General features: G+C 42.8%; 49 protein-coding genes, 1 other RNA gene, 1 pseudogene and 1 riboswitch (2 of these 52 cut by a window edge). Of the genes and pseudogenes, 6 read left to right on the top strand and 45 right to left on the bottom strand.

All coding sequences use genetic code 11. The annotated features are described in order from the left end of the window. On the bottom strand, positions 1-318 hold the 5' end (the start) of the coding sequence (locus D6856_RS06010) for a dihydroorotase (RefSeq protein WP_120686171.1). Its footprint begins 969 nt before the window's first position; the window shows 318 of its 1,287 coding nt (coding positions 1-318); its start codon is at positions 316-318; the stop codon falls past the left edge of the window. Between the two features lie 150 nt (positions 319-468). Between D6856_RS06010 and D6856_RS06005 the strand changes: the two genes are divergently transcribed. Beyond that, on the top strand, positions 469-1,197 hold the full coding sequence (locus D6856_RS06005) for a lysophospholipid acyltransferase family protein (protein ID WP_120686170.1): 729 nt from the start codon (positions 469-471) through the stop codon (positions 1,195-1,197). A gap of 95 nt (positions 1,198-1,292) precedes the next feature. On the opposite strand, the gene D6856_RS06000 is transcribed toward D6856_RS06005, so the two are convergent. The 7 genes from D6856_RS06000 to tadA form a co-directional block, all read right to left on the bottom strand. Beyond that, positions 1,293-2,498, bottom strand: coding sequence for a D-alanine--D-alanine ligase family protein (locus D6856_RS06000; RefSeq protein WP_120686169.1), 1,206 nt, complete (start codon positions 2,496-2,498; stop codon positions 1,293-1,295). Between the two features lie 32 nt (positions 2,499-2,530). Then, positions 2,531-4,048, bottom strand: coding sequence for a Mur ligase family protein (locus tag D6856_RS05995; protein ID WP_243114041.1), 1,518 nt, complete (start codon positions 4,046-4,048; stop codon positions 2,531-2,533). A gap of 16 nt (positions 4,049-4,064) precedes the next feature. Beyond that, entirely contained in the window at positions 4,065-4,859 is a 795-nt protein-coding gene (locus D6856_RS05990; RefSeq protein ID WP_120686168.1) for an alpha/beta fold hydrolase, read from the bottom strand. Positions 4,860-4,932: 73 nt separating this feature from the next. Then, on the bottom strand, positions 4,933-6,504 hold the full coding sequence (locus D6856_RS05985) for a glycoside hydrolase family 9 protein (protein WP_120686167.1): 1,572 nt from the start codon (positions 6,502-6,504) through the stop codon (positions 4,933-4,935). A gap of 17 nt (positions 6,505-6,521) precedes the next feature. Beyond that, complete coding sequence (locus D6856_RS05980; RefSeq protein ID WP_120686166.1) at positions 6,522-8,810, bottom strand: hydratase; 2,289 nt, start codon at positions 8,808-8,810, stop codon at positions 6,522-6,524. Positions 8,811-8,908: 98 nt separating this feature from the next. Continuing rightward, complete coding sequence (locus D6856_RS05975) at positions 8,909-10,450, bottom strand: DUF3502 domain-containing protein (protein ID WP_092246200.1); 1,542 nt, start codon at positions 10,448-10,450, stop codon at positions 8,909-8,911. Positions 10,451-10,476: 26 nt separating this feature from the next. Then, the gene (gene tadA / locus D6856_RS05970; RefSeq protein ID WP_092246203.1) at positions 10,477-11,040 is read right to left on the bottom strand and encodes a tRNA adenosine(34) deaminase TadA; all 564 of its coding nucleotides are present in this window, start codon (positions 11,038-11,040) and stop codon (positions 10,477-10,479) included. Between the two features lie 94 nt (positions 11,041-11,134). Here tadA and D6856_RS05965 point away from each other — a divergent pair, with 94 nt between their 5' ends. Together D6856_RS05965 and ffs are read left to right on the top strand one after the other, a co-directional pair. Further along, a complete protein-coding gene (locus tag D6856_RS05965; RefSeq protein WP_120686165.1) occupies positions 11,135-11,545 on the top strand; it encodes an RrF2 family transcriptional regulator in 411 nt (136 codons plus the stop codon). Positions 11,546-11,643: 98 nt separating this feature from the next. After that, positions 11,644-11,743: signal recognition particle sRNA small type (ffs, locus tag D6856_RS05960), an RNA gene on the top strand. Between the two features lie 48 nt (positions 11,744-11,791). On the opposite strand, the gene D6856_RS05955 is transcribed toward ffs, so the two are convergent. From D6856_RS05955 to D6856_RS05860, 20 genes are all read right to left on the bottom strand, one after another. After that, positions 11,792-12,880, bottom strand: coding sequence for a PucR family transcriptional regulator (locus tag D6856_RS05955; RefSeq protein ID WP_120686164.1), 1,089 nt, complete (start codon positions 12,878-12,880; stop codon positions 11,792-11,794). Between the two features lie 135 nt (positions 12,881-13,015). Then, entirely contained in the window at positions 13,016-14,125 is a 1,110-nt protein-coding gene (locus D6856_RS05950) for an ABC transporter ATP-binding protein (RefSeq protein ID WP_092246219.1), read from the bottom strand. A gap of 201 nt (positions 14,126-14,326) precedes the next feature. After that, a complete protein-coding gene (locus tag D6856_RS05945; RefSeq protein ID WP_158588844.1) occupies positions 14,327-15,121 on the bottom strand; it encodes a YesL family protein in 795 nt (264 codons plus the stop codon). Next, on the bottom strand, positions 15,105-15,542 hold the full coding sequence (locus D6856_RS05940; protein WP_092246402.1) for a GNAT family N-acetyltransferase: 438 nt from the start codon (positions 15,540-15,542) through the stop codon (positions 15,105-15,107). The genes D6856_RS05945 and D6856_RS05940 overlap by 17 nt, the downstream gene beginning before the upstream one ends. A gap of 52 nt (positions 15,543-15,594) precedes the next feature. After that, complete coding sequence (locus tag D6856_RS05935; protein ID WP_092246225.1) at positions 15,595-16,542, bottom strand: alpha/beta fold hydrolase; 948 nt, start codon at positions 16,540-16,542, stop codon at positions 15,595-15,597. Positions 16,543-16,608: 66 nt separating this feature from the next. Then, positions 16,609-18,642 (bottom strand): methionine--tRNA ligase, encoded by a 2,034-nt coding sequence (gene metG, locus D6856_RS05930; RefSeq protein ID WP_120686163.1) that lies wholly within the window; start codon positions 18,640-18,642, stop codon positions 16,609-16,611. Between the two features lie 20 nt (positions 18,643-18,662). Beyond that, positions 18,663-19,538, bottom strand: a complete 876-nt coding sequence (locus D6856_RS05925; protein ID WP_092246231.1) for a methionyl aminopeptidase — start codon at positions 19,536-19,538, stop codon at positions 18,663-18,665. Positions 19,539-19,689: 151 nt separating this feature from the next. After that, positions 19,690-20,343: a ribulose-phosphate 3-epimerase gene (gene rpe / locus D6856_RS05920; RefSeq protein ID WP_092246234.1), complete on the bottom strand. Its 654-nt coding sequence runs from the start codon at positions 20,341-20,343 to the stop codon at positions 19,690-19,692. 5 nt (positions 20,344-20,348) lie between these two features. Then, positions 20,349-21,290: a transketolase family protein gene (locus D6856_RS05915; protein WP_092246237.1), complete on the bottom strand. Its 942-nt coding sequence runs from the start codon at positions 21,288-21,290 to the stop codon at positions 20,349-20,351. Next, positions 21,287-22,114 carry a transketolase gene (locus D6856_RS05910; protein WP_120686238.1) on the bottom strand — a complete coding sequence of 276 codons (828 nt, stop codon included), beginning with the start codon at positions 22,112-22,114 and terminating at the stop codon, positions 21,287-21,289. Before D6856_RS05910 ends, D6856_RS05915 begins: the two co-directional genes overlap by 4 nt. 117 nt (positions 22,115-22,231) lie before the next feature. Continuing rightward, the gene (locus D6856_RS05905; protein ID WP_092246240.1) at positions 22,232-22,927 is read right to left on the bottom strand and encodes an L-ribulose-5-phosphate 4-epimerase; all 696 of its coding nucleotides are present in this window, start codon (positions 22,925-22,927) and stop codon (positions 22,232-22,234) included. Positions 22,928-22,999: 72 nt separating this feature from the next. Further along, on the bottom strand, positions 23,000-24,595 hold the full coding sequence (locus D6856_RS05900; RefSeq protein ID WP_120686162.1) for a xylulokinase: 1,596 nt from the start codon (positions 24,593-24,595) through the stop codon (positions 23,000-23,002). A gap of 33 nt (positions 24,596-24,628) precedes the next feature. Continuing rightward, positions 24,629-25,453: a DNA-3-methyladenine glycosylase family protein gene (locus D6856_RS05895; protein ID WP_120686161.1), complete on the bottom strand. Its 825-nt coding sequence runs from the start codon at positions 25,451-25,453 to the stop codon at positions 24,629-24,631. Next, on the bottom strand, positions 25,450-25,899 hold the full coding sequence (locus D6856_RS05890) for a restriction endonuclease (RefSeq protein ID WP_120686160.1): 450 nt from the start codon (positions 25,897-25,899) through the stop codon (positions 25,450-25,452). The genes D6856_RS05895 and D6856_RS05890 overlap by 4 nt, the downstream gene beginning before the upstream one ends. A 17-nt stretch (positions 25,900-25,916) precedes the next feature. After that, a complete protein-coding gene (locus D6856_RS05885; protein ID WP_120686159.1) occupies positions 25,917-27,005 on the bottom strand; it encodes a PTS transporter subunit IIC in 1,089 nt (362 codons plus the stop codon). A 77-nt stretch (positions 27,006-27,082) separates the two neighbouring features. Then, positions 27,083-27,931 carry an AmmeMemoRadiSam system radical SAM enzyme gene (gene amrS, locus D6856_RS05880; RefSeq protein WP_120686158.1) on the bottom strand — a complete coding sequence of 283 codons (849 nt, stop codon included), beginning with the start codon at positions 27,929-27,931 and terminating at the stop codon, positions 27,083-27,085. 47 nt (positions 27,932-27,978) lie between these two features. Further along, positions 27,979-29,364: an AmmeMemoRadiSam system protein A gene (gene amrA / locus D6856_RS05875; RefSeq protein ID WP_120686157.1), complete on the bottom strand. Its 1,386-nt coding sequence runs from the start codon at positions 29,362-29,364 to the stop codon at positions 27,979-27,981. 58 nt (positions 29,365-29,422) lie between these two features. Beyond that, a complete protein-coding gene (locus tag D6856_RS05870) occupies positions 29,423-30,688 on the bottom strand; it encodes a sensor histidine kinase (RefSeq protein WP_120658395.1) in 1,266 nt (421 codons plus the stop codon). Continuing rightward, the gene (locus D6856_RS05865; protein ID WP_120686156.1) at positions 30,663-31,382 is read right to left on the bottom strand and encodes a response regulator transcription factor; all 720 of its coding nucleotides are present in this window, start codon (positions 31,380-31,382) and stop codon (positions 30,663-30,665) included. The genes D6856_RS05870 and D6856_RS05865 overlap by 26 nt, the downstream gene beginning before the upstream one ends. 3 nt (positions 31,383-31,385) lie before the next feature. Then, complete coding sequence (locus tag D6856_RS05860; protein WP_120686155.1) at positions 31,386-31,904, bottom strand: hypothetical protein; 519 nt, start codon at positions 31,902-31,904, stop codon at positions 31,386-31,388. A 163-nt stretch (positions 31,905-32,067) separates the two neighbouring features. Beyond that, positions 32,068-32,164, top strand: a riboswitch (THF riboswitch). Positions 32,165-32,227: 63 nt separating this feature from the next. On the opposite strand from D6856_RS05860, the gene D6856_RS05855 reads away from it, so the two are divergent. From D6856_RS05855 to D6856_RS05845, 3 genes are read left to right on the top strand one after another with little or no spacing between them, the layout of a single operon-like run. Beyond that, on the top strand, positions 32,228-32,743 hold the full coding sequence (locus D6856_RS05855) for a folate family ECF transporter S component (RefSeq protein WP_120686154.1): 516 nt from the start codon (positions 32,228-32,230) through the stop codon (positions 32,741-32,743). Further along, entirely contained in the window at positions 32,730-34,016 is a 1,287-nt protein-coding gene (locus tag D6856_RS05850) for a bifunctional folylpolyglutamate synthase/dihydrofolate synthase (RefSeq protein WP_120686153.1), read from the top strand. The genes D6856_RS05855 and D6856_RS05850 overlap by 14 nt, the downstream gene beginning before the upstream one ends. Positions 34,017-34,045: 29 nt before the next feature. Next, positions 34,046-34,879: a hypothetical protein gene (locus D6856_RS05845; protein ID WP_120686152.1), complete on the top strand. Its 834-nt coding sequence runs from the start codon at positions 34,046-34,048 to the stop codon at positions 34,877-34,879. 32 nt (positions 34,880-34,911) lie between these two features. On the opposite strand, the gene D6856_RS05840 is transcribed toward D6856_RS05845, so the two are convergent. The 17 genes and pseudogenes from D6856_RS05840 to rlmD all read right to left on the bottom strand — a co-directional run. Continuing rightward, positions 34,912-35,592 carry a suppressor of fused domain protein gene (locus D6856_RS05840; protein WP_120686151.1) on the bottom strand — a complete coding sequence of 227 codons (681 nt, stop codon included), beginning with the start codon at positions 35,590-35,592 and terminating at the stop codon, positions 34,912-34,914. A 19-nt stretch (positions 35,593-35,611) separates the two neighbouring features. Further along, positions 35,612-36,760, bottom strand: coding sequence for a YibE/F family protein (locus tag D6856_RS05835; RefSeq protein WP_120686150.1), 1,149 nt, complete (start codon positions 36,758-36,760; stop codon positions 35,612-35,614). 3 nt (positions 36,761-36,763) lie between these two features. Then, on the bottom strand, positions 36,764-43,837 hold the full coding sequence (locus tag D6856_RS05830; RefSeq protein WP_120686149.1) for a CehA/McbA family metallohydrolase: 7,074 nt from the start codon (positions 43,835-43,837) through the stop codon (positions 36,764-36,766). Positions 43,838-44,008: 171 nt separating this feature from the next. Beyond that, positions 44,009-44,662: a DUF3592 domain-containing protein gene (locus D6856_RS05825; RefSeq protein WP_120686148.1), complete on the bottom strand. Its 654-nt coding sequence runs from the start codon at positions 44,660-44,662 to the stop codon at positions 44,009-44,011. A 39-nt stretch (positions 44,663-44,701) separates the two neighbouring features. Then, complete coding sequence (locus D6856_RS05820) at positions 44,702-46,585, bottom strand: discoidin domain-containing protein (protein ID WP_120686147.1); 1,884 nt, start codon at positions 46,583-46,585, stop codon at positions 44,702-44,704. A gap of 15 nt (positions 46,586-46,600) precedes the next feature. Next, the gene (locus D6856_RS05815; RefSeq protein WP_120686146.1) at positions 46,601-47,707 is read right to left on the bottom strand and encodes an ABC transporter ATP-binding protein; all 1,107 of its coding nucleotides are present in this window, start codon (positions 47,705-47,707) and stop codon (positions 46,601-46,603) included. Between the two features lie 14 nt (positions 47,708-47,721). Beyond that, positions 47,722-49,545, bottom strand: coding sequence for an ABC transporter permease (locus tag D6856_RS05810; RefSeq protein ID WP_120686145.1), 1,824 nt, complete (start codon positions 49,543-49,545; stop codon positions 47,722-47,724). Between the two features lie 70 nt (positions 49,546-49,615). Next, entirely contained in the window at positions 49,616-50,899 is a 1,284-nt protein-coding gene (locus tag D6856_RS05805; protein ID WP_120686144.1) for a hypothetical protein, read from the bottom strand. 47 nt (positions 50,900-50,946) lie between these two features. Beyond that, complete coding sequence (locus D6856_RS05800; RefSeq protein ID WP_120686143.1) at positions 50,947-51,675, bottom strand: GntR family transcriptional regulator; 729 nt, start codon at positions 51,673-51,675, stop codon at positions 50,947-50,949. Positions 51,676-51,831: 156 nt separating this feature from the next. Next, positions 51,832-53,415, bottom strand: coding sequence for a ribosome small subunit-dependent GTPase A (rsgA, locus tag D6856_RS05795; protein WP_158588843.1), 1,584 nt, complete (start codon positions 53,413-53,415; stop codon positions 51,832-51,834). Positions 53,416-53,688: 273 nt separating this feature from the next. Then, on the bottom strand, positions 53,689-54,360 hold the full coding sequence (locus D6856_RS05790; RefSeq protein ID WP_120658425.1) for a helix-turn-helix domain-containing protein: 672 nt from the start codon (positions 54,358-54,360) through the stop codon (positions 53,689-53,691). An 88-nt stretch (positions 54,361-54,448) separates the two neighbouring features. Further along, a complete protein-coding gene (locus tag D6856_RS05785) occupies positions 54,449-55,210 on the bottom strand; it encodes a GNAT family N-acetyltransferase (RefSeq protein WP_120686141.1) in 762 nt (253 codons plus the stop codon). A 123-nt stretch (positions 55,211-55,333) separates the two neighbouring features. After that, positions 55,334-55,522 (bottom strand): annotated as a pseudogene (locus D6856_RS05780) (DUF4143 domain-containing protein); the annotation flags it as partial. 47 nt (positions 55,523-55,569) lie between these two features. Next, positions 55,570-56,085 carry a GNAT family N-acetyltransferase gene (locus D6856_RS05775; protein ID WP_120686139.1) on the bottom strand — a complete coding sequence of 172 codons (516 nt, stop codon included), beginning with the start codon at positions 56,083-56,085 and terminating at the stop codon, positions 55,570-55,572. Positions 56,086-56,087: 2 nt separating this feature from the next. Continuing rightward, on the bottom strand, positions 56,088-56,657 hold the full coding sequence (locus D6856_RS05770; protein WP_120686138.1) for a TetR/AcrR family transcriptional regulator: 570 nt from the start codon (positions 56,655-56,657) through the stop codon (positions 56,088-56,090). Between the two features lie 158 nt (positions 56,658-56,815). Beyond that, a complete protein-coding gene (locus tag D6856_RS05765; RefSeq protein ID WP_120686137.1) occupies positions 56,816-57,523 on the bottom strand; it encodes a hypothetical protein in 708 nt (235 codons plus the stop codon). Continuing rightward, positions 57,520-57,671, bottom strand: the 3' end of a protein-coding gene (gene rlmD, locus D6856_RS05760; RefSeq protein WP_120686136.1) for a 23S rRNA (uracil(1939)-C(5))-methyltransferase RlmD. 1,300 nt of this gene lie beyond the right edge of the window; the window shows 152 of its 1,452 coding nt (coding positions 1,301-1,452); its start codon lies off the right edge, out of view; the stop codon is at positions 57,520-57,522. Before rlmD ends, D6856_RS05765 begins: the two co-directional genes overlap by 4 nt.

The following is a 57,671-nucleotide window of genomic DNA, read 5'->3' as shown; positions in this document are numbered from 1 at the left end:
CATGTGCGGATTTGTGTTTCCCATCATGACAACCGTCGTAAAGCCGCCCTTCTTGGCAGCTTCCGCTCCAGTGTATATGTCTTCTTTGTAAGTAGCACCGGGATCTCTGAAATGAACGTGTGCATCCACAAGTCCCGCAGTAACAATAAGGCCCGAAGCATCGATCACTTCGTTTCTCTTATCATTCTCAAGATCTTCCACGTGCTCGCTTCCGCGCTCCGCTATGGTTGTTATCATGCCATTGTCGATAACAATGTCTTTTACCCCCTGAAGATCAGAAGCGGGGTCGATCAGAAATCCGTTTTTAATAATTAACATGCGCCCTCTCCATTTTTTATTTTCGCCGTTTATATTATAAAAACCATCAATTTTTTCTCCTGCCCCATTATACGACAATTTAATAGATAATGGCATTAAAATATGTGGTAAAATAGCTTTTGGAAAATAATATCAGGAAAAGAGGTTTAAATGATTCGCTTAGTTTTAACGCTTTTATTTATTGTTATATTTCTTATTTTCAGCATCCCGATACAGCTTGTTTTGCTGATCATTAAGATATTTAATCCACAGCTTGTAAAGACAGCCTCACTTGCAATTGTAAGTTGGGCTTTCAGATGTATCATATTTATCTGCGGTATTAAGCAGACGGTTATCGGTGAAGAGAACGTCCCCAAGGACAAGGCTGTTCTCTATGTAGGTAACCACAGAAGCTATTTCGACATCGTTCTTACATACCCAAGAGTTCCGGGGCCCACAGGCTTCATATCCAAGGATGTTATTAAAAAGGTTCCGATTCTGGGCTTTTGGATGGTATTTCTTGATTGCCTGTTCCTTGACAGAAAAGATCTCAGAAAAGGCCTTGAGATGGTTCTTTCCGCGATCGATAAGGTTAAAAACGGTATCTCAATCTTTATCTTCCCTGAGGGAACGAGAAACACAACGGATGCTCCCGTTCTTGATTTTCACAAAGGAAGCTTTAAGATCGCACAGAAATCGGGATGTCCCATTGTACCTGTTGTAATCAATCACTCAAGAGACATCTTCGAAAATCATATGCCGTTCCTTAAGGCTACACACGTTACTATCGAGTATTGTCCTCCGGTTTATTTAAATGAACTTGAAAAAGAAGATCAGAGGAATATCGATGTTTATGTAAAGGACATAATCGAAAAGACTTATATTAAAAACGAAAAGTAATAACTGTACTTAAGCAAAATGTAATTAATCATTTAAGCGGACATGTAACCGGTTTACATGTCCGCTTTTATTATATCTTTATACAACTTACCGGATCACATCTTACTTCCCTTTGATCCGCCGCCAAGCTTAACACCTTCAAGGACGTTAGTCTCGAATGAGTAAACAACCTTGTGGTTTTCTCTGTCTGCCTTGAGCGCGAGATCGATCATATTATCGAGAAGATGCTCGTACTTCATTCCAAGAGGCTCCCAGAGGTAGAAAGCAAGTGATCCGGGAATAGTGTTTATCTCGTTGAGGTAAACGTTGTTATTGTCCATATCGATCATGAAATCGATTCTTGATACACCGCTGCATCCAAGGCACTTGAATGCTTCTACTGCCATTGTTCTGATCTTATCTCTCATCTCATCGGAGATGTCTGCAGGGATTTTTCTTTTAAGAGAAGCCATTCCTTCACTGCCTGATGACTTGGCTCCCTTGGCACTTCCCTTGGCTCCGCCGATATACTTATCTTCAAAAGAAAGGATCTCATCTGAGTTGATAGGTTCCTCGCACTCGGAAGCCTCAGCCTCTTCATAGTCACCAAGAACCGAGCAGTTGATCTCCTTAAGGTTCTCAATTGCGGGCTCAACAAGGATCTTTTTTGAAAACTCAAAACCAAGCTCGAGCGCTTCAACAAGTCCCTCTCTGTCAGATGCCTTCTTGATTCCGATACTTGATCCGAGATTGATGGGCTTTATGATAACGGGATATTTAAATGCTGCTTCTATCTTAGCTATAAGTGCATCAACATCCTCATAGTCAACCCATGTGTAGCACTTACAATCAAGAACGGGAATATTGTTGTCCTTAAGCACTGTCTTCATAACATACTTATTCATTCCGACTGCGGATGAAAGAACATCACATCCGACAACGGGAAGTCCCATCGTCGCAAGATAGCCCTGAAGATTTCCGTCCTCAACATTTGTTCCGTGAACAATAGGGAACGCCACATCAACAGTTGTAATTACACTATTTCCGAACTTTTTCATGGGGTATCTAACGAGAGAAACTTTATCTTTTTCTTTTACCCAGATAACCTGTGTGCTCTTTTTAAGAAGATCCGAAATATGAGTGTACTCTTCGATATTTCCGATACTCTCACCCACATAAAAATCATTGTTCTTGGTCATGTAAACAGGAATAATATCATACTTATCCTTGTTCATGCTTCCTATTGCCTGGATTGCAGAGATAATAGAAATCTCATGTTCTGTACTTTTTCCGCCGAATAAAACCGCTACTTTAAGTTTCATAGTATGTCCTCTTTCGTCTCAAATCACCATTATCATGTATAGTTATCGGGAAGGTCGTTCTCAAGAAGAATAACCTTTTCTTTTCCCGCTTCAAGCTCGTACATAAGCTTTGTTGCTTCATTAAGAGAATTCTTTACAAAGAGCTTGTCTGTAGAAAATCCGACTTCCTCAGCACCCTTCTTGATAGCCTTTGTATTTGCTTCTCCTACAAGAATTATATAATCGCAAACCTTGGCAGCCTGCTCGCCAAAAGCCTTGTTGTACTCATCCTCTTTTTCTCCGAGCTCAACCATTCCGGGAGTAACAAGGATCTTCACCTTGCCTTCGAAAAGATCAAGAGTCTCAAGCGCAACCTTGGCTCCGTTTGGATTGGAGTTATATGCGTCATCCAATATTGAAACCGCACCGTGCTTAACAAGCTCTAATCTGTGAGGAACAGACTGAATACGTCTTACACCCATCTTAAGCTTGTTCATAGGAACACCCATCTTATATGCTGCAGCGATGGCTCCCATGATATTCTCTACGTTGTGGCGTCCTACCAGCTTGGTATTAAACTCGCCGCTCTCTCCGTCCGGTGTCGTAACCGTAAATGTGGTTCCCGCGCTCGTAACTTTGATGTCGGTTGCTCTGAAGTCGTTTCCTTCAGACAAACCGTATGTAATCGCATCTTTATATTTCATGTTGGCTCTAATTATCTCATTATCGCCGTTTACGAACTTAAGATGCTCACCGCCTTTATCGGCCGCCTTCTCTTCTACGGCGTCCAAAAGCTCATATTTGGTACTTACTATATTTTCAAGAGAATGGAACGTCTCAAGATGCTGATATCCTATTGATGTGAGGATTCCGTCATCAGGATGAACGATATCCGTTATCTCTTTTATATCATGAAGATGTCTTGCCCCCATCTCACAAACAAATATCTCGTGAGTAGGCTGCATCTTCTCTCTTATGGTCCTTACGATTCCCATCGGCGTATTAAAGCTCTCGGGCGTCATAAGTACTCTGTATTTCTCAGACAAAAGAGTGGTCAGATAATACTTAACGCTTGTCTTACCAAAGCTTCCTGTTATACCGATTATCCTAAGGCCTTCGTGTTCCTTAAGGATGCGCTTCGCATCATCTATAAACCAATTTGAGATTCTCTTTTCAACAGGCTTGTTTATAAGATTTGCAAGCGCAACTACAAGCGAAAGAAGTACGATGTAGATACCAAGCAATATCAGAAGTACGATCTTTCCGGATGCAGAAGATTTTACGCACACTCCTCCGATGATAAGGAATAAAGCAAATATAAGACCATAAGTTACAAACAGTCTCTTAACCCTATCCGTTACTACAAACTTTTTCTTTGCGGGCTTTGGAATATACGGCATCAACGCAGCATATATAGGCCCATGATTGGTGATCGCATTTCTTAAAGATCTAAAATATCCCTGAAACTGATAGCTTGAAAGCTGCAACATGTGCGTGTAATATCTAAGTCCCAGTACCGCTGCCGCTATATATAAAACGGCCGGCAAAACAATGATCGCTATATTCATCATCTATCCTCAATTCTACTTACATCTTGATTCCCAAAAAGCTTCCCAAAATCTTGTTATATGCGTACAGATTATCAAGGAACGAATAATGTCCCGCACCGTTAATAACCGCAAGTCCCGCATCCGGCATAAGCTCTTCCATCTTCTTTCCGTCGGAAAGAGGTGTCGCCGTATCCGCATCTCCCCAGATAAGAAGGACGGGCTGCGTAACAGCAGGCATATAAGGAGTCATATCTTCGTTAACCGCCATGACAAGACTCTTTCTCATGACAGGTGAAGCCGCCGCATAATCTGCGCTTCCGAACTTCTTCTGAAGCTTATCCATCGCTCCCGGCCATATCTTTATAAGACCACTCTTTGTAATGAGGTTCTTGTAAAACTTATATCTGCTGCTTTTCTTTTTCTGCGCGGCAGTTTTAACGGGAATAACTCCCGCAGAATCTGTAAGTATTATCTTAGGGATGGAAAAATCTGTTTTTATCCTTCCTTCATTGATGCCTGAAGCAAGCTTGATTATTATCCTTCCGCCCATCGAATGTCCAAGAAAAATAATCTCTTTTTCCTCGGGATACAGCTCTTTTATGAAATCAAGAACAAAGGAAACGTAAGCATCTACATTCATCGGCTCCGCAGGTTCATCACTTTTTCCAAAGCCCGGCATATCCATTGCTACAACGTGATATCCCTTCTTGGCAAAGTTCACGACTCCTTTAAATAGCTCAATGTTGGAACCCCAGCCGTGAAGCATAATAAGCAGTGTTCCGCTTCCTTCTTCTATGTAATTGATATTAAGATCGCCTATTTTTACATTCATATCATCACCACTATATCACCGCGTCAAAGCGCAATCAATCCGCATCAATGCCCTACACATGGCAAAATGTGCTTTACTGTCTGAGGACGCCCAGCATAAAGATAAAAAGTGCATCCTTCTGAGGATCGTTCATGATACCCATCTTTTCTTCATCATCAATAAATGTTCTCTCAGTGCCCTCGGTCACATAATTCATCGCTTCCGGGTTCATTCCCATAAGATAATGAACATGATTTTCTATTATCGTTGTGTATTCATGGTTATATATTATGTGGTCTGTCACCGACAAACACCGCATATCATACAACATTTTTATAAAGTCTTCCTCACCGACTTTGGTAACGAGGTAAGAAGACTGCGATGCATCGCTTGCAATCTTCTCAGATTTCTTCATAAGCATCTTCATAAGCACGCCACACCTGTTAACATCAACATTCTGGCTTGTGGAAAGATATGTCACGCTGCCAAGGAAAACATCCTCATCTTCATCAAAGAGCTTTTCAAAATCATTCTTTGAAAAATAAAGATTTAATACATCCTCGTATCTTTCGCTTCCCGTTGCTCTGAACAACTGTGCTGCCGCCTTGAATGCTGCTGTGCTGTCGCCGCTTTTTTGATTGTTGAAATAACACGTCCATGCTCTGTCGGCTGCCTTAAGGCAGGTTGTGGCATAGCCCGGATCATATTGCTGATAAATGTAACTAAATTTTGCCATCGTAGAAGCAAATCCGATCGTAGCTTCCATCGAGATAGGCGTCACGTAGACAGGATAGGTGAAAAGCTCTCCGCCCTTGGAGCTGTCTGTCACAGCCGCTCCGTATACGCCTCCGGTCTTGGGATCTTGCATCTTAAGAAGCCAGTCTGCTTCATACTTTACTTCATCCAAAATATCGGGAATGGCATTTCCGCTCTCCGGAATCCCCATATCATCCGAAAAAGCAGCTCCGTTCATCTCAAAGGCCAGAAGAAAATCCTCGGCTATCTTGCATCCGAGCACGGCATCTCTGTCCGCCATTTCATTCATATGCCATCCGCCCGTAACATCAAGTTCGGTCTGCATATTTTCCTGAAGATGAGCAAGTGCAGTGTGACAAGCACTGTGTGCGTTCTCACCGGCATACTCCTCAGAAAGCGCTATTCCGCACCTGTTTACATAAAACTTCTTGCACGCTTCCGTGAATACTTCTTCAAGTACGTCTTCGGATATTGTAAATGCATACGACTCTCCGACTATGTCGGCATAAAGATAATACCTACCCTCTTCCTTGACGTCGGTAAAATATCCTATTGCGGTATTCTCAGAAAGATCGGAGTCATAACCTGCTTTTACCAATTTACCTTCATAGACGGGTTTTTTCTTGTCCGCATCGTAAACAAAAAATGTTTCGGGAAGCTCTTTTCCTCTGAAAACAGCAACCTTGTCATCCTCCGGCCTGAACCCGTTTTGATCTATCAGGATATTCGGCGTCTGGATAGGTACTTCATATCCCACCTCTTCTGAATTCCCCTGAACAAAGGGTGCAATATCGGAAATATCCACCGGCTTTTCAGCAGAAGAAGCGCCGCAGCCTGCGACGCTTCCCAAAACGGACAATACAATGCCCATAATTATTATTCTGTTCTTCCCTCTCATAACAGAAAACATATTAATCTATAGTCCCCTTATTTAACACGATTGAAGTTAATAAGGCATCCGTCGAGAATGATCTGTCTCTCGTCGTCTGTGAGGTTACCGAGCTTTAAGGTGAACTCTTTCATCTTACCGTCTGCTACGGCATATGCCTTAATTGTCTCGCTCTTATTTATAACCGCATTCCTGATTCCCGGGAAAAAGATATAGTCTTTGTTCTTAAACGGAAGCTCTCCCGCATCAATGATGAAGGGAAGCATTCCCCAGTTAATAAGGTTGGAACGATATCTCTTTGTAGCATACTCGTTGGCGATATTAGCCCATCCGCCGAGCACCTTCTGACAAGAAGCTGCCTGCTCTCTGGCTGAACCGTCACCCGGCTTAACCGCAAAGATCGTTGAACCAAATCCAACATTGGAGTTGTTGACATCAGCAAATTCCTTGCCGATAACAGCCATTACGTCTCCAAGTTCATTAACCGCTTCAATAGGATCTTTTCCGTCTACAAGAGCATCCTGAGCTGCTCTTACTTCTTTTGCAAGTCCTACGTAAGCAGGATCTTTTCTTGAAAGGGTAAACTCAGCAAGTCCGAGAGGATTGGATCTGTATGATGATGTCTCTCCTGAAGGAATAAGCTCATCGGTTGTTGTAACAGGATCGTGGATCTCTGAAACAACCTTGAGAACAAGGTTCTCAGGAAGAGCTGACATCTTAGGCCAGTCCTTAATGTTGGGACCGAGCTGAAGCTCAACTGAAGGATCTGCAACACCGTGAGAATCAAATACACGGTTCTTGTAGATCTCACTGTCAAAGTGATATGTGTATTTATTGAATTCGCCGTCAAAAGCAGTAGCGGGAGTAAGAACACCCTTATTTGCTGCTGTTGCTGCGATAGATCTTGCATCCATAAGTGCAACTGAAGCAACCTGACCGTTCTGAACCTTAGAGCCTTCACGGTTAGGGAAGTTTCTTGTTGAATGTCTGATACTGAATGCGTTGTTGGAAGGTGTGTCACCTGCACCAAAGCAAGGTCCGCAGAATGCTGTCTTGAGGATAGCACCTGACTCAAGGATCGCTGCTGCCGCGCCGTTCTTAACAACCTCCATAAATATAGGAGTTGAAGCAGGATATACGCTGAGTGTAAATCTGTCGTTTCCGATAAAGTGTCCCTTAAGGATGTCGGCTGCCGCACAGATATTCTCAAATCCACCGCCGGCACAACCTGCGATGATACCCTGATCTACCATGAACTTGCCGTCTTTAAGCTTGTTCTGAAGAGAGAAATCTACGCTGTCGCCGAAGCTGACCTTAGCTCTCTTCTCAACGTCTGCGAGAATGTCCGCAGCGTTTCTGTTAACCTCTTCGATCTCATAAACATTGCTGGGATGGAAAGGCATAGCGATCATAGGATTAAGGCTATCAAGATCAACCTTAACGAGTCCGTCGTAATATGCTACATCGCCGGGCTTAAGTTCTTTGTACTCTCCGATTCTTCCGTGGATATCGTAGAACTCCTTGATAGCTTCGTCTGTCTGCCAGATAGATGAAAGACATGTTGTCTCTGTTGTCATTACATCTACGCCGATCCTGAAGTCTGCGCTCAGGTTCTTGACACCGGGGCCTACAAACTCCATAACTTTATTCTTTACATAGCCGCTTGCAAATACTTTACCGATAATGGCAAGTGCAACGTCCTGAGGACCTACACCCTTCTTAGGTGTTCCCTCAAGATAAATGGCAACTACACCGGGCATATCAACATCGTATGTCTGTCCAAGAAGCTGCTTAACAAGCTCGGGACCACCTTCTCCGATAGCCATTGTACCGAGTGCACCGTATCTTGTATGTGAATCGGATCCGAGGATCATGCTGCCGCTTGAAGCGAGCATTTCTCTTGCGTACTGGTGAATAACCGCCTGGTGAGGAGGAACATAGATTCCGCCGTATTTCTGAGCAGCCGTAAGACCAAATACGTGATCGTCTTCATTGATCGTACCGCCTACCGCACAAAGTGAATTGTGACAGTTGGTAAGTACATAAGGAATAGGAAACTTCTCAAGTCCTGAAGCTCTCGCTGTCTGAATGATTCCTACATAAGTAATATCATGAGAAGTAAGCTTATCAAACTTAACGCACAGCTTATCCATGTTTCCGGATGTGTTATGTGCTTTTAAGATTCCGTAAGCGATAGTATTCTCTTTAGCCTGTTCTTTAGTTGCATTAACTCCCTTGGATGCGAGAAGTGCCTGTGCCTCCGCGTCATCGGGAACGATCGTGTTACCGTTTAAAAGATAACAGCCTGTGTCGAATGTTGTTACCATTGCCATTCCTCCTGCCTAGTAATTCGAAGCGCTATACATGTATACAATTTCACAGGCGCTATTTTATCATAGATTCCTCTTTGTTGGTAGGATATTTTTTAATCAGAATCCAAAATCTTCTGAAGTTCTGCCGTAATTTCCTCTATCCCTGCGGCTTTAAGCTCTTCTCTGAAAATTCTTACTTCTTCTTCGGGCGTTGCTTCATACTGACCGTAAGCGATAAGCGGAACATATTTGTCACAGACCTTCATGACTCCCTGAATCTTTTCATTTATCTCCGGTTTGGAAAAAGACACTCTGTCCCACGGATAATCTTTGGCTATGACGTCATAATTAGCGACAAGCTCATCGTAATCTTCCCAAGCATAAGATGAATTTTTGATCTCATAATCATCTCTTCTGCCCCACCAGAAGTTGGTCACGATTCCGTCTCTCTCATCATTGTATCCGCTCGGCTTCTCTAACATTCCGTCTTTATTTATGATGTACTGAACGCCTTCTATACCATAGTTCATAAGCCTGTAGCACTTTTCATCATTTCGAAGAATATCGTATACCATAAGTGCTCTCTCAGGATTCTTGGACCTTGAGCTTATTCCCACGGCGCCGTGCAGAATACTTGTCTTAACAAGATTTCCGTTCTCTTCTCCAAAGTAAAAGAACTTGGTCCTGGCCTCAGGTTTAACGATTTCCATGTTGGGCTTTATTATAGTGTAGAAATTCTGAGTATGATGCTGAATTACCGCTGTTTCGCCCGCATAAAACTCATCTTCGTTCTTTCCTGCGTAGTTAAGATCCTCTCTCCAGACACCTATCGTATCCCACGATTTCATAAGTCTGGCAAAAGAAATAAATGACTCTCCTTCATAATAAGGAGAAACTATTCTTCCCGGATCGATCGAATACGCTCCCCATACTCCGTATGTTCCAAGCTCATATATAGGAACATACTGCCTTACGGACATAAGATAACCAAGTGCGTGTATGGTACTCTTTCCGTCAGCATCCCAGGGAACCATCCTGGGTCTTGTCGTTCTTATATATTTAAAATAAGAATCGAGATCGTTCCAGCTATTGATAGCGCCGATACCGGCTTCTCTTGAAATATCTTCTCTGTAAATGAATCCATGGTTAGTCCACTGCGTATATTCATTTTCGGGGATGAGATATATTTTGTCATTATAAGAACAATAGTCCCAATCTTTGTCAGATACTTCCGCATAAGTTCTGGGGCAATATGTCTGCAATAGTTCCTTGGAAAGTGGCATGAAATTGCCGTTTAAAACATTAGGCCAGGCATCGAGCCAGTCGCTGCCGGTTCCTACAAGATCTATGTCTTCTCCATCCATAGAAAGAGCGCTGTTATAATTATTAAGATAATCATCCCAAGCGACATAATATATATCAAGCTTGGCATTGGCCTTTTTTAATAAAATCTTATTAAGCTCATCGACAACCTTCTCGGTCATTCCGTTGGTAGGCTTATCACCGATGGTAAGATATGTTATCGTAACCGGCTTACCTGAAATGTCTATCCCCTCATAGCACTCATCAAGATCATACTTCTTATGAGATGCGCAGGATAAGCACATCAGAAGCATTGACATCATTATGATTATCGCCGTAATTTTCTTCTTCACTAAAGCGTCCCCTCATCATTCTATGCTTAAGTAGTCTTTTTTTCTTTTTCAGCCTTGTTTCTGATTCGTAGTTCGGCAAAAAATTTCTTTAATAATTCACTGCATTCTTCCTGCAATATTCCTTTTTTAACAAGGACCTGATGATTAAAATCCGGATTGTTCAAAATATCCATGACAGAACCCGCACACCCTGCCTTGGGATTGACTGCAGCCATTATAACTTCCGGAATTCTTGACTGAACTATTGCTCCGGAGCACATCTGACACGGCTCAAGCGTGACATACAGCTTGCATCCCTCAAGTCGCCAGTCTCCCATGAATTTAACCGCCTTTTTTATTGCGGATATCTCCGCGTGTGCAAGCGGCGTTTTGTCCGTATTTCTTCTGTTGTAGCCCCGGCCTATTATTTTTCCTTCATATACTATAACGCATCCGATCGGAACCTCACCGAGGTTATATGCTTTCTTGGCTTGCGCGAGCGCCGCCTTCATATACTTGATATCAAGTAACTCTTCAGGTGAAAGCTTACTCTCTTTTTCCGCCTTGGAGCGCGGTTTTATCTTGTTTTCCTTACTTTTTTCCTGCTTCATATCTTTTCATACCAAAATGGTAGTATTTCTTTTTTATTTTTGTTATTATATTTAATCATCTTATTATAGCAAATATTTATTTCGAGGTTTATAAATGAAAATATCCACCAAAGGAAGATATGCTCTGAGAGTCATGATTGATCTCGCCACCAATAGCAACGGCGAATTCATTGCCCTCAAAGATATCGCTCAGAGGCAGAATATAACAATTAAATATCTTGAACAGATTGTTTCCGGTCTTAAAAAAGCCGGATACCTTGAAAGTATGCGCGGAGGCAGCGGCGGTCATCGTCTTGCCAAGAACCCTTCCGAATATAACGTCGGCGAGATATTAAGGGTCATGGAAGGTACTCTGAACCCGGTTTCCTGCTCTGCAGGTGAAGACGGTTTAAACTGTCCTCTTTCAGCTTCATGTCATACCATTGAATTCTGGAAGGGTCTTGACGATGCGATCAACAAATACGTTGACAGCTTTAGCCTTGCAGATCTCTTGGGACAAAAGTGACCGTATCGCATCATCACTTATAATTGACAATCTTTTCAAAAAAAAGTATAGTAAAAAAGCGGTTTTGTGAAGGGTGCATGTAGCAGTCCTTTGTGCAAGATCGGGTCTTATGCAATGAAAATCTGCGAACCGTGTCAGGTCGGGAACGAAGCAGCACTAAGCAGAACCTTTCATGTGTTGTAAGGGTGCCTGGTCCTGCCGGAGTCAACGTGCATGTATCCCTCACAGAACCGCCTTTTTTTATTCTCAGCGTCTGTTTTCCAGATATTTCATATATCCGAGTACCATAAGCGCAATCTTAAAGGTAAGCGCATCCTCGAACTTTCTTACATCAAGCCCCGAACTCTTTTCAAGTTTTTCAATCCTATACACAAGAGTATTTCTGTGAACAAAGAGCTGTCTTGAAGTCTCTGACACATTCAGATTATTATCAAAGAATTTGTTTATTGTACCAAGCGTCTCATCGTCAAGATCGTCATAGATATTCTTATCTCCGAAAATCTCATCGATGAATATCTTGCAAAGGCTCTCGGGAAGCTGGTAAATAAGTCTTCCTATTCCAAGCGTGTTATACGCATTTACTCTGTTCTCGGCGTAGAAAATTTTTCCGACTTCTAGTGCCATCTTAGCTTCTTTATAAGATTTACTAAGGTCTTTTATTTCTTTTACGATGGTTCCGTAAGCAACTCTTACGTTCAGCATCGCTTCGGTATTCATCATGTCAACAATCGTCGTTGCCACTTCATTTATGTCATCATAGTCCTCCCCTTCTGAAAGTGCCTTGACCAGGATAACGCTGTTCTCATCCACTGCGGTAACATAGTCTCCCGAATGCGGAGCATACATGCTGGAGAGAAGCTCCTGCATATTGCTGTCCTGAACCCTTTTAGTTTCAACAAGTATTATTACCCTCGGGACAGATACTTCTATCTTGAGTTTCTTGGCTCTGTTATACACATCTATAAGAAGCATATTATCAAGCAAGAGATTCTGGAAAAAATTGTTCCTGTCATATCTCTCTTTATATGCAAGAACAAGCGCCTGAAGCTGGCTTACCGCAATCTTTCCAACCATGTATGCGTGCTCACTGTCACCAATGGCAAGCAAAATATAGAGCGGATCTCCGTCATCCAGAATCTTGAATAGATGAATATCTCCGATTACCTGTGAATCCACGGGAGAGTTGGCAAAGCTTGTTATTATGGAGGCATCCAAAAACTCTTTATCACCTGTTGATGCAACCGTTGTTCCTCCAAGATCAAGAACGCAAAGGTCGACTTTGGTGATAGCGCTTAATTCTTCTATGCTCCCTTTAATTGTCTGAGATGTGATCATCTGCCTGCTCCTTCCTAACAGAAAAAACTATATGCATTTTAAGTATAGCACATATTACCGCACAGGCATTACTCCACCTGCATTGTGATGAAAAAAAGAGCCGCGCAGCTGCGCGGCTCCTTGAATAAACATTTATTAGTTTGTGATTGTCTGCTCTGTCTCTTTGTCGAAGATGTGGATCTTCTCAACATCGAAAGCAAACTTAACCTTATCACCGGGTCTTGCTGTTGTACGAGAATCAACTCTTGCAGTGATAGGGAACTGAGCAAGATCAAAGTACAGATAAACTTCTGCACCAAGAAGCTCGTATACGTTGATTGTTGACTCAAATACAGCCTTAGATGTGCTAACAACCATCTCTGAATCATCAACGTCCTCAGGACGGATACCGAATGTAACAGTCTTTCCTGCATAACCGCCATCGATAACCTTCTTAGCCTTTGCAGGAGGAAGCTCGATCTGCTGACCTGCAATGCTGAGGCTAGCCTTGTCACCGTCAACTACAACTTCAGCATCAAGGAAGTTCATCTGAGGTGATCCCATGAATCCTGCAACGAAGAGGTTGCAAGGCTTATCATAAAGGTTCTGAGGTGTATCAACCTGCTGAACAACACCGTCCTTCATAACTACGATTCTTGTACCAAGAGTCATAGCCTCTGTCTGGTCATGTGTAACGTAGATGATTGTTGTGCCAAGTCTCTGGTGAAGCTTAGCAATCTCTGTTCTCATCTGTACACGAAGCTTAGCATCAAGGTTTGAAAGAGGCTCGTCCATAAGGAATACCTTAGGGTTACGAACGATAGCACGTCCCATAGCAACACGCTGTCTCTGTCCACCTGAAAGAGCCTTAGGTCTACGATCAAGGAGCTTCTCAAGGTCAAGGATCTTAGCAGCTTCTCTAACCATCTTGTCGATGTCCTGCTTAGGAACCTTTCTAAGCTTAAGGCCGAATGCCATGTTATCATATACAGTCATGTGGGGATACAGAGCGTAGTTCTGGAATACCATCGCGATATCTCTGTCCTTAGGCTCTACATCGTTAACAACTCTGTCGCCGATCTTAAGTGTACCTGAAGAGATATCCTCAAGTCCTGCGATCATACGAAGTGTTGTTGACTTTCCACATCCTGAAGGTCCAACGAAAATAATAAACTCTTTATCCTGAATCTCAAGATTGAAATCTTTAACAGCATGGAAGCCGTTAGGATAAATTTTATCAATGTGCTCAAGTGATAAACTAGCCATATCTTTTAATTCCTCCTGTGTATATCTTTAATACTAGAATAAAGTATAGCTATCACTCTCTTTGTTGACTATTCACTAATTCAACAAATATTTCCCGATTCGTTGGCCAATGTGCTTACTTGAAAATAAAATCTTTTATTTTTTTGTGAAGATGCCGAAGAATTATAAAATTCTTCGGCATCTTGTATATCGGTATTTCGTTTACTCTTCATCGAGCTTCTTTATCGCATTATTAAGCTCTTCTTCCTCTGAAAGATTTTCTTCCTCGGGTTCGAATCTTTTGAATGTTTTGCTGTAAAGCATTGCGTTTACATAACTGGGTCCCGCGAATCCGATGATAATAAGAAGCGGAAGCGCCTTAAGATCAAAGAAGTAAAGCACGAGCACCGGCATAAGTGATATAACCGTCATCGCGAAAGATCTGGGAAGAGCAAGAATGGCCATAAGGAAAGAATTCTTTATTGTCGTTCTCGTCTTGTTCTCAAATCTGGACAAAATAGGGAATATATAAAGCGATGCAATATAGAGTATGATTCCCATTCCGATAACAACGTATGCGTATATCGTGTTCCATTTTCTTGCAATAAAGTAATCAAGAACAAGCATACCGCCTACTGCAAACTTGATGATCTGAAGAATGATACCCTGTTTGAAATTCTCTTTAAAAGATTTGAAGTAAGACTTAGTAATATAGCTGTCTTCGTCTCTTACCATCTTAAGAAGCACATAATGCATTGCCGTACATGCGGGTCCCAAAATTGCCGAACAGATTATTCCAAAAATCCACGCCCATAAAAGACTGCTCAAAAAGAGGTCAAAATCAAACTTTGCTCCCTCCGTCAGAAGCGGCATGATGACTCCGGCTCCGAGAAAAACATACTGCTCGATTATAAGCGGTAACGCAAATATAAGTGTAAGAATATTGAGCCACATTACATCAGCAAGTCTTGTAAGTCCTCTCATTATAGGACTGTCAATGTCAAAAAATCTTCCCATAATCATTAATCCTCAATTCCATTGGTGTAAATCTAATGCCGTCTGCTTCTGTCTCCCCTCTGATATCCGTAAAGCCCATCGAGTGATAAAACTCTACGGCGAAAGGTGAAGAATTAACAGTCAGCGTATTGATTCCTTCTTCGGTCGCGGCGTATCTTGCCACAAATTTAATAAGGGCAGTGCCAATTCCGTTGCCATGGCATTCCCCATCAACAAACAAAAGCGATATGTGTTTTTTCTCCCTCAGCGATAGCATTCCGAGGTACTTTCCGTCCATAACTGCCACAAAAAGCTGATAGTGTCCTGCGAGAAACATCTGATGAAGTGTCTCGTCCGTGACAAAATTGCGGAAATTATCTATTCCTTCGCGTGAATAATCAGGGGCGTCGAATCTTGCAAATGTATTCCACGCAAGTTTCATCGCCCCATCCCAATCTGAATTATATGCGCATCTTACGATTACTTTAGAAGTATCAACCTGCACCGTTAAGCACCTTTTGGATCCATGCATACTGATCTTCGAATACTTTTTCTCTTCCGATCTCCTGCTGAAGCTCATGGCGCATTCCGTCGTAAAGCTTAAGCTCAACATCCTTGATCTGAAGCTGAGTCTTGTAAATACCGCAAAGCTTCTCGGGTGCTTCTCCGTATCCTCCCACCGGATCTTCTTTTCCGGCTGTTATGAGAATCGGAAGATTCTTGGGAATATCCTCCATCTTGTCGGTATCCTGAATCCTCTTAAGAAGCTCAGCCATGGTTTTGAAACCATTCATGGTAAACACAAAATTACATGCGGGATCCTTCTCATATTTTTGAATGCTTTCTTCGTTATGTGAAAGCCAATCAAATTTACTCTTAGCGCCGGGAATATTCTTAAGGTAGCCCTTAAAAGCCATCCCGTTTATAAGTGATGAGCGATACTTATCACCCATGAAAAGAGATATCACATTAACAAGGAACTTCGTAAAATTGAGCGTGCCTTGTGGAGTAAATGCGGTTCCCTGAATAATGGCACCCTTTATTCCTGTTCCGTATCTGGTAATATACTCTCTTGCAATGAAAGAACCGAAGCTATGTCCGAGAATAAAAATCGGTACTCCTGGATAATCTTCCTGTGTCATCTTCTTAAGTCTGTGCGCATCTCGCACGAGAACAGTGGCGGGATCCTTCTTACAAAAATAGCCGTAAGTACCCTTTTTCTCTGTTACAGAACCGCCATGTCCGAGGTGATCGTTACCCATTACAAGAATGCCCTTTTCTGCCATAAAACGAGCAAACTCATCATAGCGATCGATATACTCTTGCATTCCATGGATAATCTGTAAAATAGCAACAGGTTCTCCTTCAGGAATCCATCTGATAGCGTGTAGCATGGTCTGTCTGTCTCTTGATTTGTAAGTCAGTTCCTCTTTGCGCACCATAAGAAATCCCTCCACATATATTATGTTTTCTGCCTATTTATATTTTACTACAAATATTGCACGGAATTAACAGATTTCTGCTCCGGACGGCATCTCTTTTTCAGGAGTCATAAGAGCAAGATTACCCTCTGCATCTTCTGCGCAAAGAAGCATTCCTTCCGACATTACCCCTGCAAGCTTGGCGGGTTTAAGATTGACCAAAACCATTACCTTCTTGCCTACCATCTCTTCGGGAGTATAGTACTTCCTGATTCCCGAAACAATCTGTCTGATCTGACTTCCGATCTTAACCTGTGAGCAGAGAAGTTTCTTGGAATTCTCTACAGCTTCACACTTAATGATCTCTCCGACCTGGAACTGCATTGCTCCGAACTGATCAAAAGTGATCTCGTCCTTAGCCGGAATATCTATTCCTTCTTCATCCGAATCTTTTTCTGCTTTTACGGGAGCGGGTGCAAGTCCTGCTTTTGCAAGGTTCTCCGCTGCCTTTCTCTGAGATTCCTCAAAATCCTCTTTCTGCTTCTTGGTGATCTCAGCTGCCTTCTCAAGAACCTCCTTGAGATCCTTACGAGCAAAGAGCATCTCGGGAGTTTCCGCTACCTTGTTGCCGCTCTGATACAATCCGAAAGTTCCGAGAGTATCGAAATCTCTCTTGGGTGCCGAAAGCTGCTCAATTATCTTCTGAGCTGTCTCAGGCATAAACGGATCAAGAAGAGCCGCTCCGATAGAAATGGACTCAACAAGATTATAAAGAACTGTTGAAAGTCTGTCCTTCTTGGCCTCGTCTTTTCCAAGGATCCATGGCTCAGTCTCATCGATATATTTATTGCATCTCTTGAAGAGAGTGAATATCTCGGTAAGTGCATCCGCTACTCTGAGCTCATCCATCTTCTTCTCAACCTTGTCATAGCAACCTGTAACAACAGCCTTGAGGTCATCGTCAACCGCCTCGGTTACACCCTTGTCGGCAACTACTCCGCCAAGATATTTGTTGGTCATGGCGATTGTTCTGTTTACAAGGTTTCCGAGAGTGTTGGCAAGATCTGAATTAAATCTTTCAACCAAGAGCTCCCAAGTGATGACACCGTCGTTATCAAAAGGCATCTCATGAAGAACGAAATATCTAACGGGATCTACTCCGAAAAGACTTACAAGGTCATCAGCGTAGATAACGTTTCCTTTTGACTTACTCATCTTCTCGCCGCCCTGAAGAAGCCAAGGATGTCCGAAGACCTGCTTGGGAAGGGGCTCGCCAAGTGCCATAAGGAAAATAGGCCAATAAATCGTATGGAAACGAATAATATCTTTTCCGATAAGGTGAAGATCTGCGGGCCACCACTTCTTGTAATCTTCCGAGCTGTTGCCGTCCGCATCGTATCCGATACCTGTTATATAGTTTGTAAGAGCATCAAGCCATACGTAAACGACATGCTTGTCATCAAAATCTACAGGGATGCCCCACTTAAATGATGTTCTGGAAACGCACAGATCCTGAAGTCCGGGAAGAAGGAAGTTGTTCATCATCTCATTCTTTCTTGCCACAGGCTGAATGAACTCGGGATGGGTGTTGATATGCTCGATAAGTCTGTCGGCATACTTACTCATCTTGAAGAAATAAGCCTCTTCTTCTGCAGGATGAACGGGGCCTCCACACTCGGGACACTTACCGTCAACAAGCTGAGACTCGGTATAGAAAGCCTCACACTCAGTACAGTACATTCCCTTATATGATCCCTTATAAATATCTCCCTGATCATAGAACTTCTTGAAGATCTTCTGAACCTGCTTAACATGATCATCATCAGTTGTGCGGATAAATCTGTCATATGAAGTGTCCATGAGATTCCAAAGACCCTTGATGGTATCGGAAACCTGGTCTACGAACTCCTTGGGAGTAGCGCATCCCGCCTCGATCGCTCTTGTCTCGATCTTCTGTCCGTGCTCATCGGATCCCGTCTGGAAATGAACATCAAATCCGTCGCATCTCTTATATCTTGCGATGGCATCGGCAAGCACTATCTCATAGCTGTTTCCGATATGAGGCTTACCCGATGTGTACGCGATAGCTGTTGTAATATAATATTTTCCCTTATTCTGCATCTATATTTCCTTCCCGTTTATCACCAGCATAAAAGCTCATAACCTGTCTCGGTAACAAGAAGTTCAACTTCCCACTGAGCTGAAGGCTTGAGATCTGCTGTGTACACTGTCCAATCATTTTCTTCGTCTATAAATATTTCCTGTTTTCCCATGTTGACCATCGGCTCTATAGTAAATACCATACCTGGTACCATGAGCATTCCGGTACCGGGCCTGCTGACATAACTTACAAAAGGCTCTTCATGGAAGTCTTTGCCGCATCCGTGTCCGCCTATCTCTCTGACTACGGTATAGCCGTTCTTAAGGGCATGTTGGTGAACCGCATGTCCCATATCTCCGATAGGTGTCCATGGCTTAACTGCCTTAAGTCCTTCCTCAAGACACTCTTTGGTAACATCTACCAGCCTCTGTTTCTCGGGTGAAACTTCTCCTATGCAAAACATTCGTGAAGAATCTGAATAATAACCGTTTAAAATTGTGGAGCAATCTACGTTGATGATATCTCCGTCTTTAAGGATGATATCCTCTGACGGGATTCCATGACACACTTCTTCATTGATAGAAGTGCACACACTCTTGGGAAATCCTTCGTAGTTAAGATCTGCGGGAATTCCTCCCATCTTGGTAGTTGTGTTATAGACTATGTCATCTATTTCCTGAGTGCTCATTCCGGCATGTATCTTCTCTGCTATCTCATCGAGAACCGCCATATTTATAACCGCACTCTTCTTGATTCCTTCTATATCTTCTGCTGTCTTCAAAAGACTTCTGTCGGGCACTATAAACCCTTGACGTTCAAAATTAATGATCTTGTCGTCAAATGCGGCATGACAAGCTTTGTACTTTTTGCCGCTTCCGCACCAACAAGGCTCATTTCTCTCCATTTTCTTATACATTGGTGACCTTCTTATTTTTTTCGATAATTTAACAAATATAGTATGCCTTTTCGAATTCCAAATGTCAACTGACACGCAGTATTTACGGGGGATTACAAAAAAAGAAAGCCCATGTGCCATGCACATGAGCTTTCTGTCGCCGCGTTTGTTATTATACGCCGAGGATACGTCTGAATTCGGCAACGTTCTCGGAAGGATTTCCTTTGAACACTCCGGATCCCGATACAATAACGTTGGCGCCCGCGTCAAGAATCTCTTTGACGTTATTTGTATAGACACCTCCGTCAACCTCGACATCAACATTAAGATTTCTGTCAGTTATGATCTTTCTGACTTCTCTTATCTTATCGAAACTGCTTGGAATCAGTTTCTGTCCTCCAAACCCGGGTTCAACGGTCATGATAAGAACCATCTCGACATCATCCAGGTACGGTACTATCTCGGAAACCGGTGTTGCCGGCTTGATAGCTATACCTGCTTTTTTGCCACAGCTGTGAATCTCGTCGATCGCAGCCTTAGGATCTTCTGCCGCCTCATAATGAAATGTGATTGTATCAGCTCCACAATCCGCAATTTCTTTTATGTAACGAATCGGATCGACTATCATAAGATGTACGTCAAACACCAAATCCGTCACACGCCTGATTGACTTAATAACAGGCATACCCATAGAAATAGATGGTACAAACACACCATCCATAATATCAATGTGTAAATATTTTGCACCGGCATTGTCGACTTCAGCAATCTGATCTCCAAGCCTTGCAAAATCAGCTGATAAAATTGAAGGACAAATTATATTCATATTATTTACTTAAGAAATTCCTTTACTGAGGCATATACGCCGTCTCCGTCGAGTCCATACTTGTGAACAAGCTCACCTGCTGTTCCTGACTCGCCGTACTTATCCTGCATTCCGAGCTTCTTCACAGGTGTAGGTGCAAGCTCTGCAAGAGCATCACATACTGCACTTCCGAGTCCGCCGATAACGGAATGCTCCTCAACAGTTACTACCTTGCCTGTCTTCTTTGCAGATGCAACAACAAGATCCTTATCCAAAGGCTTAATTGTGCAGATGTTGATGACCTCAGCTGAGATTCCGTCAGCAGCAAGCTTCTCAGCTGCACTGATAGCAGAATCAACACAGATTCCGGTAGCGATGATTGTTACATCTTTACCCTCTCTGATAACCGATCCCTTACCGATCTCAAACTTGTAATCGGGTCTGTCATTGATGACGCTACATGCCGCACGTCCGAATCTGATATATACAGGTCCCTCATGCTCAAGTGCTGCGCGAACGCAAGCCTTAGCTTCTACATCATCTGCAGGGCACATTACAACCATTCCGGGGATAACACTCATAAGAGCGAAATCCTCGTTACACTGATGGCTGGCACCATCCTCACCAACTGTGATTCCGGCATGAGTTCCGCCGATCTTAACGTTGAGGTGAGGATATCCCACTGAGTTACGAACCTGCTCGAAAGCACGTCCTGCTGCGAACATTGCAAAAGAACTAACGAAAGGAATCTTACCTGTTGTAGCAAGACCTGCCGCAATTCCCATCATGTTACACTCAGCGATACCGCAATCTATATGTCTCTCAGGAAACTTTTTCATAAATACTGCAGTCTTGGTAGATGCCGCAAGGTCAGCATCAAGAACCACAAGGTTAGGGAACTCATCTCCAAGCTCTGCAAGCGCATTACCATAACTTTCTCTTGTTGCTATCTTCTTTACATCGCTCATATTGACGCACCTATCCTTTCCAGTTCTTCCATTGCCTGCTTAAACTCCTCATCGTTAGGAGCCTTGCCGTGCCATCCTGCCTGGTTCTCCATGAAGGAAACGCCCTTACCCTTAACGCTGTGGGAAATGATTGCAGTAGGCATACCCTTGGTCTCTCTTGCCTCCTTGAAGGCAGCTCTGATCTCATCAAAGTTGTGACCGTCTATATTGATAACATGGAAGTTGAAAGATTCAAACTTCTTATCAATAGGATAAGGTGAACATACCTTGTCGATAGGTCCGTCGATCTGAAGGTTGTTGTTATCTACGATAACTACAAGATTATCGAGCTTACGGAAGCCTGCGAACATTGCTGCCTCCCAAACCTGACCTTCCTGAAGCTCACCGTCTCCGAGAAGTGTGTATACTCTGAAATCCTTATTGTCCATCTTTCCAGACAGTGCCATTCCGCATGCTGCAGAGATTCCCTGTCCGAGTGATCCGCTGGACATATCAAGTCCGGGAAGATACTGCATACTGGGATGTCCCTGAAGTCTTGAACCAAGCTTACGAAGAGTAGTAAGCTCCTCCTTGGGGAAATAGCCTTTCTCTGCCATTACAGAATAAAGACCGGGAGCGCAATGTCCTTTTGAAAGAACAAAGCGATCTCTGTTAGGATCTGATACGTTCTTAGGGTCAACATTCATTTCCTCAAAGTACAAATATGTAAAGATATCTGTTGAGGACAAGGATCCGCCCGGATGTCCCGCTCCGGCTGCATGAAGTGCTGTGATTATGTCTTTTCTGACTTCATTAGCCGTCTTTTGTAGTTCCTGATTGGTCATAGCCATAATGAATAATTCCTTTCCGTATAATTCAAAGACAAAATGCACTTACAATTTAACACATGCTATATTCATAGTCCATAAGACACTTTGCCTAAGTTTTAAATTTAAAAACTATTACTTCTGACCGTAATATGCATTAGCACCATGTTTTCTGTAATAATGCTTATCCTGAAGCTCAGTTGGAGCCGCCTCAACATTGGGATTGATAACCTCACATCTGTAAGCCATCTTGGCAACTTCTTCAGTTACAACCGCGTTGTGAACAGCTTCCATTGCATCCTTGCCCCATGTGAATACGCCGTGATTCTTGCAAAGAACGCCCGGAACATCTACAGGGTTCTTGCCCATGCGCTCAAACTCAGTGGCAATAAGCACACCGGTATTGGCCTCATAAGCCTCATCGATCTCAGCCTTGGTAAGACATCTTACGCAAGGGATCTCTCCATGGAAGTAATCTGCATGAGTTGTTCCGTAGCAAGGGATTGATCTTCCTGCCTGTGCCCAGCTTGTAGCATAGGATGAATGAGTGTGTACCACTCCGCCGATGTCTGCAAATGCTTTGTACAGTTCAACGTGTGTAGGCGTGTCGGATGAAGGATTGAGCTTACCCTCAACCTTCTCTCCGTCAAGGTTCATAACCACCATGTCGTCGGGAGTCATGGTATCGTACTCAACTCCACTGGGTTTGATTACAAACAAACCGCTCTCTCTGTCAATCTCACTTACGTTACCCCATGTGAAAGTAACAAGATTATATTTGGGCAAAAGAATATTTGCCTCGTAAACTTTTCTTTTTAATTCCTCAAGCATATCAACTCTCCGATAATATTATATTGCTTTACTGACTACGTTTCTTCGTAAATATTGCTACTTACTAATCAATTATTTCAATGAATCAACTGCCGCTCTCTCAATAGCAAGACCCGCATTGTAGTTCTTCATAAACTCATCGAAGCCTTTAACATCTGCGCTGTCGGGAGTGCATGTCTCAACCTTACCACCGACAAACACCTTATCACTGAGGTACTTCTCAAGTGACTCACCTGCAGCCTTCTGCTTCATGTAGCCGGCAAGGATTGCCTGACCCCAAGGACCGCCTTCTCCCGCAGTCTCCATGAGTTTGATAGGTGTATCCAATGCTGCTGCCATTACTCTGTCGCCAACTCCTCTGATCTTGAAGAATCCGCCCTGTCCAAAGAAGAAGTCTGCCTTTACATTCTCCTGCTTGGTAAGAATATCGTTTCCGATCTTAAGTGCTCCGAGTGCAGTATAAAGATGTGCTCTCATGAAGTTTGAAAGATTGAACTTGTCATCAGGTCTTCTTGCAAAAAGAGGTCTTCCTTCATCAAATCCGGTGATCGACTCGCCCGAGAAATAGTTATAAGAAAGAAGTCCGCCGCAGTCGGCATCACCTTCCATCGCTTTGCGATAAAGTGTTCCGTATAAAGTATCATCGTCAACTTCTTTTCCGATATCTTTTGCAAATTCTCTAAAGAGAGAAACCCATGCGTTAAGATCGGAAGTACAGTTGTTGCAGTGAACCATGGCAACCTGCTCACCTGAAGGAGTTGTAACAAGATCAAGCTCAGGATATGCCTTAGAAAGGTCATGCTCAAGAACAACCATTGAAAATACGGAAGTTCCGGCTGAAATGTTACCTGTTCTTACTCCTACTGAATTGGTTGCTACCATTCCTGTTCCGGCATCACCCTCGGGAGGACATACAGAAATTCCCGCTTTAAGAGTTCCGGTAGGATCGAGAAGCTTAGCGCCCTCTTCCGTAAGTGTTCCCGCATCTTCTCCCGCTACGAGAACCTTGGGAAGAATATCCCTGATCTTGAAACCGAAATTCTTATCAGCAATAAGAGCATCAAACTTATCAAGCATTCCCGCATTGAAATCACACGTGGAAGAATCAATGGGGAACATTCCGGAAGCATCGCCTACACCGATAACCTTTTCTCCGGTAAGCTTCCAGTGAACGTAGCCCGCAAGTGTCGTAAAGAAATCAACCTTAGACACATGCTGTTCCTTGTTAAGGATCGCCTGATAAAGATGAGCAATGCTCCATCTCTGAGGGATGTGATATCCGAATTCCTCTGTAAGGATATCGGATGCCTCACCTGTTATTGTGTTTCTCCAAGTTCTGAAAGGAACAAGAAGTTCACCGCTCTTATCAAATGCCATGTATCCGTGCATCATGGCTGAAAAGCCCATCGCACCTACTGTGGTAAGCTTTTCATCGTACTGCTTGGCCACATCTGCTGCGAGCTTGGAATAGCAGTCTTTGAGACCTTCCCAAACATCATCAAGAGTGTATGTCCACACACCGTTCTCGAGACGATTCTCCCAGTTGTGACCACCCGAAGCAATCGGGTTGTAATTTTCATCCGTCAGCACCGCTTTGATCCTGGTTGATCCAAACTCGATGCCTAGGTAAGTTTTTCCTTGTTGAATAGCTTCTTTAATATTGCTCATACTATGGTCCCCTTTTTTCTATAAAATACCTTCTTACGCAAGCCCGTTACTTCTTGAATAAAAGAACAGGTATTGCTGCATTACTCCATTATAAGGCTTGTGTCTGTCAAAGTTAAAGCCTTCTGGATATTTTAATTCCAAAACTCTGTTGATCCATACATCTTTTGGGAAAGCATCCAATCTGTGATACCCAAAGAGTATCTCACAATTGGCCACCTTAACTCCAACCCCAAAGAGTTTCAGAAGCCTTTCCATCAGATCGTCATCCGTTAGATCCTGCCACTTATAAAGCTCTGCTTCTCCTGTCAGAACATCACTTGCAGCCTTCTTAACGTACTTGTCTCTATACCCGAGCCCGCAGGAAGAAAGCTCTTTATCAGATAACTTTGCTATCTCACCCGGCGTCGGAAAAGCATATATATTATCGCCATTGGCGTTTTTTTCAGTTCCAATCTTTTTTCCTGCAAGTGCACACAGCTTCTCGATTGAAGCCTTGATCGCAGGAATGTTTTTTCTCTGAGAGATGATAAAAGAGATCAGCATCTCCCAAGGATCCTGTCTGAGAATACGAATACCCTTGCCGTACTCAGCGGCGCTTTTCAGATATTCATCCTTTTTGTCTATCAGTCCCCTTATATCTTTATAAGAAGTTTCAAGATCGAAATAGTTCTTCCAGAACTCTTCGAAATCTTTTTTTGAACAGTCAAATTCATACTCGCAAGAAGCAAGTTCTTTTATAAAAAGATATTTGTCCGAAGCGTTAACGCTGTATCCGTCTCCGCATTTATTAAAACGAAAACACTGCCCGCTTTCGGCTATCTTTTCAAGATCAAAATCATCGTCTATCTTTATCTTCATTTATCCTTATCCATACTGTCCAGGTAACCCCTGTCCCACAACATTATGTTAAGCTTCTGCGCAAGATCGACCGCCGGCTGCGTGAAATACTGATTGGTCATAACCACCCCGACCATCTTGCCGTAATAATCACGGCCCGCATACACCTCTTGAACCGCTTTGACTCCGATAGGTTTATCATAACACTTACACTGAACGGCGTATGTAATGCCGTCCTTCTCTGCAAGAATGTCCGCCCCGAAATCTCCGCTTCCTTTGGTAACTACAGCCTCTGCAAAACCGTTGGCTTTCAAAAGATCAGCACAATAATATTCGAAATCATGCCCTTCCATTTCATCCATCGGAAGAGGCCTCATTCTAACCTTTTTTAAAAAACGGACAATGGCAGCCGCGATCAAAACGATCGCAACCACCACTATCACATATATTATCCACTCTTTGGACATACATTTCTCCGTTTGGATCAGAGTTTAAGGTCGCCCTCTTTTACCCATCCGAGCTTAACAACGCCGGCATGAATGATAAGAGATAAAACCGCGGGAAGTACAAAAGAAATAAGTACAAGTCCGAGCCAGTCAAATCCTGTGATCGCTGTCTTTGTTCCTGCAGCAATGTCGTTAACCCATCCTGTATAAACACCGATCTGACCTACAAGTCCGCAAGTTCCCATTCCTGATGAAACAGGTGCGCCGTTCATCTTAAGCTTAAAGATGCAAGTTGCGATAGGTCCTGTGATCGCAGATGCAAGTGTAGGTGCAATCCATACTCTGGGATTCTTGACGATGTTACCCATCTGAAGCATTGATGTTCCGATACCCTGTGAAACAAGGCCGCCCCATTTATTCTCCTTGAAAGAGATAACGGCGAATCCGATCATCTGTGCACAACATCCCGCAACCGCTGCTCCGCCTGCAAGACCTGTAAGTCCAAGCGCTGCGCAGATAGCTGCCGATGAAATAGGAAGTGTAAGCGCCATGCCCACAACTACGGAAACAAGGATTCCCATAAGGAACGGCTGAAGCTCGGTAGCCCACATAATAGCTTTTCCTACAGACATGGCTGCCGCTCCGAGCAGAGGTGCAATAAGCCATGAAAAGAAGATTCCGACACCGATGGTAACAAGGGGTGTTACAAGGATGTCTACCTTGGTCTCCTTGGAAACAGCCTTACCGAATTCCGCAGCAAGGATTGCCACGAAAAGAACTGCAAGAGGACCGCCCGCTCCGCCGAGTGCGTTAGCGGCAAATCCTACGGTGATCATTGAAAAAAGAACAAGTGGCGGGCACTTAAGTGCGTATCCTATTGCCACCGCCATAGCAGGTCCGCTCATTGCGGAAGCAAGTCCGCCGACCGTGTAATCTACTCCTGCCACTGTTGCAACATTCTGCATCAAAAACGGAATCTGAAACTGTGTTCCGATGGTATTGATAATTGTTCCGATAAGAAGTGAACAAAAAAGTCCCTGTGCCATCGCACCAAGTGCATCAATACCGTAACGTTTTAAGGAAATCTCGATATCTTTCCTCTTCATAAAGTCTTTCAATTTTTTCATCTCCTCCGGTTGTTCTATTATTTAGAACTATCGAGATTTATTCTACCATAGACGCCCCGATTTTTTAATCTTAAATTCTAACAGTTACCTGTATATACAAATTCAAGATTTTCTCTTGCCACCTCGGCAAGACGATAGACCTTTTGAACATCCGTCGCGTCACGGTCCGTCATTTTAAATCTTGGAAAAAATCTGGAGATATGAAGAGGAATCTTTTTACCTGTAATTACTTCCAGGTCTTTTACCCACTTGGATAATTCTCTGATTTCTTCCTCGCTGTCGTTCTCACCCGGAATAATAAGAGTCGTAAGCTCCACGTGACAATTCTTCGCCGCCCCTTCTATGAAAGCCATCGTCTGCTCTCTGTTTCCTCCGATAACTCTTTTATAATAATCATCCGTAAAGCCTTTAAGATCTATATTCATTGCATCTATATACGGAGCAAGCTCATCAAGGACAGAAAGCTCTGCCGTTCCCGCCGTTACCATGACGGTTTTTAGATCATGCTCTTTGGCAAGCCTTGCCGTATCAAGAACAAATTCATATCCCACAAGCGGCTCGTTGTAGGTAAAAGCGATACCGATATTCCCTTTGGCTTTTGTTTCAATCGCAATCTCAACCAGCTCTTTGGGTGTTATAACTTCCGCATCCTTCGCATACATTTTTGCTTCTTCCGACCATGAGATCTCATTATTCTGGCAAAAAGGGCAACGAAGATTGCAACCAAAACTTCCTACCGACAAAATATAGCTTCCGGGGAAAAAATTATTCAAAGGCTTTTTCTCTATAGGGTCAAGCGCAAGGCTTGATACTTTCCCATAGTTATACGCCACAACTTTGCCGTCTCTTACAGTCCTTGCGCCGCAAAAGCCAAGCTCGCCTTCATTTATCTCGCAGTGTCTGAAACACACGTGACAATTTGCCATATTTCCTCCTACCGTCCATCCGTGACAAAGCGCTTTTAACCATGCGATCAATAATGCCTTACAACTTCAAATCGCTGCAATGTATAAGGTTCATCCTCACGGATTCCGCCCTTTTGCCTTGCTATATCTATCTGCTGCTCTATCGTGTCGACGCCGTCGAGATTCGGAAGAAGGAGTCCCCTCTTGTATCCGTGGCTCACTATAACGCCGTAGCGCTTAACATCAAGTTTATCCGGCGAATCTATGTCTTCGGTATCTCCAAGAACATCAACGCTTATATCAAGGAATTTAAGTTCGTCTTCTGTTATCGGGTCAAACCTTGGATCTCTGCTGCATGCACTTATTCCGTTTTGAATTATCTCTTTTGCGATATTATCTTGAGTTGCTGCAATTGTGCCTATGCAGCCGCGGAGCTGCCCAAGCTTATGAATGGAAACAAAAGTGCCTGCGCTTCTTGAAAGCATGTCAGAAGGAAGATCATCCGGCACATCAAGCTCAACATGGTACTTAACCCAAGACTCAACGCTCGCCCTTGCAAGCCTTACATACTCATCACTTGAATCAGCTTTCTCCTTGCATTCGTTTATAATTCTTTTTTCAAAGTCTCTTAAAAAATGTCTGTTGTCATCTTCTTTCTCAGGATAAAAAGTGCAGATTCCGTAGCCAACGCCCGTGACATCCTGATGTGACAGCTTGGTAGCTTTAACCCCAAGTCCGTCAAAAGCTCCCGCCATTATCACAAAAGATCTGTGGCCGCACTCCGCTGCTTTTTGACAGAAGTTTTCATCAAATTCAAGGAGCTTACCGAAATCAGCATTTCCGCACACTTCCATTATGCGCTCGTCATACTCGGGACCTTCTTTAGCAAAACCGTATGGTCCGTAGCTCTGAAGCTTATGCGAAAGATCGCCGCTTGCTATAAAGACAACATTTTTCCCGGATTCATTAACCGCCTCCGCTATGAGCTTTCCGAATCTGTAGTGATCGGTAAGCGGAAGTCCCGAAAGACCTATCCTTACTATCTTTCCGCCGGTATATTTCTTTCTTACAAACCAAAGGGGAACCATGGTTCCGTGATCCAAAGACGGATCTCTTTCACCCATTGTTCCCGCAGGAAAATCTATGCTGTCGGCTTTCATTCGGATCAGGTCCGCAAGCTCGTAGTCATAATCTTCGTTAAACTTAACATCAGGTGCCCCAAACGCACCAAAATCTCCCGTCGCTGTGCGGCCGGGAGATATATGGAAATAGTCCGCATACATCACAGAATGCGGACTTGTGATTATTATTGTGTCAGGCTTAAGCGCCGCCACCTCATCGGCGACTTTTTCATAAGCCCTCGTTGTCTCGATGATCTGCTCCTCTCCGCCTCTTCCGACTTGCGGAACGATAAGCGGCGGATGCGGTACCATAAATGCAGCTTGAATCGGCATGTTCTTTCCTCCTTTAGCATCACTCGTCTTCTGTATACCCACTGCCTTTCCCCTTACATTAAGGCAGAACTATCATGATACGCGTTCCCAGCTCCGTTCTGGAAAGCACTTCGAAGTGACCTCCGTGCCTGTCTACTATCCACTTGGCTATTGAAAGGCCAAGGCCGGTTCCGTCGTAAGTTCTTGCTTTATCGGCGCGGTAGAATCGCTCAAACATGTGCTCCACATCAGCCTGCGACATACCGATACCCATGTCCTGAACCATGAGATACGGGCGATCGTCTTCGGTCATTCCGACTCCAAGTATGATCTCATCTCCGGGATTGGTATACTTGGCAGCGTTGTCCACAAGTATTCTGACTGCCTGTTTTAAAAGCATTCGGTCGGCGTCTACCACAACATCCTCTTCGCTCTTACGGAACCTATAGGGATGCGTTTCATCTATCATAAAGGACTCTTCGTATATTTCCTGCATAAGATTACCGAGCGACACAGGTTCTTTTGACAATACAGTCTTTCCGCTGTCGCCTCTTGCAAGAAAAAGAAGCTGCTCTACAAGACGGTTCATGTGATCCGCCTCATGAGAAATAGCGGAAATGGATTCATCAAGTACTTTTTCATCGGAGGTTCCCCAGCGCTCCAACATCTGCGCATAGCCCTGAATCACGGCGATAGGTGTCCTAAGCTCATGTGATGCGTCATTGACAAAACGCGCCTGCTGCCTGTATGAATCTTTTAATCTTTCTATCAAATGATTGACAGACTGCTCTACTCCCAAAAGCTCTTCGTCGTGAAGATAAACGTACTGATTCTCGTCGGGTGCTACGTGCTCTATGGCATCCTCGATCAGTCTGTATTTATCTTCGGAAAAAGCAAGTCTGTTGAGCTCATCGGCTTTCTCGGCAACCTCTCGGATGGGAGACAGCGTTTTGTGAGCTCTAGAAGACACCGCCGGGAGGGAAATCAGAACTCCCAACAGCTGCAATAAATAAAGTGCACCTACCAGCATTGCTATTCTGGCAAACACATCAAAAAAACCGACGGTCATAAGTACTTTGCCGTCCATGGATCTGACCCTGTACGCGAGATCCGTTATCAAGCCGTTCTCAACGATAAAATCTCTATGTCTTTTAAATGCGAAGCTTCCTATAACTTCGAGTTCTTTCATATACGCCCAGAAAATATTAAGAAGTACAAAGATAAGAAAGTCCATCTTAAAGTACAACCCAAGCTTGGTTCTTGAGATCATCCACACGATACGGTGTGCGATGGACTTCATGTTTTTCGACGGGCGGTTATTATTGTTGTTCGGATTTGATGACATAACCCACTCCCCTTACGGTTGTGATCATATTTACATCATAGACGTCGTCAATCTTGGAGCGCAGATATCTGATGTACACGTCGATCATGTTGGTCTCTCCCACATAATCATAGCCGCATACTTTCTCAAGAAGTGTGTCTCTGGAAAGAACGATGTCTTTGTTTTTGAGTAGCATTTCAAGCATCAAAAACTCACGATTGGTCAAAGTGATGCCATGGCCATCGTAAGTAACTTCTCGTTTCTTTTCATCAAGTCGAAGTTTCTGCCAGGTGTAGATACCCTCGGAATTTTGCTCGGTATCATTGGTATTTAAAGCTCCCGCAGCATTCTTGCCGTGAAGCTTAAGCGCAACTCTGATCCTGGCAAGGAGCTCTTCGATGGCGAAGGGCTTGGTGATATAATCCACCGCCCCGCCATCGAGTCCCGATACTTTATCCATAACCGCATCTCTTGCGGTCAACAATATTGTAGGTGTCGGCTTATCCTGCATAAGGCGCCGTAAAACTTCAAGACCGTTGAGCCCCGGCAACATGATGTCCAAAAGAATGAGATCGTAGTCCCCTTCTATTGCCATCTTAAGTCCTTCTCTTCCGTCAAATGCTTTGCTGACTTCATATCCTTCGTGCTGCAATTCCAGCTCAACGAATCTTGCCAGTTTTTCTTCATCTTCTACAATCAGTAAATGCGCTGCCATGCATTACTCCTCACGGAAACTGTCTTTTACCTGCTCGGCTGTTTCCTTTGCTTTATCTACTACATCATTGGCCTTCTTGAGGTCATCTTTTCCGTAAAATTTATAATTCCAGTCAAAGAACAATGAAACAACTATAAGAACGAGTACTGCCCACCATCCAAAGATAAGCGTAAGGATCGCAAGCCAAAGTGGAATATTGATAACGTGCTCGCCTTTACGTGTGATCTCAACATAATTGTTTGAAAGAAAATCAATGGCTCTTTTAAGGAATTCTTTTACCTTCTTTCCGAAATCACCACTGCAAGCTTTAGCTTTGCCAACAGGAACCATCTCATAAGATGCATCCGTGGTATATTCCGTGGAGTGTACTTGCTGCTCGGGTCCTTTGACCTTTCCTTGCTTCTCAAGAATTATCATTGCATCAAGTAAATCTCCGTTTGCTTCGCCGAGTGCTGCTTTTGCTTCTTCATAACTTACATCTGCTCTTGTTCTTAATTTTTCAATCTTTTCAAATTCATCCATTTTGTGTTCCCTTTCTCCTCATTAGGAAAGATTGTTTTTGTTTACAATGACAAATATATAGTCCGTAAATTAAACAATCCTTGGAGTAAGATTAAAAATAGATTAATAACAGTATACTTGATATTATTCCGAGTTACACCTATAATACAGAAGAAATTAAGAATGCAGAGTAGACTGTAAAGCGTCAAGTGCTAAGTGAACAGGGAGTTGTCATTTAGACGAAGGTTTTGTCCGCGGTTTTATGGTCGCATCCCGCTGCTACATAGCGAAGTGTTAAGCACCTCCGTTGTAGTAAAAAGGAAACTGCAAGGAGGTGTATTTATATGAATAAATTAAAAGAAACAAGAATACTCACCCTTGCTGCCATGCTCACGGCAGTAGGAATAATACTGGGATTTTTTAAGATTCCCATCAGCCAGATCATCGAGATCCGCTTCGGCTCTCTTCCGATCGCAGTTGCAGGCATGTCACTCGGTCCCGGTATCGCGGCCGTTGTAGGAGCACTTATTGATATCGGAGGATACCTTGTAAAACCCACAGGCCCGTTTTTCCCCGGATTTACTATAAGCGGAATTGTAAGCGGCCTTATCTTCGGAGCAATCCTTTATAAAAAAGAGCTCCATCCCGTAAGGATCCTCGTCGCTTTACTTGTCCATACTCTTGTTGTCGGAATTATCATGAATACTTTCTGGCTTGACTTCATGTATATCAAAAAAGGCTTTTTTATCACGCTTATGGCGAGACTTCCAAAGGAACTTGCCATGATACCGATCAACTACATTTTATTATCAATTTTCTTATTTGCATTACACAGGATTAAAGATTATGCGGAAGTATAACTATGAAGAGGCAATTTCTTTTTTTGAGGAATTGCCTCATTTTGAACCACCAAAAGATAATAAAGATCCAAAGAAAGATTTCTTTTCATTGGACGCCGAGCTTTCTCTTCTTGAGAGGCTCGGCACCCCCCAAAACTACCTAAACTATGTTCATGTTGCGGGCACTAACGGAAAAGGGTCGACAGTTTCCTATATCACATCAATTCTTATGGAAGCCGGAAAAACCGTCGGAACGTTTGCTTCTCCTTTTTTATTTAGGTATAACGAGCTCTTTAAGGTAAATAACGTTGATATCACGGATGAGGATTTTGCAGAAATCTTTTCTATGGTAAAGCCTGCATATGACGAGCTTGCCTCTGAAGGTATTTACCCAAGTGAATACGAGATTCTGACCGTAATGTCTTTTCTTTATTTCAGGGAAAAGAACTGCAATATCGTTGTCATGGAAGTAAGTCTCGGCGGACGCCTTGATACGACCAACGTAATCCCGGCTCCGCTTGCCACTGTGATAACTCCGATAAGCTACGATCACATGTCGATCCTCGGAAACACACTTACCGAGATTGCTACCGAGAAAGCGGGAATAATAAAGACCGGTACAATTGTCGTTACTCCTATTATGCAGAATCCCGAAGTTAAAAATGTTCTTGAAAAGACATGCTCTGAAAAAGCCGTTCGTCTGGTGTATTTTGATTCTCCCAAAGTGATCGAGAGAAGTTTGCAGGGGCAGGTGTTTGAATTTAACGGAGTTAATTACAGAACAAAGCTTCTCGGAACCTACCAGATCGATAACGCTGCGCTGGCAATATGCACTTGCATTAAGCTGCGGGATAAAGGCTTTAAGATCTCCGATGAGGCTATTGCACAGGGAATAGCTAATGCCGAGTGGTTCGGACGCTTTACGATCGTAAAAGAAAATCCGTATGTCATCATCGACGGCGGACACAACAGACAGGGCGCAGCGGTCCTTAGGCAATCTTTGGAAGAATATTTTCCGGGTAAAAAGATAACGTTTATACTCGGACTTCTTGCGGATAAAGAAGTGGATATTATCCTGGATGAACTTATGCCTATAGCCGATAAATGCTACGTCACAGCGGTTCCGAATAAAAGAACCATGGAGCCTTTAGATCTTGCAAAAATGATTAACACTCGCGGTGTCGAAGCGATTATAATAGAAAAAAAGATTCCGTACGACCGGATACTTATGGAAAGTGAAGTTATCTGCATTGCAGGATCTTTGTATCTGATAAAAGAAATTGGAAATTTTTAAGTATAAGATAATCTCCGAGAGGATTCCTTATGAAGATTAAATGTGATTATTGCGGAAATACTTACGAAGATACTTTACATGCATGTCCCGACTGCAGCGCCCCAAATCCATCACACAAGAATGAAAAGGGCCCCAAGACCATTGAGGAATTAAAGAAGTGGTACAAAGACAGGAAGCTTCCTGCTCCTGAAGTAACCCGCTTTTTTATTGGCGTGGATTATAAGAAGCCCAAGGCATTTGGAATCTATAAGGATGATAACGGAGATTTTGTTGTCTACAAAAACAAAGCAGACGGTTCAAGAGCCGTCCGCTATAAAGGTGCCGATGAAGAATACGCTGTAAATGAGCTTCTTCAAAGACTTAAAGATGAGATCGTTCATCAGAAAAACTGTTCCGGAAGAAAAAAATCAACTTCCGTAACACGTTCTGTGCCTTCAAGCACTTCAAGCACGACTAAAAATAACCGCTCTCTCCCCTTAATGGAAATAATTTCCATATCAATAGCCGCGTTCTGCATCCTGTTTGGTATCGCCTTGATCATGAGCTTCCCCGATCACAACGGATACTACAGATATGGTCATGGCGTATATTACAATTACGATGATCATTGGTTTTACTACGACACCGACAATTGGGTAGAGATCAGCCAAAACGATCCCATCCCAAGAGAAATATCGTCAAACTATGACGACTACTACATTTCCAGGAACTGGGATCAATCAATGGATACCACCAACTGGAATGATACATCTTTTTATGACAGATACCACGTCTCGTCGGATAATGACTCTGATTCTGACTATGACTGGGGCAACAACGACACATGGGATTCAGATAATACCGACTGGGGTTCGGATTGGTAAAGCTATGCCCTCATAGAGTCTTGGCAATTGCCTTACACCACTGAAGCTCTATGATAATCTGTCACGTCAGAACCAAGCTTTTGATAAAGCGCTTCGACAGAAGCTCTGTCGGACAGTGTCTTAAGCTCTGCATCAGTCATTCCGATAAGTTCAAGGAACTCAACCTTGCCGTTAGGTGTCGAAATGGTTTCAACCGTCGAATCCTTGATCGTTATAAATCCGGTAAGATTGGATTTTCTGTAAGCGTCAATGCCTTCTTGCTGTCCGGTATAGACAAATTCAAAAGGCCTAAATAATTCTCCGTTTTGGAAAGTCATTCTGGCTATCATCTGCATGATACCGCAAATGCACTTTAATTCGCCCTCTTCATCTTCATACTTATCCTTCTTGAGCTTAAATGTCAGCTCGTAGCCGTAGCCGCTGATATCAGGATTCTTGCATTCCTTTTCATATATCTCTGTCAGACCAAAAGAAACAAAGTGCCAATAATCTCCGCCGTCATAAACACTGATTCCATCAAGCGGATCATTTCCTCCCACGATCCATTTTACAATTGTTCCATAATGCTTGGGATTGTTCTGTCCGGGATAAACTCTCAAAAATTCTTTCTCAATTGCACCCCAACCTACTGCTTCAACTTCTTCAGCTTTAGGAGCTGAAGGCTGCTCAACCTTTGGTTCTTCTTTTTTTAGAAACTTATCAAATATCCCCATTTCTCATTCCTCCAACATTTTATTTCTTTTTCAAATAATGGTTACTGTATAGATACGCGCCGACAGCGGCAACACAAGGTACTGTTCCGATGATTCCGACTGAGCCCGCGATTGCTCGTATGATTTCTATGGCTACAAAATCCGTGTTTACGAGTTGGATAAAAGATACTCCGTATGAATAAATTAAGAGCATCATATTGAGTGCACCACCGGCGTAAGCTAGGATCAATGTATTTGCCATTGTGCCCATGGCGTCTTTTCCGATGTTCATTCCGGATCTAAAGAGTTCTTTAAATCCTGCCTTGTTATTGGCAAGGTGAATCTCTTCAATAGCCGATGAAATAGTCATGGCTATATCCATCACCGCACCCATTGCTGCGATCAATATTCCGCTTATAAAAAGCCCCGAGAGCTTAACCGCACTTGTGGATTTCATAAGTAGAAGCGCCTCTGCTTCATCCATCTGAAAGGTTGTCACTCCGCCGAGTTTAGCAGAAACCGTTCCAAGAATTGCTGCTATAAGCACGCCTGCAAGTGACCCAAGCGCAGCCGATGTTGTCTTTTTACAAATTCCACCTATAAGCAAGAAGCATACTGCAGATGTGACAAAGATAATTGCTATAGTTACTGGTATGGCAGGGAATCCTTTGTATATAAGCGGAAGGAGCACAAAGAAAATCGCAAGCACTGTATATAAAAGTCCGACAAATGCCTTTAGTCCCTGCTTACCTCCCATAAGTAACAGCACGGCAAAAAATACTATCACAAGTCCTATCGTTAGCGGAATGCGATTGTAATTGTAAATGCTTACGGAATAGGTATGCTCTGCGGAAGTGTCAATTCTAACGCTTACAGTATCGCCTTTTTTAACATCCACATTGTAGAGCGAACTATAATAATTGGTGACTGTACAGACGTCACTTTTATAGCGGCCTGTAAGGATCTTTATCTTAAGCTCGGTGCTACCCTTCTTTTGATTTTCTACAGTTTTATCTACGACAGTATTATCCTCAATTACAGAAAGAACTCTGGCAGTCTCATATTCGGTGCCGGAGTTCTCTGTAATAGTGTATCTTGGCCTATCGGTATTGGCATAGATTACTACGCCAATACTCAAGGCCATAAATACAAGGACTGATACTATCTTAATGATCAGTTCTTTTCTCATTTTTTATTTTCCAAATATATTTAGTAGTTTAACGAGTAATCCTGCAAGCTTACTTCCTGATGCTGCGGATGCCGCCAAGGAAGTTCCTACGGTTACTTTAACTACAACTAAAGTTACTGCGGCAATACTTATTATACCAAATCCTACTGCCACAGGCACTACAGGAATACCGGGCTTATTGTCTGTAGGAGGTGTTACCTGATCACCTAGCTGATCATCTCCGCCTGCCTGAACATCAACCTGCTGAGAGTTATTATCACCACCGTTTCCGCCGTTATCTCCTTCGGAAGCCTGTGCACCACTGCCTTCTCCTGCATTGTCAGAGTTAGAATCGTTGTTGCCCGTATTAGTTGAGCCGCCGTTATGGTCATTTGCACCTGCCTGTCCTTCAGAAGGTTTGTTGCCCTGACCGGTTGATGCTGTTGTCGCTGCTTCTCCCACGGCACTTGCTCCGCTTGATGCTGCGGTTGCCGCTCCTGTATTGGGAGCTGTGCTTGATGATGTATTACTTGTATCCGATCCGTTTGAATCAGAACCGGATCCGCCGTTATGATCACCCGATCCTGTACCTGTAGATCCATGATCCTGGGAATCAGTGCTTCCGCAATTTCCTGAAGCAGATTCTTTTGCAAGACAAATATCATCACAGTTACGTACTCTGAATACAGGTACCGAAACATCGGACTTTCCTTCAGGATGTTTGTAAAGAACGCCTACTGCCGAAACCTTGGCACCTTTCTTTACAAAGTCACTGAGCGTGTTCTTGCCTGTTGTTCCTGATTTAATATATCCGTCGATGAAGATCGCAGCTTCTTTTCCTGTAGAATCCTTGAGCCAGAATTCCGCTACAGTTCCGTCGGAATTGTAATCTACCTTAGTAACCTTTCCGGTTGTCTTAAGGAGCTGTCCTCCGAGCTTGTCATAATCCATCGCTGTCTTGGTATCAACCACCTTGGGCTCCCATATATACGGCTCATCATCGAGCACTTTTGCTGAGATCACCTTGAGCTCCAGATCGCCCTGATACTGAGCAAGGAAGCCTACGATACGCATCTTGGTACCGATCTTAAGTCCGGGAGTTGCATAAGGGAATATATCCATTCCGCCTGTCTCATCCTGAATATAGATGGTATCAAAGAATGTTGTATCCTGATTTTCCGTACCGGAAGTCACATATCCTTCTACCGCAAAAATGTCGTTCATCTTGCCTTTTCTTGCATTGGCGATAGTAGTTGTCTCAAGCTGAACTTCAGCACCTGAGAGAATGTTATTTACAATTGTATGGTTTGCATACGGAAGTGAATCGTTGTTATCCATCTCAGCTTTAACTTCGAAGTCTGAAAGGAATACGCCTCCGGCTACGATGATCTGTCCTCCCGCCTTTGTCTTCTGACGGGCTATAAAGGTTACGTCGCCCATATTATCAAGCGGCTTATTAGCAGCATAACTTTCTCCGTTGGGGCCCTTACAATCCATTGACAAAGTGGTTTCAAAGCCCTTTACAAGCCACTCCGCTGCATCCACAAATCCGGTTGCCGTAGCACTTGAAATATCAACAGAGCATCCCGAATACTGGCTGTATACCTGACCTTCTCTGATCCCTGCAAGCAGATCGGAATCGAGATTAAAGTTCTTGGGATACATTCTGTACTGCTGACCGCCATTATTTGTATCATCCCAAACTTCATCCGAACCCATTCGGATAGTCGAGCCTATCGCTTCAAGAAGTTTGTTCTGCTCTGTCGCCGTCTGTCCGTTTGTAGAATCCTGATAATCCGCAAGACCGCAAACAATTACGGAACCGCCGTTTGACACATAATCTTTTACCAGACTTAAGAATTCATCGCTGTAATGTGAAGGAGCATAATCACCGGCGTTCGCTGTACCTGATTTCTTTGCCGGAGCAGCGAGAACTAGCAATTTGCAATCTTTGAGCATCTCGCTTGTGATCTCTTCCATTACTACCTTCGCGCGAATATTCTTCTTAGCGCACAGATTAATAAATGCACTTACATTTCCGCCGTAGTATCCTGCAACATAATCGTTGTAATGACTTCCGTCTATGATCACGTTTGCAACCATCTTATCAAGCGTATAGTTTACCGTGAACTTATCCTTATAAGTTTTCTCGACACCGTTTAACGTTGCATGAGCCGTTACCTCATATGTCACCTGTCCGGCCTCGTTGTAAACAAATTCTGTTTTATAAGATGCTGTTCCGTTGGAAGCAACCTCTGTAACTTTAGCTTCCTCACCTGTAACCTTAACTACAGGAGTCTTCTTATTATCTACATCACTTACTTCTATCTCGATATCGTTGATCGTAAGAGGTGTCTTTTCGTTGTTATAGAAATCAACGTTAATATCAAGTGGCTCACCCGCTACCGGAAGTACAGTGTCGGTGTAAGCATCATTGATACCGCATGCCTCTACATCGCCCACCCATACAGGTGCTGTTACAGCGATATCTTTATCACCTTCAGTGATCCTTATAAAGTAATATGAATAAGCAGAAGGAGCGGTGAATTTTACGGTTGCTTCAGTCTTATCAACATCAATTGTGCCGATGACCTGTCCGCCGTTAACAACAAGCTCAACCTTACCGATCGCCTTGTCGGTCGGCTCCTTGATATCAGCCTTTATCTCTACTGTCTCTCCAACCGCTTCCTTATCAAGGATCGTTCCCATTACATTTCCATCCAATGTGTAGTAGATAGAAAGGTCGTTATCCTCTGTTGCATATATACGATAATTTCTCATCGCATCGTATATAGCTTCTTCTGTGTTTTCATCTGCGAGCATTACGGTACGTGCCGTATTCGCATCACCCCAAAGGCCTTTGTGGTTATCCTGGTTATTGGTAGGTGCTACGTGCCAGCCTTTATCAAGCGCACGAACATAGTACTCGTATGAAGGGAAGTATCCGGATGATCCGATCGCACCTTCACCGTTACCAACCTCGATCATTGTGATAAGGTTGTCGTTTTCTTCAGTGTAGTAAGCAAAATCCTGGAAATCACCGAAGGTTGTTCCCGGGTGATTGAACTGGCTGATAGAATCAGGCGCAGTCCTAAGCGCAGCATAGTAATTCTCAAGAGCTGTTGAGTATGTTGTAAACGCTTCCTGTGTACGACTCTGGAATCCTTCCGTGTTAAAGGTATTCATGTGTCCGAGACCGTTTGACCAAGTCATCTCGTATCCGTATGCACATGTAAAGTCCTCGGTTGATTTCTCCTTCGCAAGATTGTGAGCATATGTCCACTCATCTGTAGCATTTTTATCAACGTTTTCTGTGATCTTTGATTCTTTTTCATTGTCGATCGAATTAGAATGGTCGGTAATGATTATATAATCAAGATTTTCAACGTTTTTGGCATGGTCATAAGCATCCTCAAGCGATCCGGCACCATCTGAAATATTGGTGTGCGCATGGATCTGTCCGAAGTAGATATTCTCTCTCTCGTTCTTTCTCTTTGTATATTTAAAAGTAGAGATCACGCTGTCGAGATATCCCTCTTTTACCGCCTTAACCTGAATCTGAGCCGGAAGCTCTTTTAACTCGAAAGGCTCTTTGTATTCCTTCCAGTCCTTGTAATTATCTTCTTCCTCTGTGACAATAGGTTCATCCGAATCTTCGGCATTCTCAGTATTCTCTGTATCTTCGGAGTTTTCTGTTTTTTGTGCTTTCTGTTCTGTCTCAGTTTTCGCGTTGTCTTTTTCAATCTCGGCTTTTGTTCTGTATCTGTATAGGATCGTTGCGCCTTCAGTCTTGGTCTTTAATGTAATCTTCTGAGTCTGCGCGATCGCTCCTCCGTTTGGAGTTGCCTTAACTGTTGCGACCTGTGACTGAGTATATTTGTAAACGCAGTCAACGCTGTCCTGAAGCCCTTCCTTGGTTGCATGTGCGCGGATTATAGCAGGTAACTCTGTGAGTGTGATCTGCGCATCAGCATCATATCTGACTTCTTCAGCACCGTTTACTGAATAGAATATTTCCGCACCTTCGGTCTTAGTCGAAAGAGCTATCTTAGAGCCCACTGCCACTTCGCCGCTTGTGGGATCTGCAATTACATGTCCGCAGATCTTATCTGAAACAACGGGGTGACCTATTACCTGAACGGTATCGATCCTGTTGGTTCCGCCTGTTCCCGCGGCTTTACCGCTCTTGGCAGCATCACTTGTGCAAGGAACAATTCTTATATATACCTTTTCTTTGTTGTTAGCCCCTTCGGGAATCTTGAAACTAAATTCAACGTAATTCTCAACGGCGAGCGAAGTCTTGGCGATTCCGTTTGATATCTCACCGCTTCCGCTCTTCTCACTCTGTTTGCCGTCTCTATTATATGTTGTGTACTTAAAAGAATAAGAACCATCGCTCAGATTCTTAAAGCTGTCATCTTCACCTGTTGTAGAATACTGAAGCTGATAAGCTCCTGCTGCCGTATTGGATGAACGCATACGGAAGCTCATGCTCATATCCGCATATCCAAGTGTCGGGAACTCCATCTGAATGTATCCGGCATCTTTGACCAAACCTTTTGAGCCCATGTAGTAGCTTGTTGAACCTGTTTGGTTCGAAGTGGACTTTGTATAAGGCTGAACCGCTTCTCCATTTAAGTAAACCTGATACTTTGAGTTTGTATCACTCATATCATTGGTTTCGTAAAGATCGCCGTTGATAACCTTTGACTCTGCAACGCCTTTAGCATCATAGTCAGCATTACCTGCCCACTGCGCAACCAAAAGCTCCGTATCCGGATCACTCTCAAGCTTCTCTATCTTCTCGCCCTCTTTAAGCGCGTAGAAATTGAAAATAAATTCAGTTTTATTGGAAATGCCATATGTTGTAAATCCGCTGTAATACTCAAGAGCCAGATCATAACTGCCGTTCTTGGCATTGTCATTGATAAGATTGAAATTTCCTTCTTTCTCATCGTCAGCCTCTTTTAAATTCCAGAGACTGTTTGCAGAAGCTTTCTCTGCAAGAGTAAGCCCGCAGTATCCCTTGGTATTTCCATTAACTACTTTTTCTTCATATGTTGCGGTAAGATACTTATCATCCTTTGTCGTAAAGTTGTACTTTCCGTCTTCATTTATGGAAACATCAAGAACAAGAGCGTCTTTGCCCTTTATATCAATGCTTCCGTCTTCCGCCGGCTCAATAGCAATACCCTCGTATTTGTTGTTTGTTCCGTTGGATGACATGAACTTCTTATCACGCGGATAATAAACAACGATCTTATCTCCATCATACAGTTCTCTTTTAAGGAGCTTAGCTATCGTATTTTCGTCGTCTTCCTCTACATCTCCTCCGTCCGCAGTATCAGGAACAGTATATGCTGAGAAAGTATACGCTGCTTTGTCTGATCCGGGTTTATAGCTGTAAGCAGTGAATAAATTATTGTAGAACTCTATGTACTGAGACTTTTCATAATGCTTTGCAGTAACGCTTTTTATGAGAAAAGAACCGTCTTCTGAATCTTCAATTGTCCAAAGATCCAATCCGCTATCAGACTTATTTTTCTCAAAAGTAAGTGAATTACCTGTAGCTCCTGTCGTAAGATAACATATTGATGTATCTTCGCCGTTTTCATTTAAAAGCTCGGTCGTAATATAAAACTGATCTTCGTTATCGGACTTTTCAAGCTTTAATGTGGCAAGCTTTGCTTCACTGTCTTTGTAAACAAGATATCCGTCTTCATTGATCTCAACATCAACCTTATCAAGTTTCTTATTATTGTTTCCGGAACCGGGCAAAGAAGACATTGATTCTTTATCATCATGAACGAGAACAAATTCCTGTCCATCTATAAGTGATGATACGTCTTTGATCTTCACGCCCTTTTTAAGTGTGTATTCAAATGATACCTTCTCACTCTTCTCTCCGTTTTCTTCATCACCCTTTTGCGCATAGGCATGGATGGTAAGATCCTTATTTACCTTGATGGGATCTTTATAAGGAGAGAAATTCTCCGTGTCGTTTGTATTGTAGTAAATCGTTGCATCATCTGTAGCACAAGTAAGAGTGATCTCAGTATCGTAATCAACTTCTTCACCACTCTTTACAGATGCTTCGGGAACAGATACACCTGCTCCGTCAGTCAGCTTGAAGAATGCAAGTGTCTGGCCCTTGATATTATTAGGGAAGGCGCCCGTTCCACTTTTCTTGTACGCTCTGAAATCTTCCTTACCCAGATATACGCCAAGATATCTTACATCTTTATTAGAATCTTCTGCACAAAGATATCCTTCATCAACCTTCCACTTTGCACCATCGAGACTATCACCTATACCCTTTATTCTTACTCCGTCATTGGCAGCATTTGTATGCAAGGTACCATTTCCGGAATAGATCGTATAATACTCTTCCACAGTAGTTTTTGTCTCATCAACATCATCCTGCTCAGAGTCTTTTTCTTCTGTCTCGGGAGCTTTTTCTTCAACCTCGGTAGCCGGCTTTTTGTCATCTCCGGCCTCGGTTTTCTCTACTTTTTTATCCCCGCTTTGATCATCAGCGATATTATTGCGGTTTTCGCTATTGTCGTTCACATTATTCTCATCGGGGGTCTTTTTTTCATCCTCGTCTTTGGGAGCTTCGTCCTGCTTCTTGTCATCACCCTCACTAGAGCCACCGATAGTCGGCTCGTCTGAGCTGTTTCCCGAAGATCCGTCCAAAGATTCCGTTGTCGCACCATCAAGATCCGGGGCTGCATCATTCTCTTCTGAAGAAGCTTCTGTTGTTTCAACCGTGTGCTTCTCTATAGTCCACGAATAATCCCCGGGGGTTCCCTCGGGAATGACCAATACCCCGTTTTCAATTGTAGCCTTTACTGCTATCGGGCAACTGCTTGTAGCCGATGCATTAGGTAACACATACGTGTTCCCGCCTGTAGTCATAGTGATAGCTATGGAATCATTTTCTGAAATATCATCTAATTCAACTGATGTCCATATTTGATTGGTATTTCCCGATCCTTCTTTTGCAAAAGTTACAAGAGAAAAATCAAACACACCAACAGACAGTGCCATCAAAAAAGACAACACTAAAGAAAGCGCTTTTCGACTCGCTTTTCTCATCCCTTATTCCTCCATCTTTTATAATCCCTGTTTATAATCCCCTCGACAGAGCTAAGCGTCCCCACTTAAAAATGACCTATAATCATCCATCAGAAAATGAATGCGCTTATAGGTCATCACTCAATCCAGTCAAATCGCATATAGAAAGGTTATCATTTATATGCTTTTGCGTCAAATAACTAATATGAAAAATCCGATCACTGCCATCGGCATGCCAAAGGCCAAAAACCATATAGGAAAACTTTTCCCCAGCCTCCTTTCAAAATCAGACTCAGATTCTTTAGGCCATTGTGGATCGTAGTACACCGTCATACGCGTGCCTATTTCCGGAAGCTCATTGTAACCGGCGGAAATCGACGAATCACAGGTATACTCTTGTCCATTTACATAATATTTGATAAGCGGGGAGTACCTTACATGTCCATCTGAATCCTCAGATTCGGTTACTCCTTCGACATAGCCCTCACAAGAAGCGGTGTATCTTGTATTCTTATCGTTGTTCATACCATCGAACAATACACCGATGTAGCTAAAGAGTACTCCTCCTGCAGTTAATCCTACTCCGACAGGATTGATATCCATTGTCTGATGATAATAATTAAGCGCCAAAAAACCAAACAGCAATACCAGTCCAATCTCTATAGGCGCTAATAATTTAAGCGCATTCAATGTTTTCTTCGATTCACGAACCCTCTCCTCATCGGAGTTCTCTTTGATGATCCTTCGTTCGCTCATTGCGATCATGATCATTGCATATCCAAACATTCCAAGAACAATAAACACAATAGCAAAGGGCAGCATATCAAATATAGTCCTACCGTTCACTCTCTTTCCTCCAAAGCAAAATCAATTTCCGGATAACATTTATTTTATCCAGATAGGCGCCGTTACCGCGATCTGTCCGTCTTCTCTTATAAGTTTTAAGAAATAATATTTTTGTCTGTTCCAGACTTTTATATTTTTCTCGATCAGATAATCATCGCAAGAAACTGTATCTATTACTTTACCACCTTCTCCGTACACTTGCACCTCTGTTATCTTACAAGCATCATCGCACGAAGCCTTCACATTGATAACAAGATCGTCTTGCCACTCTATCATCGAACCCTGAATATTGCCGCTCATCGAATACATTACTCTAAATCCCGGTGCTCCCGTAAAGTACGTACGAAGATTCTTCATTGCATCATAGATGTCGGCAGCGGTCAGTCTTCTTACGATCACTCCGGTCCTTATGCCGTTTTGCGTTCCCCAGTTCTCCTGATGGTTGTCCTGATTTCCCACAGGCGAAAGATGCCAGCCCTTATCAAGCGCTATCACATAATATTTTATGATATCCTCTCCGGATAACTCCACGTTGTTTAATTCGATCGTATAAGTTATCTTGTCCAGCTCTTCATCATAAGGCTCGAAGAAGTCAAAGTGCCTGTTTCCGCAGGACCACGGATGGTTCCACTGACTTATAAGTCCGCCATATTCCTTGAGCTTACTGTAATATGCCTGTGCTTCGTCAAACTTAAACTCATATGAATTAAGGAAAAAGTCCGCACAGTAAATATTCATATGGCCAAACTGGTTGTACCATGTGGTTTCAGAACCGTACAAGCCAACAAACCTACCATTCTCAGTTGCTTTTTGAGAGGCACGCTTTAAGTCTCTCCACTTAAAGCTCTTGTTACAGTCAAACATCTCATCCAAACAATTGCTGTGTTCGGTTATCCCCAAGAAGTCCAACTTCGCAACATTTCTGGCATAGTCATAGGCATGCTCCGCTGTTCCGAAGCCATCCGTCAGTCCCGTGTGACAATGCATATTTCCAAAGAAGATCTTATAAGGTTCATCATCCACGATAAGCTCTTCTCTATAGTCTGTTGCAACAGGTGATAATTCCGGATGTCTGTCCAGCTTCATCCAATAAAGGACTACGCTCTGAGGCGCATCGATCTGCGTTACCACGATGTAGAGATCGTGCTTACCGGTAACAAGCTCTCCGTTTTCCTTTCGAATATCGATCGCAAGTTCCGTAAAATATGTATACTGCCTGCAAAGATGGATGTTTCCTACTTTTTCTCCGGTGGCTGAATCAAGTCTGAATTCGATATTTACATAAGATACCTTGTCCTTAACCGGAAGTCCCAGGCAGAATCTCAACTGATCGATTTCTTTTTTGTCAAAAGATATATCGGAGAACCTTACAACTGCTCCCGCCTGAGTGGCCTCGATAACAGAATCCTTCCAAGAATCATCGATATCATAATCGTCGATCCTTACAAAACCTGATCCTATTTCTCCTTTGATCGCCTTAACTCTGCTCCTTGTCATATCAAAAGCTTCTTCTGTTTCAGGAACAGAATATCCGTGAACATGAATGTTTTCCACGGTCACTACGCTTGAGCAAGAGCAAAATGAGATCGTGATCTTTATGAATCTTGCGACCTTCTTGATCTCTATAGTGTCGCCGATCTCAGTTGCGGGAGCATCATTATCTTTTTCCATGACAAAATCCCAGTTGATCCTGTCGCTACTGTATTCCACATGATAATGATAAAACTCCCCATCGTGACCGGTGATAAGATTTATGTGATCGATATAGTGGGCAGCACCGGTATCAAGCATGATCCACTTAAAATACGGATCTGCCTTCCACGCCGTGTCTACCCTACCGTCAAGAGCCTTCTGAGGTTCAAAGCCCTCAAGATAGCTCTCACTCGATGCTATGGCTTTGATTTCTACAATGTTTGTACTCACTTTTACTCTTCCTTTTTATTCTATGATCAACTGTCCCATTGAAACCTTCTGTCCCTCTTTATCGAAAATGCAGACATTGTTTCCGGATATGCTGCAATTAAGCTCCTCATCCGTTACATAATCAGAAGCACCGAATACAACCGATGAAATGATCTCTTCTCCGATCTTAAGCTTAATTGTTGTCTCAAGTCCTGAAGGCAATGTCGAATATACGCCGGCTTTTATCTTGCCGCTCTCTTCGATCTTCATAAACTCGGGTCTGAAGCCAACAGTAATGTCTCCGCCAATATCTTCAAGTTTTTCGTTTGGAATAAACTTAGCCTTGTAACCAAGTAATGATACCTCGAAGTTTTCTCCTGACTTATTGATCGTTCCCTCAACAAAATTCATACTCGGGTTGCCCACGAAATCTGCAACATATAGATTATTAGGCTCGTTATAAACTTTAAGAGGCGGAGCATACTGTTGGATCGTTCCCTCTTTCATAAGACATATCTTAGTAGAAAGAGTCATTGCCTCAAGCTGATCGTGTGTAACATAAACAAAGGTTGAATCTGTGTCTGCATGAAGTCTCTTAAGCTCTGTTCTCATTTCAAGACGAAGCTTGGCATCAAGATTTGATAAAGGCTCATCCATCAAAAGAACCTGTGGCTTGACCGCAAGTGTTCTTGCGATCGCTACTCTCTGCTGCTGTCCTCCGGAGATCTCGGAAGGATATCTTTTTTCGAACTCTTCGATCTTCATAAGTGCGAGCATCTCTTTTACTCTCGCATCGATATCTTTTTTGTTCCACTTCATGCTCTCAAGACCGAATGCGATATTTTCATAAACCGTCATGTGCGGCCAAAGTGCATAGTTCTGGAAAATAAAACCTATCTCACGTTTATCGGAAGAAAGATTAACTCCTGTTTCCGAATCAAAAACGACCTTATCTCCGATCTTTATCGTACCTTCCGTCGGTGTCTCCAAACCTGCGATCATTCTGAGAGTCGTAGTCTTGCCGCATCCCGAAGGACCGAGTAATGATACAAAGTCTCGGTCTTCTATGACCATGTTCAGATTTTTAACTCCGTAAAAATCCCCCCATCTTTTTGTGATATTTATCAGTTCAATTCTTGGCATACCCTTTACTCCTTCTACTGTTTATTGTACGAACCGACGCTCTGTGAAATCGACGCACCGGTCAGCTTGCTTGAAACCTGGTTGATAACAAGTACGATCACTATGATCAAAAGAGTTATCGCACTTGCGTACTGATCGTACCCGGTCTGGTTGAACGCCAAAAGCATGGTCGTCAACATGTAACTGCTGTTAGATACAATAAGTGCAAAAAGATCGACTTCTCTCATCGCGGATACTATAGGAAGCAGATAACCGGAGAAAATACTGGTCTTCTGAATAGGAACAAGGATCCTGAATATCCTCTTATACCACGGTACCTTCATAAGTATCGCAGCCTCTTCTATCTCCGCTGAAACCTGAAGCATCGAATTGATACAGCCTCTCGATGCGAAAGGTAAATACTTAACTCCACCCACAATTACAAGCAGTAAGAATGAGTTATACAAAAATGAAAATGTCTTGGTCGATGCAAGCGCCAGATATATTGCGGAAAATGCGATCGTAGGAATGAGGTAAGGGAAGAATGACATCGCTTCCACCATCTTGGAAAGCTTTGTTCTTCTGTTTCTTACAACGGAATATCCGATGAAAAGACCTGCTGTTCCCGCAAATACCGAGCAAGCTATTGAAAGGAGCACCAGTCTGAAAAGTGCCATCAGGAAATCTTTTCCTACAAGGATTCCTCCTACCATTCCCATCTTGTATGCATCCAGATCTTTTCCGATCCAGAAATCCAAGGTCCAGTTAGAAATGCTGTAGTCACCGGGGATCCTTTGAATCGTCTGAAGTGCAAATACAATGAGCGGTACAACCGAGAAGCACACTGTCAAAACTATCATTGCGATCGAGATAGGTCCGTTCGCTTTCTTAAGATCTACAAGCGATACCTGACCTGACTTTCCGGTTACCGTTGTAAATGACCTTCTCTTATTGGTATATCTCTGATTGATCATCAGGATAATGATTCCGCAAAGGATCATCACTGCTGCGATGATATAAGCCTGTCCCATGTATCCTGCATTGATCATTGCTTTCATCTTACTTGCCAAAGTATAGAATCTTACGGCTCCGCCCAGGAATACCGGAACGGCATATGATGCAAATCCACTTGAAAATACAAGAAGGAATGTCGAAAGAAGTGCCGGCATAACGATAGGCAATGTGACTTTTCTTACTATCCTAAGTCTGTTTGCTCTAAGTATCTGCGCTGATTCTTCAAGCGTTGCATCCATGTTCTGCAAGATTCCGCCGATCAAGATATATGCAAAAGGCGCGAAGTGCAGACTGTTTACTATAACGCATGGAAACAATCCGTAGACAAACCATTGCGGCATACATAATCCGAACAATGACTGAACGATTCCTTTGTTTCCGCTCATTACATTTGTGTTCTGGAAAAGATAGATCCAAAACTGTGCAAGCGTCCACGCCGGCATAAGATACGGAAACATAAATAATGTTCCGATCAGTTTTTTATACTTAAGATTACTCCTGGTCATCAGCCATGCTGTTACTCCGCCGAAGATTATCGCAAGGCTCGCCCCAAAAAAGCCAAGCAAAAAAGAATTCTTAAACGGAATGTAGAAGGATGTCACGCTCCATTCGCCCGGAGTGAAAAGCTTCTGAATATGGTATAAGGTAAACGATCCCTTTTTTGCACTAATCAGAGTCTTCTCAATTCCCGCATGGACAATGAACATCTCTTTTATCATTGCTGTTATGGGATAAATAGATAATCCCAGAAAAACAATGAAGAAGAAAACCAGCATGCAGTTAGCCGGATTGGAGAAATAGGTCTTTATCCTATTTTTGATCTTCTCCAAATTTATCAGTTTCATACAACCCTCCAAAGACCATGTATGGTGGAGAGAATACCCTCCACCATACGAAATACCTTTTTCTCCTAGATCAGTTTATCCTTGATGCAATGTACTCATATACGTCTGCATAGTTAGCTGCAAGATATTCACCATCTTCTATTACGCAACGGTCTAACCAGAAATCAACTTCCTTATCCAATCCTGTTGAATCGGGAACTAAAGCGATTGAAGAATTTGAGAGGTAAGTTCCCATGTTGTCTGCGTTATTCCAAGCTGCGCCGCCTTCTTCGGAAAGAAGATAGTTGATAAACAATGCGCATGTATAAGGTGTATCTGTATCTGCACAAACCTGTGCGTATGTAGGATACATAAATCCAGCAAAGCCTTCGATACCTGCTCCGTCATTTCCTGTAGCAGCGATCTGAAGATTTGCTCTTGCTACTTCATTAGTTCTAAGCTTTGAGAATACGAACAATCCAATGCTTCCGGGTTCACCCTCTGCAATGCCGCCACAGATACCGCCGTCTGCTGTGTATGTGTAGTTGCAGTTTGCAAGGAACTTATCAAGGAACTCATATGCACATGACTTGTACTCTGCTGTGTTGTTCCACTCTGATCCGAAATATGACTTGTATGCATCACTTAACTTTTTATTCCACTCATCAGATGTGAGCATGATAAGGAAGTTCATTCCAACCGGCTCATCTGCGGGATTCTTGAAGAAAATCTTGTCCTTGTAAGCTGCCTCCGTAAGCTGCCATACGTTCTTAAGATCCTCAACGGAAGCGTCGCTCTTGTTCATGAAAATAAGCTTTGATACGAAAAGGATTGCTGTGGGATCCTGATATTTCTCATCAACAACTCCCTTTAATGACTCAGGGAAATAGTTGTACAAAAGATCTTCTGAAATAAGTTCGTTATTAACTCTGTATGCATTCTGAAGTAATGCCATGTCTGCGCCGTCTGCTGCGCTTCCGATCTCAGTTGAAAGCTTAGTGAACATATCTGCTTCACCGATATCGGACATCTCGATCGTAAGATCGGGATACTTAGCAAGGAAAGTCTCTATCGCAGTTGCAGCCAAACTCGTTGTTGAGTAAACAACTGTCTTCTCTTTTTCCTCTTTAGCTTTAGCATAAAGTTCCTCATCTGACATCTTACTTGCTTCATAAAGAGTCTTCTCGATCTCTGTGTCAAATTCGGGCACCTCCTCTGCAGCTTCTTTGCTATCGGTAGCTTCCTCAGTTTTCTCTTCTGCAGGTCCGCTTGTCGCAGGTTCGATCTGAGGCTCTGACGATGCCGCCTTATCTCCACACCCCGTAAAGCAAGATAACGTTAGTACACATGCCAATACAATAGCCAATCTCTTCATAGCCTTCTCCCTTCACTGTAAAAAATAATCTCCTAACACCTAACCCCTTAGATGCCGTTTTTAATAATGTGCTTTATGTTATATGTCTGCCCCACAAGATAACTTTCGCACTTTTCAATGTAACCGTTCATAGACTTCGTATTTCTTTTGATCTTGAAAACGGCTGTATTGGTGGGCAAATTCATCTGTTTGGCAACATATGCGGGACAGATAACCGCTTCCATTTTCTCCTCGGCTTCAATAGGATAGAGCCCGGTTCTCTCCTTGATCGAAGGATAAAGACCTTTACTCTGGATCTCTTCTTCTGTAAGACCCTTGAGATACTTTTCAGGGACATATGCCTTCTCCCAAGCATATATCTCATCCTTGATGGTTCTGGTTCTAATGATCTCAAAGAGTTTCTCTCCATCTGCCAATTCAAAGAATTCCTTCTTTGACGGTGACGGATCCACAACTTCCAGAGAGATCAGTTTAAACTCAGAAGAGATACCCTTTTGCTTAAGGTCAGCCGATAAAGAGTAGTTACTTACCAAAGTTGCCTCTACTGATGGTTTGGAAACGAAAGTTCCCTTTCCTTGTTTCCTCTTAAGATAACCACTTTGAACCAATTCCTTTAGAACTTCACGTACTGTTATCCTGCTGACTCCATACTCCTCACAAAGCTCGTGTTCACTTGGGATCATCTCCCCTGCCTTCCACTCGCCCGAGTTGAGTTTCTCAAACAATACTTCTCTTAGCTGATATTGCAATGAAACCGGTAAGTTACTGTCTAACATTTTGCCCTCCGTTCAACTTGTTATAACATTATAATAACATGACCTTTTTGTTTGTCAATAATTATTTTCAATAACGTAAAAAAGAGCCGGTCATTTTCGACCGGCTCTCAATAAACTGTGTATTTACTTACTTTCTAAAACTTTCCATTCCTCCTTTTAATCCCACATATTTCTCTTATTGTTCTTCTTATAAGCTTTCGCCCATTTTGATATTTCTTTTTTCATGGCATAGTTTTTGGTATTCTCTTTGCCAAGATTTTTATACAGTTCATATCTTTCTGCAGATAACTCTCCGCTTGCGATAGCTGCCTTGACCGCGCAACCTGGTTCAGTATCGTGCCTGCAATTACTGAATTTACATCTGCACTCCAGTTCAACGATATCCGAAAACGTCTCGTCAATACCTTCCTGCACGTTCGCCATGCCGACTTCACGCATGCCGGGGGTATCAATGATCGTGACACCATTTGGAAGCTCGATCAGTTTCCTGCATGTGGTTGTGTGTCTTCCCTTGTCGTCATCCTCTCTTATCTCGGATGTCTTCATGGTCTCTTCTCCGATCAATGAATTGGTCAGCGTTGATTTTCCTGCACCTGAAGATCCCATCAAGCATATGGTGGTTCCCGGAGTCATATATTCATTTAGTTCATCAAGGCCGATTCCATAAAGCGCAGAGATAGCATGGACGCGCACTTTGTCGGATATCTGCTCCACCTCTCTTATATACCTTCCTGCATTTGTGCAAAGGTCTGATTTCGTTAGAATTACAACCGGAATGGTTCCTCCCTGAATGGCAATGCTCACATATCTTGCGATACGATTGTAGTTGTAGTCTTCATTAAGCGACGTGACGATAAAGAGGTAATCCACATTGGCTGCCATATATTGCATAACTCCCGTTTTAGCCTGATCCGGTCTCTGTAAAAAACTTTTTCTCTCACAGACTGAAAGAATCATAGAATCTCCCTGACTGTTGTACATAAATGTCACATAGTCGCCTACTACCGGCAGTTGATCTGCTTTTTTTTCGTAAAAATTTCCTTTTAGTTTTGCGGGGATTTCCTGCTCCCAGAATTTAATCTTATAGCAGTTTTTGCTGACCTCCGAAATCCTCCCAAGCTTTTCAACATGAAGCCACTGGCATGAGAGTTTTAACGGTTTGTGATAAGGGAATCCCTTAGTAAATTCCCGGATTTCATCTTCATCCTCGCACTCCTCAAAAATAGGTGCTTCATAAAAGAACCCATGAATCTTTTCAAATCCATCGTTAAGCGGAAGCGCCATGAACGCATCGGCATTTCCGAAAGTCGGATGGTGAATGTCGAAATGATCGCAGGTCACAAAACCGTGCTTGGTATAATATTCAGGTTCTCCGCAGATCACAATCCCCTTATATCCTGCATCTCTGGCAAGTTCCAATGTCTCTTTTAAGAGAAGCGCTCCTATTCCCATGCTAAAGCATGTCGGCTCAACCGCAAGCGGGCCAAAGGTTAATACTTCATCTTCCTTGTCACCATCAATAATCCTGGCTTTTGAATAAAAAATCGCACCTACTACTTTCCCGTCAAGCTCTGCTATGCGGCTAAGTTCCGGCAAGTATTCTTCAGCACCGCGAAGTCTATTCACGAGCATGTGCTCATTGCATCCGGGACCATGCAGATTCCAAAAAGCACGCATTGTCATAAATTCAGTGGCATAATAATCTTCCTGTGTTTCTTTTCTTATAATTATATTTTTCAATTGTTTGTCTCCTTTTTGATTCGTCTTTTTCATTCATCTGGTAGTATGGAGACCTTTATACAACGGAAACTGCCCGAAAAAAGGCAAAAGAAAACCGTGACAAATATGCCACGGTTAAATATGATTAAATATTTATCTATCACAAACCGAGGTCTTCATACTATATTCTGTTACAATCTCTATTCTCTTTACACTCATTATGAATACCTCGCTTTCTTTTAGATTCTATAACATTTTTATCACAGTTCTGCCGATAAATCAATAATTATTGTTCTAATCAAACAGCATCTTTGCCGTCTCTTCCAACTCTCTTCGCTCTTTTGAATCATCATATCCGCTTTCTTTGTCGTCAACGCCCTTTACCGGATCGATAAAAAACAAGCCGTCTCGATTACAATAAAAGAAGATCCTTCTGACTCCGCGAATCTTAAAACGTGCTTCGGCACTCGCCTCCGGATAAAGCTTCACCATCTGCATATCATCGGAGGAAGCTGCGGCCACAAAAGAAATGTAATGCTCCTTCGTCATGCTGTGATCGATACGCACATAATACTCATCCTCAACACGCTCAATAAAAATCATGTGATGTTCATCTGTTGATTCCGCATCTAACGGCAAAAGCTGGACGCCATGGCAATGTATAGACGCCTCGCCCATGCTGTGAATCACATTTCCGCAGATCGGACATACATAGAATTTAGACTTCAGCATATTTGCGGATACGTTCGCATTGTGGATCGTATTGCCGGATATAAGTTCCGTAACCGAAATTCTGAACGCCTCCGCTATAGGCTCCAGAAGCGTGATATCCGGATAACCTTTAGCCGTTTCCCATTTTGAGATTGTCTTGTCACTCACTCCAAGCTTTTCGGCCAGTTGGAGCTGTGTCATCTTATTCTTTTCTCGCAGTTCCTTAATAACTGCACCTGTAACATATTGGTTCATAAGCTTTCTTACCTCCATGCACAGATTGTAATCCGTAACCTATGAATGTGGTACCTACGGAAAGTAGAGCTCTTTAGCCTCTTTTGTTTCAGTGTGTCCTTTCTTCCCCGGACACCTCATATGCCGTATATTCGTGATCAAATTCATATCCAAGTTTTTCCGCAAGATGAACCGAATTCATATTCTGAGCATCCCAGCTTGGATATAATCCTTCATCAAGGCATCGTAAAATAAGCGCGGCACATACGATCGTAGCAAGTCCTTTTTTACGCTCTTGCTCGGCCGTATCCACTTCTATTTCAATTCCTTCATTGTATCTTGTATATGAAGATGCTCCGGCTACGATCGTTCCGGATTTAAGAATAACCATGCCTCTACCGATCTCAAGATATTTTTCTTTGCTCCCAAATGCCGAAACAAAATCTCTCGTCACCGGATCCGGCAGACACATGTCATAAACTTTGTCATCGATCTCTTTAAGCTCATATCCATCAGGGAGTTTTGCTACCATGTCTTTCAAATATTCTTTATCAAACTGAGTATCTTTTTTGATAGCGTATCTGGTAACTTTCTTAGCCGTCGGAAAGCACTCTTCGATACAGGCTTCCCACGCTTTATTCTGCGGAGTCATAATAACAAAACCATCCGGCTTATTAATAACAAGCTCTTTGTCCGGCTCTCCCGCATAAAATGCAAAGCATCCCACATAAGCCATCGCAGACTTGGGCGCCTCCGTATCAGTAACAAAGATCTTGCCCATTACTTTCTGCAAACATGAATAAACCAAGGTTTCCTGCCACCCCTCAAAAAGGTGCGCTGCTTTTGATGTATCTTTTAACTCATAGATCATTTATACAATTACCTCTTCAGTGGTATTCATTCCACTGTACTATAGGCACCAATTACAATTTAAATATGACACCATGTACTGAATAATTCATATTATAACAATCATTATGCTCCTAATCCATTTTTAAAGTTTTTTCAATCTGTCTACCGTCACTATCGCTCTCTTCTCCGGATTACTGCTCTTTTTTATTTCCAGCGGATGAAGTTTCCCATTTTCCTCCAAAACGATATCAATCTCTTTTTGATTTGTATCCCGGTAAAAAGTCATGTTTGTTTTATTCTTTGAGCAGGCATACATTTTTAAGAATTCGGAAACAACGTGGTTTTAATAATCAAGTTTAATTTAATATGCTCTTTAATCTAAACTATATGAATCAAGTACACATCCGCCTCTTCGCCCTCAAAGGTAAAACTTCTTTCATACTCTCCGCCGTTTTTTGTGATCGTCTTTACAGACGCTTCATTTGAACGTTCTACCGAAAGCTGGAGTTTATCCATTCCAACTTGACGTGCCCGTTCCAGAATGAGTTTTAACATTTCCGTCGCGTACCCTTTTCGACGCTGCGATGGTCTTACACTGTAACCGCTGTTCCCAAAATCCTTAAGGAAATCATTTAATTCATGACGAAGATCGATGATGCCAACGATATTATCATCCTCATCAAATGCAAAATATGTGTCTGTAACTACCCATGAAGGGTTTGCGGTATCTTGTGAAGTATTATCTGTTACAGATTTAAGCCACTCATCATATGAGTCCATCTGATCTAAAAGTTCACTTCCGTTTATCATTGTCTCTCCGTTTTCGATAAACTCCTGCTTAAAGGCAGTTGCCCTTGATTCATATTCTTTTATGGGTCTTTTAAGTGTTATCATCTCTATTCTCCTGTCAGCTGTTTCCTTATATGATTTGCGATAGAGCGAAATGTCTTCGGCTTCATTGGTATGATCCTACTCCACATTCGCACGCCCTGATAGGAATACAGAATTACATTGACGATTTCATCTACATTTACATCGTGAAACTCTCCTTGCTTAATCCCATATCGGATAAGTTTTTTCCATTTTTCTTCTGCGCTTTGGGTGAATCTCTCCATCACATTGGAATCTACAGTATCCGCGTACTCATATAAGGCAATACTTAACGAGTCTTCAGGATGCTTCATTTCATCTTCCATCATGTCCAAAACCTTTTTTAGAATCTTCATAGCAGAAGTACCTTTTTTTATTTCTTCCTGAAAATCTATTGCACTATTTTCCGTTATCTTTGCAAGTAATGCCTCAAACAGCTCATCTGTTCCGGAAAAATGGCTGTACAAGCCACCACGACTCATGCCTGTGACTTCACAAACATCTTTCATAGTCACCTGCTTGAACCCCTTTCTTGAAAAGAGTTCATACGATGCATCAATGATAGCTTCTCTGGTTTTTTCTCTCTTTGCCGGCATTTTCAATCCCTTTCTTTTTTCGACACCTGTGTCTGTTTTAGATTTTAGACACTTGTGTCGAATTTGTCAACGCAATAATAAAAAAGCAGTAAGTGTATACTTACCGCTCTTTCATCCTCAATTCCTTTTCCGGTGAGAAGCTGCTTTGGGGCTTCTGGTTACTTATTATATTCCTTCCACTGCCCATTATCGTAATAAATAATTCCGTTATAGGTTTCCTTGCCCATACCGTCTTCCTTTACTGCACATTCAACCTTTATGGCATTTTTACTTTTACCATCTACCTCCACTGTAGTTTCTTCCTCATAGAAAGCGTTCTCATCAACTTCTGTGATTCCGGTATTGCCTGGGAATAATTGCTCTACTTTATTTTCATAAATATCTGGATGAACCTTGTATACATAGAGTAATGTATGTTCTCCAAGAGTATTTGAAAAGATGATATGGAATACATATTCTTCTTCACCATCATTATCCATATCTTTTTGATTCATAGACTCCACATAACTAGGGGGACAAATATCAAATTTCTTAGTAATTCCATCTGTAAAAGTAAATTCAATTGTTGCATCATCTGCCCAATCTTCGGAGTCATGCCAAGCGACTTTACTTAACTTTGAATCCAAAGGTGACTCCTTCACCTCATTATCGGCCGATTTATTATCAGAAGTATCATTTTCGACCGATTCTTCATCAGATGCACCGTTGTTGGCCGATTCTTTATCCGAAGTACTATTATCGACTGACTCTTCATTAGAATAACCGTAGCTGGCAGGTTCTTTATCAGCAGCGCCAATATGGCTACAACCCATGGCAACAAGTGACATGGCAATTAAAAGTGAAAGCAATTTAGTTCTATTTTTCATAAGTTTATCTCCTCATAATTTTTTGTCAGTAATACAACCGTCTCAACATGCACGGTCCAGGGGAACATGTCGCAGGGTCTGACGGCTTTGAGTTCGTAGCCGCCGTCGGCGAGAATGCGAAGGTCTCTTGCGAGAGTCGCGGAATCGC

The sequence above is a fragment of the Butyrivibrio sp. XB500-5 genome, assembly GCF_003625505.1.
In the GTDB taxonomy this organism is placed as follows: domain Bacteria; phylum Bacillota; class Clostridia; order Lachnospirales; family Lachnospiraceae; genus Butyrivibrio.
This window is presented reverse-complemented; position numbering and strand designations above follow the sequence as displayed.

Bases quoted from the DNA above. Each gene is read 5' to 3' on its own strand.
- D6856_RS06005 (WP_120686170.1), top strand. From the start codon at position 469: ATGATTCGCTTAGTTTTAACGCTTTTATTTATTGTTATATTTCTTATT.
- D6856_RS06000 (WP_120686169.1), bottom strand. From the start codon at position 2,498: ATGAAACTTAAAGTAGCGGTTTTATTCGGCGGAAAAAGTACAGAACAT.
- D6856_RS05995 (WP_243114041.1), bottom strand. From the start codon at position 4,048: ATGATGAATATAGCGATCATTGTTTTGCCGGCCGTTTTATATATAGCG.
- D6856_RS05990 (WP_120686168.1), bottom strand. From the start codon at position 4,859: ATGAATGTAAAAATAGGCGATCTTAATATCAATTACATAGAAGAAGGA.
- D6856_RS05985 (WP_120686167.1), bottom strand. From the start codon at position 6,504: ATGTTTTCTGTTATGAGAGGGAAGAACAGAATAATAATTATGGGCATT.
- D6856_RS05980 (WP_120686166.1), bottom strand. From the start codon at position 8,810: ATGGTAACAACATTCGACACAGGCTGTTATCTTTTAAACGGTAACACG.
- tadA (WP_092246203.1), bottom strand. From the start codon at position 11,040: ATGAAGCAGGAAAAAAGTAAGGAAAACAAGATAAAACCGCGCTCCAAG.
- D6856_RS05965 (WP_120686165.1), top strand. From the start codon at position 11,135: ATGAAAATATCCACCAAAGGAAGATATGCTCTGAGAGTCATGATTGAT.
- D6856_RS05955 (WP_120686164.1), bottom strand. From the start codon at position 12,880: ATGATCACATCTCAGACAATTAAAGGGAGCATAGAAGAATTAAGCGCT.
- D6856_RS05950 (WP_092246219.1), bottom strand. From the start codon at position 14,125: ATGGCTAGTTTATCACTTGAGCACATTGATAAAATTTATCCTAACGGC.
- D6856_RS05945 (WP_158588844.1), bottom strand. From the start codon at position 15,121: ATGGGAAGATTTTTTGACATTGACAGTCCTATAATGAGAGGACTTACA.
- D6856_RS05940 (WP_092246402.1), bottom strand. From the start codon at position 15,542: ATGAAACTTGCGTGGAATACATTTGCAAGATTCGACGCCCCTGATTAT.
- D6856_RS05935 (WP_092246225.1), bottom strand. From the start codon at position 16,542: ATGGTGCGCAAAGAGGAACTGACTTACAAATCAAGAGACAGACAGACC.
- metG (WP_120686163.1), bottom strand. From the start codon at position 18,642: ATGCAGAATAAGGGAAAATATTATATTACAACAGCTATCGCGTACACA.
- D6856_RS05925 (WP_092246231.1), bottom strand. From the start codon at position 19,538: ATGTATAAGAAAATGGAGAGAAATGAGCCTTGTTGGTGCGGAAGCGGC.
- rpe (WP_092246234.1), bottom strand. From the start codon at position 20,343: ATGAATATAATTTGTCCTTCAATTTTATCAGCTGATTTTGCAAGGCTT.
- D6856_RS05915 (WP_092246237.1), bottom strand. From the start codon at position 21,290: ATGAGCGATGTAAAGAAGATAGCAACAAGAGAAAGTTATGGTAATGCG.
- D6856_RS05910 (WP_120686238.1), bottom strand. From the start codon at position 22,114: ATGACCAATCAGGAACTACAAAAGACGGCTAATGAAGTCAGAAAAGAC.
- D6856_RS05905 (WP_092246240.1), bottom strand. From the start codon at position 22,927: ATGCTTGAGGAATTAAAAAGAAAAGTTTACGAGGCAAATATTCTTTTG.
- D6856_RS05900 (WP_120686162.1), bottom strand. From the start codon at position 24,595: ATGAGCAATATTAAAGAAGCTATTCAACAAGGAAAAACTTACCTAGGC.
- D6856_RS05895 (WP_120686161.1), bottom strand. From the start codon at position 25,453: ATGAAGATAAAGATAGACGATGATTTTGATCTTGAAAAGATAGCCGAA.
- D6856_RS05890 (WP_120686160.1), bottom strand. From the start codon at position 25,899: ATGTCCAAAGAGTGGATAATATATGTGATAGTGGTGGTTGCGATCGTT.
- D6856_RS05885 (WP_120686159.1), bottom strand. From the start codon at position 27,005: ATGAAAAAATTGAAAGACTTTATGAAGAGGAAAGATATCGAGATTTCC.
- amrS (WP_120686158.1), bottom strand. From the start codon at position 27,931: ATGGCAAATTGTCACGTGTGTTTCAGACACTGCGAGATAAATGAAGGC.
- amrA (WP_120686157.1), bottom strand. From the start codon at position 29,364: ATGCCGATTCAAGCTGCATTTATGGTACCGCATCCGCCGCTTATCGTT.
- D6856_RS05870 (WP_120658395.1), bottom strand. From the start codon at position 30,688: ATGTCATCAAATCCGAACAACAATAATAACCGCCCGTCGAAAAACATG.
- D6856_RS05865 (WP_120686156.1), bottom strand. From the start codon at position 31,382: ATGGCAGCGCATTTACTGATTGTAGAAGATGAAGAAAAACTGGCAAGA.
- D6856_RS05860 (WP_120686155.1), bottom strand. From the start codon at position 31,904: ATGGATGAATTTGAAAAGATTGAAAAATTAAGAACAAGAGCAGATGTA.
- D6856_RS05855 (WP_120686154.1), top strand. From the start codon at position 32,228: ATGAATAAATTAAAAGAAACAAGAATACTCACCCTTGCTGCCATGCTC.
- D6856_RS05850 (WP_120686153.1), top strand. From the start codon at position 32,730: ATGCGGAAGTATAACTATGAAGAGGCAATTTCTTTTTTTGAGGAATTG.
- D6856_RS05845 (WP_120686152.1), top strand. From the start codon at position 34,046: ATGAAGATTAAATGTGATTATTGCGGAAATACTTACGAAGATACTTTA.
- D6856_RS05840 (WP_120686151.1), bottom strand. From the start codon at position 35,592: ATGGGGATATTTGATAAGTTTCTAAAAAAAGAAGAACCAAAGGTTGAG.
- D6856_RS05835 (WP_120686150.1), bottom strand. From the start codon at position 36,760: ATGAGAAAAGAACTGATCATTAAGATAGTATCAGTCCTTGTATTTATG.
- D6856_RS05830 (WP_120686149.1), bottom strand. From the start codon at position 43,837: ATGAGAAAAGCGAGTCGAAAAGCGCTTTCTTTAGTGTTGTCTTTTTTG.
- D6856_RS05815 (WP_120686146.1), bottom strand. From the start codon at position 47,707: ATGCCAAGAATTGAACTGATAAATATCACAAAAAGATGGGGGGATTTT.
- D6856_RS05810 (WP_120686145.1), bottom strand. From the start codon at position 49,545: ATGAAACTGATAAATTTGGAGAAGATCAAAAATAGGATAAAGACCTAT.
- D6856_RS05805 (WP_120686144.1), bottom strand. From the start codon at position 50,899: ATGAAGAGATTGGCTATTGTATTGGCATGTGTACTAACGTTATCTTGC.
- D6856_RS05800 (WP_120686143.1), bottom strand. From the start codon at position 51,675: ATGTTAGACAGTAACTTACCGGTTTCATTGCAATATCAGCTAAGAGAA.
- D6856_RS05790 (WP_120658425.1), bottom strand. From the start codon at position 54,360: ATGAACCAATATGTTACAGGTGCAGTTATTAAGGAACTGCGAGAAAAG.
- D6856_RS05785 (WP_120686141.1), bottom strand. From the start codon at position 55,210: ATGATCTATGAGTTAAAAGATACATCAAAAGCAGCGCACCTTTTTGAG.
- D6856_RS05775 (WP_120686139.1), bottom strand. From the start codon at position 56,085: ATGATAACACTTAAAAGACCCATAAAAGAATATGAATCAAGGGCAACT.
- D6856_RS05770 (WP_120686138.1), bottom strand. From the start codon at position 56,657: ATGCCGGCAAAGAGAGAAAAAACCAGAGAAGCTATCATTGATGCATCG.
- D6856_RS05765 (WP_120686137.1), bottom strand. From the start codon at position 57,523: ATGAAAAATAGAACTAAATTGCTTTCACTTTTAATTGCCATGTCACTT.